The organism is Paraburkholderia sp. UCT2 (assembly GCF_014397665.1).
Classification (GTDB): Bacteria; Pseudomonadota; Gammaproteobacteria; order Burkholderiales; family Burkholderiaceae; genus Paraburkholderia; species Paraburkholderia tuberum.
In genome coordinates this window covers 1-57,043 of the sequence record NZ_VZQO01000045.1, presented here as the reverse complement: position 1 = coordinate 57,043, position 57,043 = coordinate 1, and the positions used below count along the sequence as shown (strand labels likewise).

The following is a 57,043-nucleotide window of genomic DNA, read 5'->3' as shown; positions in this document are numbered from 1 at the left end:
TGCCGGCGACGGTCAGCACCATCAGCTCGTCGGCCTGGAACTGCTGCTGTAAATCCGTGAGCCGTTCGGTCACGCGCTCAGCCGTGCCGATGATGGTGCGCGGCTTTTCGCGGTCGATCACGAGCTGTTCGCGCTCGCCATATTCCTGCGCGATGCCTTGCTCGATCGAGGGTATCGGTTCGTTCAGACCATACGCCATCTGCACGCGACGCAGATCGACGGCTTTTTCGAGGTCCGCGGCTTCCTGCTCGGTATCCGCGCAGATCACGAAGACCGCAGCCGCCAGATACGGCCGCGACGCGTCGTTGCCAGGCTGGAAGCGCTCGCGATACGCCAGCGCGACCTGTTTGCCGAAATGCGCGTTGATGAAATGCGCGAACGAAAAGCGGATGCCGAGCTGCGCCGCGAGCAAACCGCCGAAGTCGCTCGAGCCGAGCATCCACAGCTGCGGGCGCGTATCGATCTGCGGCTGCAGCAGCACGCCCTGCGCGAGATGATCGTCGGGCAGCGCGCCGTGCATGAGGCCGAGCAACTCGGCGACCTGCTGCGGAAAATGCTCGCCGCGATTGTAAGCGCCGGCGGCGACCGCCTGCGCGGTGCGCATGTCGCCACCCGGCGCGCGTCCGACGCCGAGATCGACGCGATTCGGAAACAGCGCCTCGAGCATCATGAACTGCTCGGCGACCTTGAACGGGCTGTAATACGGCAGCATGATGCCGCCCGAGCCGATGCGAATGCGTTTGGTCACGCTGCCGAGGCGCGCCAGCATCACTTCAGGGCAGGGATTCGACACGCCGCGCAGGCCGTGGTGCTCGGCGCACCAGTAGCGCGTGTAGCCGAGGTCGTCGGCGAGTTGCGCGAGTTCGACGGTCGCGGCGATCGCGTCCGCCACCGAATGGCCGGCGATCACCGGTGTTTGATCGAGCACGGAGAGTAGCGTCATGGCAGTAGTGCTCCAGGTGATTCCGGTCGGCTAACCGCGCAAAGATGGCAGGGTCACACGGGCCCACGGCCGCTCGCTCGTTCAGCCAACCGGACTGATGCCGGGCGGCAGACGCTTCGCGATTTCCGCGATCAGCGCGCGCGCCAGCGTCTGCTTGTCGGCGCGTGGCAGCTTCGTCGCGCGGCCTGCTTCGAACAGAATCACTTCGTTGTCGTCGAGCCCGAACGTTTGCGGCCCCAGATTGCCGATCAGCAGCGGCACGTTCTTGCGGGCGCGCTTTTCCTCGCCGTGGACTTCGAGGTTGTCGCTTTCGGCGGCGAAGCCGACCGCGAACGGCGGCTTCGGCAGCCCGGCGACCGCGGCGAGGATGTCTGGATTCTCGACGAATGAAAAGCTCGGCAGCGCGTGCTCGGCGGTCTTCTTGATCTTCTGATCGCTGACGTGGTCGACGCGCCAGTCGGCCACCGCCGCGACGCCGATGAAAATGTCCGCCTCCGCGACCGCACGCATCACCGCGTCGTGCATCTGCTGCGCGGTCTGCACGTCCTCGCGCAAGACGCCCCACGGCGTTTCCAGCGCGACCGGACCGGCCACCAGATGCACGCCGGCGCCGGCCTGCTGCGCGGCGCGCGCGAGCGCGAAGCCCATCTTGCCGCTCGAACGATTGGTGATGCCGCGCACCGGGTCGAGCGGTTCGAAGGTCGGCCCGGCGGTCAGCAGCACGCGCCGGCCGGACAGGATTTTCGGCGCGAAGAACGACGCGACCGCCTCGTAGGTCGCGGCCGCTTCGAGCATGCGCCCATCGCCGATTTCGCCGCAGGCCTGCGGGCCCGAATCGGGGCCGAGCACCTCGACGCCGTCCGCGCGCAGTTGCGCGACGTTGCGTTGCGTGGCCGGGTTCTGCCACATCTGCCGGTTCATCGCCGGCACGACGAGCAGCGGGCAGTCGCGTGCGATGCACAGCGTCGACAGCAGATCGTCGGCCATGCCGTGCGCGAGCTTGGCGAGGAAGTCGGTCGACGCCGGCGCGATCACGATCACATCGGCTTCGCGCGATAGATCGATGTGCGCCATGTTGTTCGGCACGCGACCGTCCCACTGGCTCGTGAAGACCGGCCGCCCCGACAGCGCCTGCATCGTGACGGGGGTAATGAACTGGGTGGCCGCTTCGGTCATGACGACCTGCACGGTCGCGCCTGCCTTGGTGAGCAGACGCGTGAGTTCGGCGATCTTGTAGCAGGCGATGCCGCCCGTCATGCCGAGGACGAGGTGTTTGCCTGCGAGTTCTGCGGTTGCCAACGAAAGCCTCCGACAAAGCGTGATCGCGCGGCGGCGCGAGGGCGTTGCCCGTCGTCGCCGCGCGCTTCAAACCGGACCTGAGGCACGGCTCGCGCAGCCGCGACCGTGCATCACGTCGGCGACGTTAGCGTGTGCCGCGTACCCGCCGCAGCTCGTCGATCACGAGCAGGATCGCGCCGATCGTGATCGCGCTGTCGGCGAGATTGAACGCCGGCCAGTGCCAGCCGCCCACGTGGAAATCGAGGAAGTCGATCACGTGGCCGTACGCGAGCCGGTCGATCACATTGCCGAGCGCGCCGCCGAGAATCAGCGCGAGCGCCGTGCAGAACATTTTCTGCCCGCTATGCCGCTTGAGCAGATAGCAGATCACGAGCGCCGCGACCACGCCGAGCGCGGTGAATGCCCAGCGCTGCCAGCCGCCCGCCATCGCGAGGAAGCTGAACGCGGCGCCGCGGTTGAACACGAGAATCAGGTTGAAGAACGGCGTGACCTCGTGCGGCACACCGTAGGCGAACACCTTGCGCACGGCGATTTTCGTCAGCTGGTCGAACAGGATGACGATCAGCGCGATGCCGAGCCAGGGTGCGAGCGAACTGCTTCCGGTGCGCGTTTTCGACATGGTTCTCGCCATTATGCCGCGCTCCTCGATTCGCCACTGCCGAACAGGTTGCTGAAGCAGCGGCCGCACAGCGACGGATGCTCGGCGTTTGCGCCGACGTCCGCGCGGTAGTGCCAGCAGCGCTCGCACTTCAGGTACTTCGACGCGATCACTTCGACGCCTTCATCGGCTTCGCTGTCGACCTTGACGACGTTCGCCGCCGACGTGATCAGCACGAACTTCAGGTCGTCGCCGAGGCTCGCGAGTGCGTCGTAACGCGCGCCGCTCGCGCGGATTTCGACTTCCGCCTGCAGCGACGAGCCGATCAGGTTCGCGACCCGCGCCTCTTCGAGCGCCTTGGTCACGTCGCCGCGCACCGCGCGCAGCAGCGTCCACTTGTCGAGCAGCGCGCCCGCGTCCGGCACGGCCGGGTACGCGTGGTACGTCTCGGTGAAGATCGTCTCGCTATTGGGCTGGAACACCTTCCACGCTTCTTCCGCGGTGAACGACAGGAACGGCGCCATCACGCGCAGGAGGCCGTGCGCGATGTGGTAGAGCGCGGTCTGCGCCGAGCGGCGGGCAACCGAATCCGCCGCGCTCGTGTAGAGGCGGTCCTTCAGCACGTCGAGGTAGAAGCCGCCCAGGTCTTCCGAGCAGAACGTCTGCAACTTGGCGACGACCGGGTGGAACTCGTACTTCTCGTAGTGCGCGAGGATATCGTTCTGCAGATTCGCCGACAGCGTCACCGCGTAACGGTCGATTTCGAGCCAGTCTTCGACCGGACGCGCATGCTGCGCGAAGTCGAAGTCCGACAGGTTCGCGAGCAGGAAGCGCAGCGTATTGCGGATGCGGCGATAGCCTTCCGTCACGCGCTTCAGGATTTCCTCGGAGATCGCGAGCTCGCCCGAGTAGTCGGTCGACGCGATCCACATGCGGATGATTTCCGCGCCGAGGCGGTTTGCGACTTCATGCGGATCGATGCCGTTGCCGAGCGACTTGCTCATCTTGCGGCCTTCGCCGTCGACGGTGAAGCCGTGCGTGAGCAGCGCGTTGTAGGGCGGGCGGCCGTCGAGCATCGATGCGGTCAACAGCGACGAATGGAACCAGCCGCGATGCTGGTCCGAGCCTTCGAGGTACAGGTCGGCCGGAAACTGCAGCTCGTCCTTGTGCGAGCCGCGCAGCACGTGCCAGTGCGTGGTGCCCGAATCGAACCAAACGTCGAGCGTGTCGCGGTTCTTTTCGTACAGGTTGGCGTCCTCGCCGATCAGCTCTCGCGGATCGACCGTCTGCCATGCCTCGATGCCTTCCTTCTCGACGCGCTGCGCGACCTGTTCGAGCAACTCCAGCGTGCGCGGATGCAGCTCGCCGGTTTCCTTGTGCACGAAGAACGCCATTGGCACGCCCCACTGGCGCTGCCGCGACAGCGTCCAGTCCGGGCGGTTCGCGATCATGCTGAAGAGGCGCTGCTTGCCCCACGACGGATAGAACGCCGTGTTCTCGATGCCTTCGAGTGCGGTCTCGCGCAGCGTCTTGTCGCCGTCGTTGGGCTTCACGTCCATGCCGGCGAACCACTGCGAAGTGGCGCGGTAGATGATCGGCGTCTTGTGGCGCCAGCAGTGCATGTAGCTGTGCGTGTACTTTTCGGTGCGCAGCAGCGAGCCGGCGCCTTGCAGCGCCTCGACGATCTGCGGATTGGCCGCCCAGATCGACAGGCCGCCGAACAGCGCGAGCGACTCGATGTAGCGGCCGTCGCCCATCACCGGGTTGATGATGTCCGAGTCGGCCATGCCATGCGCCTTGCACGACACGAAGTCTTCCACGCCGTACGCCGGCGACGAGTGCACGATGCCGGTGCCGGTTTCGGTCGTCACGTAGTCGCCGAGGTAGACCGGCGCGGTGCGCTTGTAGCCCGGATGCGCGGACGCGAGCGGGTGGTTGAAGCGCAGGTTCACGAGCTTTTCGCCCGGCGTCGTCGCGACGACCGTGCCTTCGAGGCCGTACAGCTTCAGGCACGCCTCGACGCGTTCCTCGGCGAGGATCAGCAGGCCGCGCGGCGTGTCGACGAGCGCGTAGACGAGTTCCGGATGCAGGTTCAGCGCCTGGTTGGCGGGGATGGTCCACGGCGTGGTGGTCCAGATCACGATGCCGCCTTCGTTGCGCGGCAGCGCGGCGAGGCCGAACGCCTGCGCGGTCTTTTCCGGTTCGGCGAAGCTGAACAGCACGTCGATGGTCGGATCGGTCTTGTCCTTGTACTCGACTTCCGCTTCGGCGAGCGCCGAGCCGCAGTCGAAACACCAGTTGACCGGCTTCAGGCCGCGGAATACGTAGCCCTTTTCCATGATCTTCGCGAGCGCGCGGATTTCGCCGGCTTCATTCGCGAAGTTCATCGTCTTGTACGGATTGTCCCAGTCGCCGAGCACGCCCAGACGGCGGAAGCCCGCCTTCTGCTTCTCGATCTGCTCGGTCGCGTAGGCGCGCGCCTTCTGCATCACTTCGGCCGCCGGCAGCGACTTGCCGAACTGCTTTTCGATCTGGATTTCGATCGGCATGCCGTGACAGTCCCAGCCCGGCACGTAGACCGCGTCGAAGCCCGCCAGATTGCGCGCCTTGACGATCATGTCCTTCAGGATTTTGTTCACCGCGTGACCGAGGTGGATGTCGCCGTTCGCATACGGCGGGCCGTCGTGCAGGATGAACTTCGTGCGGCCCCTGGAGGCGGCGCGGATCTTGTCGTACACCTTGCGTTCCTGCCAGTCCTTGACCCATTGCGGCTCGCGCTTGGGCAGGTCGCCGCGCATCGGGAACGGTGTGTCGAGCAGGTTGACCGGGTAGCGGGACTGCGGTTTCGAATCAGCTTTCTTGTTGCTCATGATGTGGGTGGCGGTGAATTCGTTTCTATGCGTAGCGGCGCGCGGATTGCGCGCTGCGCGAGGAGCGTGGGACGCGCCCGGCAGGCGGCTCCGCGTGAAGCCCGGACGCCCTTCGATGCGCGCGGCGACGGTTCGTGCGGCGCGCCGCGCCGGCCCGAACCGCGGTGGTTATCTAATTCGGTCGGTGGCCGAGGTGGCGAAACCGGTGGAACGGCTGCCCGGCGTGCCGGCGCCGACCGCAGCGAACCATGCGCGCGCATTGGCGACGTCGCGCGCGATCGCAGCGGTCAGCGTTTCGAGATCGACGAACTTCTCCTCGTCGCGCAGCTTCTTCAGAAATTCGACGCGCACGAGTTTGCCATACGCGTCGCCGTGCCAATCGAGCAGGTGCACTTCGAGCAGCACACGGCCGGAATCGTCGACGGTGGGGCGCAGGCCGAGGCTCGCGACGCCCGGCAGCGGTTGCTCGGCGATGCCGTGCACCTGTACGACGAAGATGCCGGCCAGTGCCGGACGCTTGTGCGCGATCGGCAGATTGAGCGTCGGAAAGCCGAGATCGCGGCCGAGCTTCATGCCATGGGTGACGTGGCCGCTGATCAGATAGTCGCGGCCGAGCGCTGCGCGCGCCGAGTCGAGGTCGCCCGCGACCAGCGCCGCGCGTACGCCCGAGCTCGAGATGCGCGCGCCCGACGGATCGGCGACCGTCGCCATCTGTTCGACTTCGAAACCGTACTGCTTGCCGGCCGTCCGCAGCGACGCGAAATCGCCGGCGCGCTTCGCGCCGTAGCGGAAGTCGTCGCCGATCATGATCCAGCGCGCGTGCAAGCCGTTGACGATGATCCGCTCGACGAACGCATCTGGCGACTGGCTCGCGAACGTGTGATTGAAGTGCTCGACGACGACCCGGTCGACCCCGTTGGTGCGCAGCGCCTCGAGCTTGTCGCGCAGCATCGCGATGCGCGGCGGCGCGCCGGCCGGGTTGAAGAACTCGCGCGGGTGCGGCTCGAAGGTCATCACGCAGACGGGCAGGCCACGCGCGGTCGCGGCCGCGCGCACGTGGGCGAGCAGAGCCTGGTGGCCGCGGTGGACACCGTCGAAGTTGCCGATGGTCAGCGCGCACGGCGCGCGGCTCTCGGCATTGGGAAGGCCGCGGAAGACTCTCACGATAGTGGGTTGCAGGCGTTGCTGCGATTGCAATAGGGGCGCGGGCGGGGTGCCACAAAACAATCGATTATAAACGCTTGGCGCAACAGACGGCTGCGCGGTCGCGGTCCGGCGATTGCCGAATGATAAAATCCGCGCATGAAAAAACTCGTCATCCTGATTTCCGGGCGGGGTAGCAACATGGAAGCCATCGTGCGCGCCTGCGCGAGCGAGGGCTGGCCGGCGCGGGTCGCCGCCGTGATTGCCAACCGTCCCGATGCCGCGGGGCTCGCGTTCGCGGCGTCGCATGGCATCGCCACGGCGGTGGTCGACCACCGCCAGTTTCCGGATCGCGACAGCTTCGACGCGGCACTCGCCGAGCAGATCGACGCCATCGCGCCGGACCTCGTCGTGCTCGCGGGCTTCATGCGCGTGCTGACCGAGCGCTTCGTCGACCACTACGCAGCGCGCATGCTGAACGTGCACCCGTCATTGCTGCCGAGCTTTCCGGGTCTGAAGACCCATCAGCAGGCGCTCGACGCCGGCGTGCGGTTCCACGGTGCGTCGGTGCATTTTGTCACATCAAAGCTGGATCACGGGCCGATCGTCTTGCAGTCGGCGGTGCCTGTCGAGGCGGGCGATACCGCACAGTCGCTCGCCGCACGCGTGCTCGCCACCGAGCACATCATTTATCCACGCGCGGTGCGCTGGTTCGTCGAAGGGCGTCTCGCTCTGGACGGCTCGCGCGTCACGCTTACGCCGTCGGAGCCGCAATGGCTCTTTGCCGGTCACACCGCCGGAGAGGGCGCATGAGATTGCATGGTTTCCTGATTGGACAAACTGAAACGCTGCTGGCCGAAGTGCTGCGGCTGAACGGCCCCGCCGACGCCACCACGAGCCGCTTCTTCCGCGCGCATCCGAAGCTCGGGCACGCCGAGCGCGGCGTGATCGCCGAGGCGGTGTTCGCCGTGCTGCGCCGCCGGATGGAGTTCGCGCATCTGGCCGAAAGCGGCACTGGCAGCCCCGCGCGCCGCATGGCGCTGCTGGGCCTGATGCAGACGGCCGGACGCTCGGCGCTCAAGCCGTTCGTCACCGAGGCCGAGGCGACGTGGCTCGAACACGTGGCGAAGATCGACCCGGAAAGCCTGCCACTGCGGATTCGCCTGAACCTGCCCGACTGGATCAGCCAGGCGCTCAGCTCGCGCTTCGAGGCCGCCGAGCTCGCGCAGCTGGCCGCCGCGCTGAACTACCCGGCGCCGCTCGATCTGCGCGCGAACCCGATCAAGGCGAGCCGCGACGACGTGCTGGGTGCGCTGTCGAAGGCGGGCATCGAGGCGGGCGCGACGCCGTTCGCGCCGCTCGGGGTGCGCGTGGTCGGCAAGCCGGCGCTCACCAAGCTCGACGCGTTCCAGCAGGGCTGGCTCGAAGTGCAGGACGAGGGCAGCCAGCTGCTGTGCTCGGTGGTCGCGCCTCGGCGCGGCGAGATGATCGTCGATTTCTGTGCGGGCGCTGGCGGCAAGACCCTGGCGCTCGGCGCGGCAATGCGCTCGACCGGCCGGCTCTACGCGTTCGATATCTCCGAGCGGCGTCTCGCGAAGCTGAAGCCGCGTCTCGCGCGCAGCGGCCTGTCGAACGTGAACCCGGTGCTGATCGACAGCGAACACGACGCGAAGATCAAGCGTCTGGCTGGCAAGATCGACCGCGTGCTCGTCGATGCACCGTGCAGCGGCCTCGGGACGCTGCGCCGCAACCCGGATCTGAAGTGGCGCCAGTCGCCGGAGTCGATCGCCGAGCTGGCACCGAAGCAGGCGTCGATTCTCACGAGCGCGGCGCGTCTCGTGAAGAAGGGCGGCCGGCTCGTCTATGCTACGTGCTCGATTCTCGAAGCCGAAAACGAGGCGGTGGTGCAGCAGTTCCTCGCCGATCACCCTGATTTCGCGCTGGTGCCGGTGCGCGACGTCCTTGCCGAGCAGCGTATCGAGCTGGAGATGGGCGACTACCTGTCGCTGTGGCCGCACCGCCACGCGACCGACGGCTTTTTCGCCGCCGTGCTCGAGCGCCAGAGCTAGGCAACCGGCTGCAGGCCGGCGCGCGGATTGGCGGATGAAACCGCGCGCGCCAGCCATTCCGGCGACATCCATGCATACGACTTTACCCACATGTTCAGCGACATCGCGCGCGACTTCGGTCAGCGCGTGATGCTGTGGCAGGTCGCGATCCTGCTTGCGACGCTGCTCGTCGCGTGGCTGCTCGCGCGGACGCTGCGCCGCCGCATCAAGCGGCCGCAATCGACGCGCTACGAGAGCCTGCGTTTCGGCATGGAAAGCCTCGACCGGGCGGCTTTTCCGCTGATCGGCGCGGCACTGGTGTGGCTCGCGCGGGCGATCGCCGGCCAGTTCATGGACACCGCGCTGCTCGATCTGGCGCTGGCGCCGCTCGCCGGCATTGGGCTGATATACATCGTGTTCTTCTTCGGCGGGTGTTCAACCGCGAAGGTGGCGAGCATCCGTGGCTGTTTCTCGTCGAGAAGATCGTGTCGGTGGTCGTGTGGATCGGCATGGTACTCACGCTGTTGGGCATTCAGAACGCCGTGATCGCGTGGATGGACAGCGTGAGCTTTGGCGTCGGTAATGCGCATATGACGCTGCTGTCGCTGATCACGGGGCTGTTGCGGGTCGCTGTCACGTTGATCGTCGCGATGTGGCCCGGCTCGTCATTCGAAGATCGCCTGATGCGCTCGAAGACGCTCGACGCGAATCTGAAGGTCGTGGTCGCGCGCGTCGGCCGAGCCGCCTTCGTGCTGGCGGCGATCCTGATCAGCCTGTCGATCGTCGGCATCGACATCACGGTGCTCGGCGTGTTCGGCGGCGTGCTCAGCTTCGGGATCGGCTTCGGCATGCAGAAGATCGCGAGCAACTATGTATCGGGCTTCATCATCCTTCTCGATCGCTCGTTGCGGATCGGCGACACGATCAACGTGAGCGGGCTGCAGGGCCGCGTCACGCAGATCCGCACACGCTATACCGTGGTGCGCGGACTCGACGGCATCGAGACGCTGATTCCGAACGAAAAGCTGATCACCGACGTCGTGCAGAACCAGTCGTCGTATCTGACCCGCGGCTATGCGCGGGCGGCCGTGCAGATCGCCTACACATCCGACGTCGAGCCGGCGATGACGCTGCTCGCCCAGGCCGCCGCCGACGTGCCGCGGGTGTTGCGCGAACCGGGGCCGACGCCATTTCTGGTCGGCTTTGGCCGGGACGGCATCAATCTCGAGTTGGGGTTTCTGGATCGAAGATGCGGTGAGCGGCACGTGGCGTGCTCTCAACCGTCAACTGCAATATCTGGCGTCTCTTTTCCGAGCACGGCATCACTATTGCGCTCCCGCAACGCGAGGTACGCATCGTCGGTCAGGCAAGCGGCGCAATGCCGCACCCGGTGGCGATGACCGATCCGGTTTCCGACACCACGCGTCCGATCCCGCGCTCAGGCCCGCCAACCGTGCCGCCAACGACGGCCGTTAAGCCCCATTTCGCGCCGCGGCAAGGCATGCGCCAGTGCCCAGGCAACCGCTATCGACTTGATTGCGCACAAAAAATCCCTATTTGTTACAAACACTTGGAACCGTTCAAGTAGAATATCGTCCTATCCCGCTGTATGCTTTCACTTTCATGACACGCGCGCCGCGTGTGCTTCGTATCTCTCGTTCTGCAGGTAACTTACCTTGTTGAATTCTTTGCTCGATTTCCTTGCCCACGGGCTGCTGCGTTTCTCGTGGTGGCAACTCGTCGTGTACACGCTGATCGTGACGCACATCACGATTATCGGCGTGACCGTCTATCTGCATCGCTGCCAGGCGCATCGCGCGCTGGATCTGCACCCGATCGCCAGTCATTTTTTCCGCTTCTGGCTGTGGATGAGCACCGGCATGCTGACCGGCCAGTGGGCCGCGATTCACCGCAAGCACCACGCGAAATGCGAGACCGAAGAGGATCCGCACAGCCCGCAGACGCGCGGCATCTGGAAGGTGCTGCTCGAAGGCGCCGAGCTCTATCGCACCGAAGCGAAAAACGAAGAAACGATGCGCAAGTTCAGTCACGGTACACCGAACGACTGGATGGAGCGCAACGTCTACACGAAGTACCCGATTCTTGGCGTGAGCCTCATGATGGTGATCAACGTCGCGCTGTTCGGCGTCGTCGGCCTGACCATCTGGGCCGTGCAGATGGTGTGGATCCCTTTCTGGGCCGCGGGCGTGGTCAACGGCCTCGCGCACTTCTGGGGCTATCGCAACTTCAATTCGTCGGATGCGAGCACCAACATTTTCCCGTGGGGCATCATCATCGGTGGCGAAGAGCTGCATAACAATCACCACACGTATGCGACGTCGGCGAAGCTGTCGAACAAGTGGTACGAGTTCGACATTGGCTGGATGTACATCCGCATCATGCAGGCGTTTCGTCTGGCCAAAGTGAAGAAGGTCGCACCGACGCCGCGGCTGACCACCGGCAAGCTCGTGCTCGATCAGGACACGCTGCAGGCCGTGCTCGCGAACCGCTACGAAGTGATGGCGCGTTACGCGAAAGCGATCAAGCGCGCATACCGCCAGGAGCTCGCGCATCTGAAGGAAGTCGGCGCGCGCGAAAAGTATCAGGTGATGCGTGGTGCGCGCAGCTGGTTCCACAAGGAAGAGGCGGGCCTGAACGAGCCGCAGAAGCTCCAGCTGCCGCAGATTTTCGCGAACAGCCAGAAGCTGAAGACCTACATCGACATGCGCAACGAACTGGCGGCAATGTGGGAGCGCTCCAACGCGTCGCGCGAGCAATTGCTGGTGCAATTGCAGGACTGGTGCCATCGCGCAGAGCAGAGCGGTATCAAGGCGCTGCAAGACTTCGCGATGCGGCTGCGTCGCTATGCCTGAAATCCATTAAAATTTCAGGACGTCACAAAACCCCGCGCTGGCGGGGTTTTGCATTTATGGGCCGTGGAAATGCATTGCGCGTGTAGCGCGATCGGCAAGCCGCGGCGGCCAGGTGGAGGGCAGAGGAGATGATGGAGCAGCAGGCGATCAGGACCGTCGAATTCGATCGGCCTCAGGCGCAGGGCACGACCTGCGGGATCGGGCAGGCGTGGGCGAAGGTGCCCGAGACGCCGTCGGCGGAAGAAAAGCGGGCGCTGAAGGCGCGCATTCGCGAATTACTCAAGCGCGAGAAAGCGGTGCTGGTCGCGCACTATTATGTCGACGCCGAATTGCAGGAACTCGCCGACGAAACCGGCGGTTGCGTGGCCGATTCGCTGGAAATGGCGCGCTTCGGCCGCGATCACGAGGCGCAGACGCTGGTGGTCGCGGGCGTGCGCTTCATGGGCGAGACCGCAAAAATCCTCAGTCCAGACAAGCGCGTTCTGATGCCGGATCTGGATGCGACCTGTTCGCTCGACCTCGGTTGTCCGGTCGACGAGTTCTCGGCGTTCTGCGACGCACACCCGGACCGCACGGTGGTCGTGTACGCGAACACGAGCGCGGCCGTGAAGGCGCGCGCGGACTGGATGGTGACGTCGTCGATCGGGTTGGAGATCGTCGCCGATCTGCATGCGCGCGGCGAGAAGATCATCTGGGCGCCGGACCGTCATCTCGGCAGCTTCATCCAGGGCAAGACCGGCGCGGACATGCTGATGTGGCAGGGCTCGTGCCTCGTGCACGACGAATTCAAGGGCATCGAACTCGATCTGCTGCGCGCCGATTATCCGCACGCGAAGGTGCTCGTGCATCCGGAGTCGCCGGCCAACGTGGTCGCCCAGGCGGACGTGGTCGGCTCGACCACGCAGTTGATCGACGCCGCGCAGAAGCTCGACGCGACGCACTTCATCGTCGCGACCGACCTCGGCATCCTGCACAAGATGCAACTCGCCGCGCCCGGCAAGACGCTGATTGCCGCGCCGACGGCCGGCAACAGCGCGACCTGCAAGAGCTGCGCGCATTGCCCGTGGATGGCGATGAACGGACTCGCCAATCTGGCCGATGTGCTCGAGCGCGGCCACAACGAAATCTTCGTCGAGCGTGGGATCGGCGAGCGTGCGCGTCGACCTATCGATCGCATGCTCGATTTCGCGGCGCGTCACAAGAAGCGCGTGCAGGCGAGCGGCGATCTCGCGCGCGACGCGCAACTGTATTCGAATGTGGGGGCAGCGTAATGAAGGTGGTGGAGAAGGCGCCTGAGCAGGTAGTGGCGCGCGAAGGGGCCGACGCAGTGTCGCCGCTTTTCGCGGCGATTCACGCGCAATATGGCGTGGCGTTCGACGCGGCGCTCGCACGCAATGTCGCCGATGCACTCGCCGAAGATATCGGCACCGGCGATCAGACCGGCCGCCTCGTGCCTGCCGATGACGTTCGCGACGCGCGCATCATCGTGCGCGAGGAAGCGGTACTGTGCGGCGTGCCGTGGTTCGATGCGGTGATGCGCGCGGTCGATCCTCGCATCGTAGTTCAATGGCGTTACCGCGAGGGCGACCGCATGAGCGCCGACACGACGGTCTGCGATCTTCGCGGGCCGGTGCGCGCGCTGCTGACCGCCGAGCGCAACGCGGTGAATTTCCTGCAGCTGCTGTCGGGCGTGGCGAGCGCGACGCGCCGCTATGTCGACGCGATTGCTCACACGCACGCGCGCGTTCTCGATACGCGCAAGACGCTCCCGGGCTTGCGGCTCGCGCAGAAGTACGCGGTGCGCATCGGCGGCGGTGCGAACCAGCGGCTCGCGCTGTACGACGGCATTCTGATCAAGGAAAACCATATCGCCGCGGCCGGCGGCGTGGGCGCGGCGATGGACGCGGCGTTCGCGTTGAATGCGGGCGTGCCGATCCAGATCGAAGTCGAAACGCTCGAACAACTGGAAACTGCGCTCGCGCATGGCGCGCAGTCGATCCTGCTCGACAACTTCTCGTTCGACATGATGCGCGACGCGGTTCGCATCACGGCCGGGCGCGCGGTGCTCGAAGTGTCCGGCGGCGTGAATTTCGAGACCGTGCGCACGATCGCGGAGACTGGCGTGGACCGCGTGTCGATTGGCGCACTGACCAAAGACGTGCGCGCGACCGACTACTCGATGCGGATCGTTTGAGCGCCACGCGTTTTAGCGCGACAGTCGACGCTCGTGACGACTCAACAAGGCCATTGCCGGAGCTTACCGGCAATGGCCTTGTCGTTTGTGGCGTCGTTTCAGCGTGTACCTCGGCCCAAGGCTGTCAGGTATTCGGCCTGCGTACATACTTCGGCGTGAGCACCGTCGGTAGCGCCTTGGGTAATGTGGACGGCCAGTCGCGGCTGAAATGCAGGCCGCGGCTTTCGCGCCGCGAGCGCGCGCTGTCCACGATCAGCGACGCCACATCGACCAGATTGCGCAGTTCCAGCAGATCGCGGCTCACCTTGAAGTTCGCGTAGTACTCGTGGATCTCGTCGCGCAGCAACGCGAGCCGATGCTTCGCGCGCTCGAGTCGCTTGTCGGTGCGCACGATACCGACGTAGTTCCACATCAGCCGGCGCAGTTCGTCCCAGTTGTGCGCGACCACGACCTCCTCGTCCGGATCGGACACGCGGCTTTCGTCCCAGGCCGGCAGCGGCGCGTGAACGGCGGCAGCGAAGCCTTCCTCTTCGATCGCCTTGGCGGCGGAGCGGCCGATCACGAGGCATTCGAGCAGCGAATTGCTGGCAAGTCGGTTCGCACCGTGCAGGCCGGTGCAGGACGTTTCGCCGACCGCGTAGAGACCCGCGATATCGGTGCGGCCCGCCAGATCGGTGACGACGCCGCCGCACGTGTAATGTGCGGCCGGTACCACTGGAATCGGCTCTTTCGTGATGTCGATGCCGAACTCGAGGCAGCGTGCCAGGATCGTCGGGAAATGCTCGTGCAGGAACGCGGCCGGCTGGTGGCTGATGTCGAGGTACACGCAATCGATGCCGCGTTTCTTGATCTCGAAGTCGATCGCCCGCGCGACGATGTCGCGCGGCGCAAGCTCCGCGCGCTCGTCGTGATTGGGCATGAAGCGCGTGCCATCCGGCAGTTTCAGAATGCCGCCTTCGCCGCGCACTGCTTCCGAAATCAGGAACGACTTCGCGTACGGGTGAAACAGGCACGTCGGGTGGAACTGGATGAATTCCATGTTCGACACGCGGCAGCCGGCGCGCCATGCCATCGCGATGCCGTCGCCGGTCGCGGTGTCGGGGTTGGTCGTGTACAGGTAGACCTTGCCGGCGCCGCCGGTCGCGAGCACCGTATGCGGCGCTTCGATCGTAACGGTGCGGCCGCTTTGCAGATCGAGCGCATACAGACCATGGCAGCGGCGGCCGGGCAGGCCGAGGCGTTCGGACGTGATCAGGTCGATTGCGTGATGGTCTTCGAACAGCGTGATGTTCGGATGCTGGCGCACCTGCTCGCTGAGCGTGGCGACGACCGCATGGCCGGTCGCGTCGGCCGCGTGAATGATCCGGCGATGGCTATGGCCGCCTTCGCGCGTCAAATGAAAGCCCAGTTCGGCGGCCTCGTCTTTCGTGAACGGCACGCCCTGTCCGATCAGCCATTCGATCGCGGCGCGCCCATGCTCGACGATAAAGCGTGTCGCCGCCTCGTCGCACAGGCCGCCGCCTGCGGTCAGCGTATCGCGCACGTGATTCTCGACGCTGTCCGCCGAATCGAGCACCGCGGCGATGCCGCCTTGCGCCCAGTCGCTCGCGCCTTCGGTCAGCGATCGCTTGGCGATCACAGCAACGCGCCGTGTCTGCGCGAGATTGAGCGCGACGCTCAAACCAGCCAGACCGCTACCGACAATCGCCACATCGAATTCCATTGCCCACATCTCCGTCTTTCGTTTTGCGATGACGGCGCGCGAACCGCACGCCGCGAAAACGACAAAGGATACGCGCCGCATCGCCCTGGCGAAAGCTGGCCGAACGGAATAGGGCGATTCGCGCGCGCCTTGCGGAGCTATCGCGAGGTCCGTGCAAAAACAAAAAAGCCTCGCACGAATGCGAGGCTTTTCATGTTTTTGCCTTCGTCAGGCTGGAGAGCCAAGATTACTTGATCTTGGTTTCCTTGTAGTCAACGTGCTTGCGGATGACCGGATCAAATTTCTTGATCAGCATCTTTTCCGGCATGTTGCGTTTGTTCTTCGTGGTCGTGTAGAAGTGACCCGTGCCTGCGGTCGATTCCAGCTTGATCTTGTCGCGTGCGCCTTTCGCCATGATTTACTCCTTAGGCTTCACCGCGTGCGCGCAAATCTGCGAGCACAGCGTCGATACCGTTCTTGTCGATCAGGCGCAGGCCGGCGTTCGAAACGCGCAGACGCACCCAACGGTTTTCGCTTTCCACCCAGATACGGCGGTTTTGCAGGTTCGGCAGGAACCGGCGCTTGGTCTTGTTGTTCGCGTGGGAAACGTTGTTGCCGCTCATCGGCGCTTTCCCAGTTACTTGGCATACGCGTGCCATGAGAGCACTCCTAATACGCTAATTCTGAGTTCGAACGCCGTGAAAGTTTCCCGAAAAGAGCCGCGCTGAAAGTGTGCGAAGTTGCGCCGAATTTGCATTGAGACACTTCGCTACCACAGCTGCCTGACCTTTGCGGAACGCCTTGATGGCTTCGGAACAGGGGGTTGGAAATAGGCAAACCGGAATTCTAGCAGAAAAAAAGCCGCAAAATCAAACCTTATTTGCGATGCGGGATGCTGCGCCGTACGGCGGCCATTCCGCTTCCCGCGCTCGGGCGGGCTTGCGCGCGAGCCCCGGCCAGCCGGCGCGGGCGAACGAATATACGGTGTCCGCGCCGATCACCAGATGATCGATCAACTGCACATCGACGAGCGCGAGCGCGTCGCGCAGCGTCTGCGTGAGGCGGCAGTCGCTGGCACTCGGCTCGACGGCGCCGGACGGATGATTATGCGCGACGATCAGGCTGGCCGCGTTCGCGGCGAGCGCCCGCCGCACGATCTCGCGCGGATACACGGCCATGCGCGTGAGCGAGCCGCGCGCGCTTTCCTCGCAGCGGATCAGCCGATGCCGGGCGTCGAGAAACAGCGACACGAACACCTCCTGCGGCTGTCCGCCGATCAGAAGGCGCAGATAACTTTCGACCGCTTCGGGCGAATTCATTAGCGGGCGCTTGCGCATCTTGTCGACGAGCGAGCGACGCGCCATTTCCATGATCGCGAGTAATTGCGCTTTTTTCGCGGGGCCGATGCCGCGAATGCCGTCGAAGTCCGCATAAGTCGCGTCGAGCATCGCGCGCAGGGAGCCGAAGCGATCCAGCAGCGCCCGCGCGACGCTGAACACGTCGTGACCGGGCAGGCCAGAGCCGAGCACGAGCGCGATCATTTCGGTGTCCGACAGCACGTCGGGGCCCTGCTCGATCAGTCGCTCGCGCGGCATGTCGCGCCGGAGCCATTTACCCCGAAACAGTTGCCGCCGGCAGCGGGCGGTGGAGTCGGCGGCTTCTGACGGGGCCTCGGCCGACCGATTCGCGGCGGCTTTCACGCCGCCTCCGGCGCGTGCCGGCGCCTTCGGTCGTCGCAGCGTTGGCGCAGGTGTTTCGTCGATTGTGCTGGCGAAATCAGCCATATATATAGAGTCCTCCGCGTAAGGTTGACGGCGCACGCGGCGCAATGCGCCGCCGGGCCGTGCCGCCCTCGCGCGCGACGGACTCAAGCCGGCGCCCGCTAGGTGGCTTACAATAGACACTTTGCGCACGGCACGCCGACGGTTTGCCACACGCGTCGACTGCCCCGCGGCGCACGCGTGCAGCGCTTCGACTGAGCGAGCATTGCATGAGCATCATCGATATTTCCGAGGTGAAACCCGGTTCACACGTCACGCTGCATTACCGGCTTTCCCTTGCCGATGGCGCCGAAGTGATCAACACGTTCAACGACAAGCCGGCCACGCTGCTGCTCGGCGCCGGTCAACTGGCGCCGCCGCTGGAAGATATTTTGCTGGGTTTGAAGGTGGGCCGCCATTCGACCTTTCAGCTAGCGCCGGGCCAGGCGTTCGGCCCGCGCAATCCGGATCTGATCCAGCGCGTGTCCCTCGCCACGCTGCGGGAGAACAGCATGATCGGCGAGGATTTTTCCCCGGGTGACCTGGTCGAATTCAACGCGCCGGGCGGCGGGCGCTATGCCGGCGTACTGAAGGAAGTTGGCGAAACGTCGGCCCTATTCGATTTCAATCACCCGCTTGCCGGCCAGGCGCTGGCGTTTGAAGTGAAAATCATCGGGATTCTGTAAACATGAGCATCACGGATACGACTCTTGCCGAAGCGGAGATCCTGCTGGCCCAGCCGCGCGGGTTCTGCGCCGGCGTCGACCGGGCGATCGAGATCGTCGAGCGGGCCATCAAGCTGTATGGCTCGCCGATCTACGTGCGTCACGAAATCGTCCATAACGCCTATGTGGTCGAAGACCTGCGCAAGAAGGGAGCGATCTTCATCGAGAACCTGGACGAAGTGCCGGCGGGCAACACGGTGATCTTCAGCGCGCATGGCGTGTCGAAGGCCGTGCGCTCGGAGGCCGAGTCGCGCGGGCTGCGGGTGTACGACGCCACCTGTCCGCTCGTGACCAAGGTGCATATCGAAGTCGCGAAGATGCGCCAGGACGGTTTCGACATCGTGATGATCGGCCACAAGGGCCACCCGGAAGTCGAAGGCACGATGGGCCAGGCGGCCGAGGGCATGCATCTGGTCGAGGACATCGAGGATGTGCAGGCGTTGCAGCTCGCCGATCCGGAGCGGATCGCCTTCGTCACGCAAACCACGCTGTCGGTCGACGACGCCGCCGAAATCATCGGCGCGCTGAAGGCCAAGTACCCGTCCATCCGTGAGCCGAAGAAGCAGGACATCTGCTACGCCACGCAGAATCGCCAGGACGCAGTGAAGTTCATGGCGCCGCAGTGCGATGTCGTGATCGTCGTCGGCAGTCCGAACAGCTCGAATTCGAACCGCTTGCGCGAGCTCGCCGAGAAGCTCGGCGTGCCAGCCTATATGGTCGATTCGCCCGATCAGATCGATCCGCTTTGGGTCGAGGGCAAGCGCCGCATTGGCGTGACCGCCGGTGCGTCGGCGCCGGAGGTGCTGGCGCAGGCGGTGATCGCGCGTTTGCGCGAACTGGGTGTGCGCAACGTGCGCGCGCTCGAGGGCATCGAGGAAAACATCGCGTTTCCGCTGCCACGCGGGCTCGGTCTGCCAGCCTGACAATCCGTTAGCTACACTGAAAGGAAAGCGCGCCCGTGGGCGCGCTTTTTTTATGCCCGTGCCGACGAACCTCTGATTAAATTAAGTGCCACATCGAATGACCGGTCAACTTTCGGTGGTCTCGCGCACAAATTATCTTGAATTGTGATCGGGCTTTTATAGATTTTGGCACCATACGTCCCCGTTTTAAGCTCGCCAAAGCCTTAAGACGGATTGAGCATGCACTGAATTGGTGCAATTTACCGAGCGCGCGCTAAATGGTCATACCCGACGCAAAGCCCGGCCTATCCGGGATTCGCGCCGATCGCCCGCAACACTTGATGCCAGCGGGTTCGGCGCCGGTGCAACTGGTGCACGAAATCGGATCGCAACCAGGTTGCGCCTTTTAACGGATTTCGCTCTCAAAATCAGGTTGCAATGCAGGAAAACCCCACCGGTTCAACAATATTGCCACCCGCATAATTGGAGTTACAATGCGCGCGTTCTCAAGGCCTTGAGGTCCTGGACAGTGGATTTTGCAAGGCGCAGGAGACCTTACTTGATGCGAGTCAAATTTGCTTACGCCGTGTCCATCGCGGCCACGGTTGCGATGCTGACCGCGTGCGGCAAGAAACAGGATGGCGAAGCGGGAACGGGCGCATCGGGGGCCTCGGCCGCGGCGGTTGCCGCCGCGAGCGAAGCGACTATCGTGAAGATCGGTCATGCGGCTCCGTTGACGGGCGGCATCGCGCACCTGGGCAAGGACAACGAAAATGGGGCGCGCCTCGCGGTCGAAGAAATCAATGCGCAGGGTTTGACGATCGACGGTCGCAAGATCCAGCTGCAACTCGACGCGCAGGACGATGCGGCGGACCCGAAAACCGGCACCGCCGTCGCGCAGAAGCTGGTCGACGATCACGTGGTCGCGGTGATCGGACACCTGAACTCCGGGGTCTCGATTCCGGCGTCGAAGATCTATAGCGACGCGAGCATCGTCGAGATCTCGCCGTCGTCGACGAATCCGGCCTATACGCAGCAAGGGTTCAAGACGACCTATCGGGTGGTCGCGACCGACGCGCAGCAGGGTCCGGCGCTCGCCAATTACGCGACGAAGGCGCTGGGCGCCAAACGCATCGCGGTCGTGGACGATGCGACCGCCTACGGCAAAGGTCTCGCGGACGAGTTCACGAAGACCGCCGAGGCGGGCGGCGCGAAGATCGTCGCGCGGGAGGCGACGAGCGACAAGGCAACGGATTTCCGGGCCATTCTCACGAAGATCAAGAGTGTTCAGCCGGACGCCATCATGTTCGGCGGCATGGACGCGACGGGCGGGCCGTTTACGAAGCAGGCGGCGGCGCTCGGTATCAGGGCAAAAATCCTTGGCGGCGACGGTGTGTGTACCGACAAGGTAGGTGAGCTGGCGGGTACCGCCGTGCAAAACCTGGTCTGTTCGGAAGCAGGACTCGCACTTTCGAAAATGACCAATGGAGCGGACTTCGAAAAGAAGTACGAGGACCGCTTCCACACGCCGGTGCAGATTTACGCGCCGTTCACGTATGACGCTGTGTACGTGATCGTCGATGCAATGAAGCGCGCTAATTCTATCGAGGCGCCCAAGGTGCTGGCTGCGATGCCTTCGACCGATTACAACGGGGTAATCGGCCACATCGCGTTCGACGACAAGGGTGATTTGAAAGAGGGCGCCATTACGCTTTACGACTTCAAGGACGGCAAGAAAGCAGTGCTCGACGTCGTAAAGATGTGATGACGGGAAGTTCGGCCTGACGGCACCGACACCATCCAACGGTGCCGTTTTTGCATCCGCCCAAGGTGAGCTCGCGACCGCATCACGGTCGTCAGGGCAAGCCGGCAACGGATAACCCTTACCGGTCTTTTACATCAGTACCCGCAGTGCCGTTGAGATTCGTAGCGCATCACCGCCCACCGGCAGATGAAAAACGCGAATCCAGTCGCACGGGCTAAGGAGCATTAAATGGATATCTTCATCCAGCAGATCATCAATGGACTGGTGCTTGGCAGTGTCTACGCCATCATCGCACTGGGCTATACGATGGTTTACGGCATTCTGGGCATCATCAACTTCGCCCACGGCGACGTGTTGATGGTGGGCGCGATGGTTGCGCTCTCCGCCATAGGTGTGCTGCAGAACCACTTCCCCGGCCTCGGCAATGTGCTGACGCTCGTGATCGCGTTGATCATCGCGGCGGCGGTCTGCGCGGTGGTCGGCTACACGATCGAGCGGGTCGCCTACCGGCCGTTGCGGCGTGCGCCGCGTCTCGCGCCGCTGATCACCGCGATCGGTGTATCGATTCTGCTGCAGACGCTCGCGATGATGATCTGGTCGCGCAATCCGCTGCCGTTCCCGCAGCTGTTGCCCACCGACCCGCTCAACGTGATCAAGGCCACCGACACGACGCCCGGCGCCGTGATCTCGATGACTGAAATCGTGATCATCGTGGCGGCGTTCCTCGTGATGGGCGGCCTCCTGCTGCTCGTGCACAAGACCAGGCTCGGCCGTGCGATGCGCGCGATCGCCGAGAACCCGAACGTCGCGAGTCTGATGGGTGTGAACCCGAACTTCGTGATTTCGGCGACCTTCATGATCGGCTCGGCGCTGGCTGCGCTCGCCGGCGTGATGATCGCGTCCGAATACGGCAACGCGCACTTCTACATGGGCTTCATCCCTGGCCTGAAGGCCTTTACCGCGGCGGTGCTCGGCGGTATCGGCAATCTCGGCGGCGCGATGGTCGGCGGCGTGCTCCTCGGCCTGATCGAACAGTTGGGTGCCGGCTATATCGGCGACCTCACGGGCGGCGTGTTCGGCAGTAACTACCAGGACGTGTTCGCGTTCATCGTGCTGATCGTCGTGCTGGTGTTCCGTCCGTCGGGCCTGCTCGGCGAACGTGTCGCGGATCGCGCCTGATCCCGGGCCACAAGGAGTTAACAATCATGACCTCAATTCAACCGATCGAGCCGTCCACGACGCTCATCCCCGAAAAGAACCGCACGAAGACGCTGACTATCGGTATTCTCACGGCGATCTTCGTGATCGCGGCGCCGATGGTCATCGGCGCCGCGGGCGGCAACTACTGGGTCCGCGTGCTCGACTTCGCGATGCTGTACGTGATGCTCGCGCTGGGCCTGAACGTGGTGGTCGGCTTTGCCGGCCTGCTGGACTTGGGCTACATCGCGTTCTACGCGATCGGCGCCTACACGGCCGCGCTGCTGAGCTCACCGCACCTCGCGACGCAATTCGCGTGGATCGCGCATCTCGCGCCGAACGGCATCCACGTGCCGATCTGGATCATCGCGCCGATCGCGATGGCGCTCGCCGCGATGTTCGGGATTCTGCTCGGTGCGCCGACACTGCGTCTGCGTGGCGACTACCTCGCGATCGTGACCCTCGGCTTCGGGGAAATCGTGCGGATCTTCATGAACAACCTCGACCGTCCGGTGAACATCACCAACGGCCCGAAGGGGATCACCGGGATCGATCCGGTGTCCGTCGGCGGCTTCAGCCTCGCGCAGACACACTCGCTGTTCGGCATGCAGTTTCCGTCGGTGTACCTGTACTACTACCTGTTCGTGCTGTGCGCGCTGTTCGTGATCTGGACCTGTACGCGTCTGCAGCATTCGCGCATCGGCCGCGCGTGGGCCGCGATCCGCGAAGACGAAATCGCGGCCAAGGCAATGGGCATCAATACCCGTAACGTGAAGCTGCTTGCGTTCGCGATGGGCGCGTCGTTCGGCGGCCTGTCGGGCGCGATGTTCGGCTCGTTCCAGGGTTTCGTGTCGCCGGAATCGTTCACGTTCTGGGAATCGGTCGTGGTGCTCGCCTGCGTGGTGCTCGGCGGCATGGGCCACATTCCGGGCGTGATCCTCGGCGCGGTGCTGCTCGCGGTGTTCCCCGAGTTCCTGCGCTCGACGATGGGTCCGCTGCAGAACATGATCTTCGGCCATGAAATCGTCGATACCGAAGTGATCCGTCAGTTGCTGTACGGCCTCGCGATGGTCGTGATCATGCTGTACCGCTCGGAAGGCCTGTGGCCCGCGCCGAAGCACGAAGACAGGATTGCGAAGCTGGCGAAGCGTGGCGGCAAGAAGCCGGTGCGCGCATAAGGTCCGGTGGAGAAAAAGACATGAGCGATAACGTAAGCAACAACGCAGCGATCCGTCTGTCGGTGAAGGGCGTCAACAAGCGCTTCGGCGGGCTGCAAGCGCTTTCCGAGGTCGGCCTGCAGATCCGCGCGGGCGAGATCTACGGTCTGATCGGCCCGAACGGCGCCGGCAAGACCACCTTCTTCAATGTGATCACGGGTCTGTACACGCCGGATTCAGGCGAGTTCAAGCTCGACGGCGAGAGCTACACGCCGACCGCGGTCTATCAGGTCGCGAAGGCGGGCATTGCGCGCACGTTCCAGAACATCCGTCTGTTCGGCGGCATGACCGCGCTCGAAAACGTGATGGTCGGCCGTCATGTGCGCACGAAGCACGGTCTGCTCGGCGCGGTGTTCCAGACGCCGGCCGAACGCCAGGAAGAGCGCGAGATCAAGGAGCGCGCGCTCGAACTGCTCGACTACGTCGGCATTACGCAGTACGCGGACTATACGTCGCGCAACCTGTCGTATGGCCACCAGCGGCGGCTCGAAATCGCGCGTGCGCTGGCGACCGATCCGAAGCTGCTCGCGCTCGACGAACCGGCGGCCGGCATGAACGCCACCGAGAAGGTCGAGCTGACCAGGCTGCTCGACAAGATCCGTGCGGACGGCAAGACGATTCTGCTCATCGAACACGACGTGAAGCTCGTGATGGGTCTGTGCAATCAGATGACGGTGCTCGACTACGGCAAGGTGATTGCGCAAGGTCTGCCGCAGGACGTGCAGAAGGATGCGAAGGTGATCGAAGCTTATCTGGGTGCGGGGGTCCACTGATGTCCACGACGCAAGCAATGTTGAAAATCAAGGGCCTGCAGGTCAACTACGGTGGCATCCAGGCGGTCAAGGGTGTCGACCTCGAGGTCGGGCAGGGCGAACTCGTCACGCTGATCGGCGCGAACGGCGCGGGCAAAACCACGACGATGAAGGCGATCACCGGCCTGAAGGCGTATGCGGCCGGCGACATCGAGTACATGGGTCAGTCGATCAAGGGCCTGCCCGCGCATGAGCTTCTGAAGCGCGGTCTCGCGATGGTGCCGGAAGGGCGCGGCATTTTCGCGCGCATGTCGATCGTCGAGAACATGCAGATGGGTGCGTATCTGCGCAACGATGTCGATGGCATCAAGTCGGACGTCGAGCGCATGTTCGGCTTCTTTCCGCGTCTGAAGGAGCGTGCATCGCAATACGCGGGCACGCTGTCGGGCGGCGAGCAGCAGATGCTCGCGATGGCACGCGCGATCATCTCGCGGCCCAAACTGCTGCTGCTCGACGAACCGTCGATGGGTCTGTCGCCGATCATGGTCGAGAAGATCTTCGAAGTGGTGCGCCTGATTTCCTCTGAAGGCATGACCGTGCTGCTCGTCGAGCAGAACGCGCGGCTCGCGCTGCAGGCGGCGAATCGCGGCTACGTGATGGACTCCGGTCTGATCACGATGTCGGGCGATGCGAAGCAGATGCTCGACGATCCGAAGGTTCGGGCCGCCTATCTGGGTGAATGAGTGGGTGAATGAGTGGGTGAATAGTTGGACGTATGCCCTTTGCGCACACGTCCGGCTTGCAACGCGCCCCGCGATGCAATGTCGCGGGGCGCGTTTTATTTTTCTGGTTGGGACGTGAATTAAGGGAGTCGCCCGATAACCGAACTGATTTCGTCTTTTGTGAACGCACGCAGCGTTTGCGAGCGGACATTGCCGGCCGAGCCGAGTGCGAAGCCGAAGGCGAGGAAGCTCTGCTCGTCTGCCGCTTCGACGACCGAGACAACGTCGTATGCCCCTAACGTCCAGTAGATCTGCTTCATCTCGCAGCCAAAAGATTTCGCCATTTCCGCCGCCTGCCCGGCTCGCTCTGCACTGTTCTTGATCGTGCGGATACCCTGATCCGTAAATTGCAGGAGCACCACATAAGTCGCCATGAAGATTCCCCTTAGGATTCCAACGCGTTGGGACTCAGACGCATGAGCCGCCCCCGGGGGGGAAGGGTCGCGATTCGCCGCAAACCTGTCTTTCCAGCGCCGGCGTCGTCTCGTGCGTAAACGATTTTAGGCAATCCGACTGCTCGCCATCTGCTATTTGTCCGAATCCGCCGATATGTGCGCTGCTTCCGGGAGAACCATTGAAAAAGCCGCATGCGTCAAGCAACGCATGCGGCTTTCTTTAATCAGGCGTACGACGCGAATCAACTGGCCGGGGCCGCGTCGGCGTATTGGCCGAGCCGCTTGCCGAGGCTGATCACCGCATCGGTGCGATACCCGAGCGCATCGTAGAACGCCCGTATTTCAGCCGTTGCCGACGACAGTACCTGCAGGTTCAGCTTCGGACAACCAAGCTTCGTCAACTCGCTCTCGACGTGCGCGACGAGCCGCGTGCCGATGCCATGACGTCGCAGCGATGCGTCGACCGCGAGCGAATACAGCCAGCCGCGGTGTCCATCATAGCCGCCCATTACGGTGCCGACGATGCGTCCATCGAGCACCGCGACGAAGAACAGCTCCGGTTGCGTCGCGAGCTTGTTGGCGATCGACAGACGCGGGTTGCGCTGCGGTCGCGTCACGTCGCGATGCTCGGGAAACACGTCCTGCCATAGCGCAATCACGGCTTCGGTATCGGTCGCGTCGAAGCGGCGGATCGACAGCGTCGTGTTCGTTGTCATCGGTGCGCTCCGTGGTTGATTACAGCGAGTCGAGAACCGAGCGCAGCATCGCCAGCATCTGGTCGATTTCTTCGGTCGTCACGTTAAGCGCCGGCATGAAGCGCAGCAGGTTCGGACGCGCGGCGTTCAGCAGCACGCCGTCGGGTTGCATGTCGCGCGCCTTCTCGACAATCTGGTTGCCGATGTCCTTGCCGAGCAGCAGCGCGCGCAGCAGACCCTCGCCGCGCTCGCCCTTGAAGCCGCGCTCCTCGGACAGCTCGAGCAGCTTCGTGCGCAGATATTCGCCGCGCGAGCGCACGCCTTCGAGGAAGCCCGGCGCCGTCAGCTGCGAGATCACCGAGTAGCCGACCGCGGTCATCAGCGGATTGCCGTTGTAGGTGCCGCCCTGATCGCCCGCTTCGAACACGGCGATTTCCGCCTTCGACAGCAGCGCCGCGAGCGGCACGCCGCCGCCGATGCCTTTGCCGAGCGTCATGATGTCCGGCTCGATGCCCGACAGCTGATACGCGAACAGCGTGCCGGCGCGACCGCAGCCGCTTTGCACTTCGTCGACGATCAGCAAGATGTTGTGTTTTTTCGTCAGCTCGCGCAGTTGCTGCATGAACTCGCGGGTTGCGGGGATCACGCCGCCTTCGCCCTGGATCGGCTCGAGCATCACCGCGACGGTCTTCGCGTTGATCAGCTTTTCCACCGACGCGATGTCGTTCAGGTCCGCCTTCGGGAAGCCCGGCACCTGCGGCGCGTAGATCGTGTCCCAGCCCGGCTTGCCGCTGGCCGACATCGTCGCGAGCGTGCGGCCGTGGAAGCTGTGGTCGAACGTGATGATCTCGAACGCGCCGTCCTTGAACTTCCTGCCCCACTTGCGCGCGAGCTTGATCGCGCCTTCGTTCGCCTCGGCGCCGCTGTTCGCGAAGAACACCTTGTCGAAGCAGCTGTGCTGCGTGAGCAGGCCCGCGAGCTTCGCCATCGGCTCGTTGTAGAACGCCGGCGACGGGTTGATCAGCAGCTTGGCCTGCTGGTTCAGCGCTTCGATCATGCCGTCGTTGCAGTGGCCGAGGCAATTGACCGCCCAGCCCTGAATGAAATCCAGGTAGCGCTTGCCGTTGTTGTCGTAAAGCCACGAGCCTTTGCCGTGCGTGAAAACGATTTCAGGTCGGTTCGTGATGTACATCAGCGAATCGATTGGATACTCATTGAAATTCATGACGGCAGGCTCCAGGCAAAAGGGTAAGAGCAGAGTGAAGAAACGGTGACGGTTTGGCCAATAAAAACGACGGCCGGAAAAACAGAAAAGCCACGGCATGCCGTGGCTTTCATGATTCGAACAGCTTGCGCCCAGGTTTTGTGTGGCGCGAGTCCGTGACGAAGCCAGCGGCGTCCCTAAGGGAGCGGCGAGCGGCGACGTCGGAATTCGGACTGGATGCGGTTCATGCGCGAAAGAATACGATAAGAAAAGCGCTGGTGTAAACCATGAATTTGCACTGGCGCTGCATCGGGGGGAATTTGCCGCCGTGCAATCAGACCGCGTTCGCGAGATCGGCCGCGCTGGTGAACGAGTCCGCGTAGAACTCGTCTTCCGGCAACTGGTGATGCTGTGTGAAGTCGCGCAGCGCCGATTCGACCATCACCGGCGCGCCGCATGCATACACCTGGTAGGCCGACAGATCGGGCAGATCCTCGATCACCGCCCGATGCACGAAGCCCGTGCGGCCCGTCCATGCGTCGCCCGCATCGGGCTCGGAGAGCACTGGCACGAACTTGAAGTTCGGAATCTCGCGCGCCCATTGCTCGGCGAGTTCGAGCAGATACAGGTCTTTCTTGCGGCGCGCGCCCCAGTAGAGCGTCATGGGGCGCGTCATGCTCTTGAACACCGCATGCTCGACGATCGCCTTCAGCGGCGCGAAGCCGGTGCCCGACGCGAGCAGCACGATCGGCTTGTCCGAGTCTTCGCGCAGGAAGAACGTGCCGAGCGGCGCTTCGAAGCGCAGGATGTCGCGCTCCTTCATCGTGTTGAACACATGGTCGGTGAACGCGCCGCCGGGCATGTGGCGGATGTGCAGTTCGACCGGGCCTTCGACGTGCGGCGCGCTCGCCATCGAATAGCTGCGGCGCTTGCCGTCCTTCAGGATGAATTCGAGGTACTGGCCGGCCAGATATTGCAGACGTTCGTTGGCGGGCAGTTGCAGCTTCACGACGATCACGTCGTCGGCCTTGCGCTCGATCGCGTTCACGCGGCACGGCAGTTTCTTGACCTGCACATCGCCGACGCCGGCCACTTCGCGGATGTCGACTTCGAGATCGGAGCACGCGCTCGCGCAGCACAGGAGCGCCATGCCGCGCGTCTTTTCGTCGTTCGACAGCGCCGACGACGAGTGCGCGCGCTGTTCGACCTCGCCGCTCACGACCGTGCCTTTGCACGAACCGCACGCGCCGTTCTTGCAGCCGTACGGCAGGCCGATGCCTTGACGCAGCGCTGCGGAGAGCACCGGTTCGTCCTGTTCTACCTGAAACTGCCGGCCGGTTTGCCGGAGCGTGACGTTAAATGCCATAAAGTGTTCGGAATCGAAAATTCGGAATCGTAATGGGACCCGCCGGATCAACCGCGCGGTACCTGTTGCGTGTGACCGCTACAATGCGCCCACCATGAAAGCGACACGAAACTTCCGCCGGCCGCGCGTGCTGATCGTAGGATGCGGCGACGTCGGCATGCGCTGCGTGCCCCTGTTGCGGCCGCGCGCGCGTATCTTCGCGTTGACGAGCCATGCCGCGCGCTGCGATGAGTTGCGCGCCGCGGGCGTGATGCCGCTCGTCGGCGATCTCGACGCGCGCGGCAGCCTCAAACGGCTCGCGCGCCTCGCGCCGACGGTGCTGCATCTCGCGCCGCCGCAGAAGTCCGGCGACGACGATCGACGCACTCGCGCGCTGCTTGCGACGTTAGGTGCCGCGGGCCGCATGAACGCTTGCGCGGCGAGGTCGTCCGTCGCGCCGATCGCGCGGTTGCGCCGTGCGCGCGCTTCAGGTCTGGACGCTGAAACACCCGATATTGTACCCGACGGGGTGCGCCGGACCGGCGCTTCGCGCGCACCGGTGCGCATCGTTTACGCGAGCACGACGGGCGTCTACGGCGATTGCGGCGGCGCGTGGATCGACGAAACGCGCGCGCCGCGGCCCGCGAATGCGCGCGCCAAACGTCGCGTGTCGGCCGAGCGGCAGTTGCGGCGCGCGACGGCGCGCGGCAGCGTCGCCACGAGCATCGCGCGGATCCCGGGCATCTATGCGCGCAACCGTCTGCCGCTCGCGCGGCTCGAAAGAGGCACGCCGGCGCTCGTCGATGCCGATGACGTCTACACGAATCACATCCACGCCGACGACCTCGCCGCGATCCTCGTGCGTCTCGCCACGCATGGCCGGCCCGCGCGCGCACTGCACGCGTCCGACGATTCGTCGCTGAAAATGGGGGAGTATTTCGACGCGGTCGCCGATGCGTTCGGGCTCGCGCGCCCACCGCGCATCACGAGAGAGCAGGCGGAGCAGCAGATCGATCCGATGCTGCTGTCGTTCATGCGCGAGTCGCGCCGGCTCGTGAACCGGCGTCTGAAGGAGGAATTGCGGGTACGTCTGCGCTATCCGAGCGTCGAGGATTTTTTGCGCGAGGCGAACGGGAAACGCGGCTAGGGCCAGCAGCAGAAACAAAATACCGCCTCGCGAGGGCCGGGTTGCCCCGCAAAGCGTATCCGCCGCACCGCATCAATGCGCCGCGCAAAACGAGCTGCGCGGTCCAACCGGCATCAGCTCAGCGCAGGCAGCACTTCCAGCAACAGGAAACACAGCATGCCGCCGATCAATGCGCCGATCAGATTCGGATGGTACTTGTGCCGCAGCCGCATGATGACCAGCAATCCGCCGACCAGTAGCAGCGCAAAGCAGATAAACGCGGTCATCGCGTGCGAAAACGCCATCGTGCCGTCGATTTGCATGGCGCCCCTCCTTGAAATCTTTGTAGTCGTTTGTTTAGACGAGTATAGGGCGACATGTAAGCAACGGCATGCTGCAACGCAACGGCCTATGTTCGGTGCACCGCAATGCGCGCGGGCTTTCTCCGGCGCATCAAGGGCTTAGGCGGGCGCTCGTTGGGGCTAGTCGTTTACCCGGTCCGCAGCGCGGCAAGACCCGCTTCGTCGAGCCATTGCCATGCGCCGGGCGCGAGCGTCGCGGGAAGCGCGAGTTCACCGATCCGTTCGCGATGCAGCGCCTCGCAGCGGTTGCCCGAGGCCGCGATCATCCGCTTGACCTGGTGGTATTTGCCTTCGAGCACGGTGAGCGCGAGCGTGTGAGTGTCGCGCGCCTGGGCGTCGAGCGCGGCGCTGGGTTTCGTTTCGCCGTGCAGCAGCACGCCGTCGCGCAGCGCGGCGAGCTGCGCGTCGTCGAGCGGATGGCGCGTGGTCGCGACGTAGAGCTTCGGCACCTTGCGTTTCGGCGACGTGAACTGATGCACGAACTTGCCGTCGTCGGAGAGCAGCAGGAGGCCCGTGGTGTCCTGATCGAGACGGCCGACGCACTGCACGCCGCGCTCGGCGAACTGCGGCGGCAGCAGGCTGAACACGCTCAGATGATGCTGCGGATCGCGCGAGCATTCGTAGCCGATGGGCTTGTTCAGCAACAGATACGCGTGCTCGCGATACGGCCATTCGACGCCGTCGACGCTAAAGCGCAACGCGCCGCCATCAACAACGAAATCGGCGTCGGCATCAGTGCAAATCGCACCGTCGACGCTGACGCGGCCGTCGCCGATCAGCGCACGGCATTGGCGGCGCGAACCGAAACCTTGAGTAAAGAGAATGCTTTCGAGATTCATGGCGAGCGAAGAATAACACCGCAAGAACCGGAGCGCCCCGCAGGCCCTGAGCGCCGACGATGAATGCCTCACGTCAAAACCTCGGGAGTGCATCGATGTCCGCCACGTCTTCCCCTTCGTCGTCTTCGCCGTCCAATGCTCAACGTCTGCCCCGCGCATTCCAGCGCCTCGCCTGGTCGAACCTGTGCGCGCAATCGGCGGAGCAGATCAGCCTCGCCGCCGCACCGCTCGTCGCGGTGTTCGCGCTCGGCGCCGACGCGCGCGATACCGGTCTGCTGCAAACCGCGCAGACGCTGCCGTTCCTGTTGCTGTCGATGCCGCTCGGCGTCTGGGCCGACCGCCGCTCGCGCCGCGTGCTGATGACGCTCGCCGAGAGCGTGCGGGTCTGCGCGATGCTGTGCGTGCTGCTGCTGGTGCTCACGCATGCGCTGAACCTGCCGCTGCTCGCCGCGCTCGGCTTCGTCGCCGCGACGGGTACGGTCGCCTACAACGTTGCGGCGCCGTCGCTGGTGCCGTCGATCGTGCCGCGCGACGCCTATGCGAGCGCGAACGGCCGGCTCGAACTCGCGCGCAGCGTCGCGTATTCGGCGGGGCCGGCGCTGGGCGGCGTGCTGGTCGGCTGGATCGGCGCGGGCTGGGCGTATGGCGGCGCGGCGATGTTGTCGGCGTTCGCGGTCGCGTTGCTGGCGGGATTGCGCGAGCCGCCGCGCGCGGCCGCGCCGCGGCGGCACTTCATGCTGGAGCTGCGCGACGGCACGCGCTTCGTGCTGCGCGATCCGTTGCTGCTGCCGATGCTGCTGACCGCCGTGTTCTTCAATCTCGGCTTCTTCATCCTGCAGGCGGTCTATGTGCCTTACGCGGTGCATCGGCTGGGGCTCAATGCCTCGGCGGTCGGCGTGACGCTCGGCGCGTACGGGGGCGGCATGGTCTGCGGCGCGCTCGCCGCGCCCGCGGTCGCGCGGCGTCTCGCATTCGGCCGTCTGCTGATCGTCGGACCGTCGTGCGGCCTGCTCGCGTCGCTCGTGATGGTGGCGACGCTGATCGTCCCATCGTTCTGGCTCGCGCTCGCGAGCTTCTTCCTGCTCGGCGCGGGACCAATCCTGTGGGTCGTCGGCTCGACCACGCTGCGTCAGGCGATCACGCCCGAACGGATGATCGGCCGCGTGTCCGCGCTGATCAGCACCGCCACCTACGGCGCGCGGCCGGTGGGCGCGCTGCTCGGCGCCGCGCTCAGCGCGCGCTGGAGCATCGACGTGTGTCTGGTCGCGGCGTCGCTCGCGTTCGTCGTGCAGGCGCTGATCATCGTGATGTCGCCGGCGGCGCGGCTCCTGGGCATTCCCGAACAGAGCGCGGCGGCGTGCTGAGCGGCGGAGCGCGGCACGCGGTGAAGCCACCCGTCGCGTCGATGAAAATGGATTTTCATCGGGGTGCAACAGGGCTCGGCTGCCGAACCCCTTTTCTGAAGGGCCGTAGGCCGCCCCAGTTATTGGGATGTCGCACACTGAACATCAAGGGCCTACGCGTAGCCGCGCCACATGTGCCAGAGTGGGTGCGACAAAGTTCGTGCGACTGGCCTACGTTCGCGCCAAAGTTGTAGCATGTCTCCGGCCGCGATCGGCCGGAGCCGACCCCGAAGCGACGGTCACGTTGCTCGAAAGGAGACGCTCACTGCGTGGTAGCTTATTACACGCGCGGACGAGAGATAAGGACCACAGGCCAATCAAATACCGGGCCTCAGCGTTATCGTGAACGATGGGGGTGCTCGACCGCTCTCATCCCGCGGCATTGGATCGGAGCGCCTGACCGCTTCAAGAGCGGCCCGATCCCACGCCCGATCGCCGCTCGGGCGGACAATCCTCACAGACTCCAAGCTGCCTGAAGGCGTGCAATTGACTTCGACCACCGTTTCCTTGCGATCCGCCTTTCCACTCCAGACGATGTTTGGGCGTACGTGTTGCCGCACCATTTCCGCGTAGTCGAACACCTTTGGTGCAGCGGCCGGTTGTCGAGCGGCCTGCGTCATCGAAGCTAGATTCTTCAGCGCTGTCATGAGCACGGAGGCAGAACGTCTCTGGTTTTCGAGCTCGGCAAGCATGACCCAGTCGCGTGCCGGTTGTGGTGTCTTGTCGAGGGCATCGCGATAGAAACGTGTGGCCCTGCACCATGCCACTGGAGAAAGGTCCGCTTGTTTGCCACTCATCAACAGCCCGAGATCGTCAGTCTCGGAAGGATCTTGTTTCAGCGCATCTGCGATAGACGTGGAGAGTGCAAGTTGCCCTTGCAACCGCTGTGCTGCAGTGATCTGTGGTGGTGGGGTATTCGCGGTTGACTGTTTAAGCAGATCGAACATTGCGTGCAGTTGGGCCTGAAAATCCTTATCACTCTCCGTTCCCAGGGAGAGATAGCGCGACGTAATCACCTGGAGATTCTTGGCGCCGCCACAATCCGGCGGCGCATTGTCGAGAGCGCGTGTTGACATGCCGATCAGCTGTTCACGGTCTTCCTGCGAAATTCGCTGCATTCCGTCCAGCATGCCCAATGCGTGCGAGAAGCCCATTGTGCTCGCGGCAGCTGGATCAGTATTGGAGGTAGAAAAGTAGGTTTTGATGTCCGGGTCGGAGACGACTTTTTGAGCCCATTCTGTCAGGATCTTCGCCTTGGATGAACCCGAAGGAATGCCGAGTCTAACGAATGCGGTCGTGTCGAGCGGTTTCCCGATCTCGAAAGGAAGCGCGGCTGCCAGAGGTGAGGGTGAGTTGACAACGCTCGCCGGAAGGGGCGTTTGGTGGACGGTGCCTGCCGCAACTGGATTGCTCGCCGCCGCGATATCCTGATCGGGCTGTGTTGCGTTGGCTTTCGGCCGCTGGACATGGAAAACGAAGTCTGGCTTTACGTGTGGCAGATCTACCGTGCCTGGGTGGCAAAGCATGCTGCGCAACTGCGCTGGCGTTGGTGAAGCTAAAGCGGGTCCGCTAATGGAATAGGACGACTGTTTTACAGAATTGACGATATTCTTACTTCCATTGATTGTGACCGTACTATTCGCGCGACCCCAATGGAAGAACCATTGCATGCCCCCACTAGCGGTAGGCTCAACCAGAATCCCGAACGTATCGCCGTCACCGGCGAGCGTTTGATATACGGCATCGCCGCGCGGCGAAACGCCTGGTGTAAGAATGCGCCCCTGCAGCCCTGCGTTGGTCGCCGTCCCGGCCGCCAACCTATAGCATCCACTTCCGACGGACGCCGGGCCTTCATCATCTTGTTCGAAGGCCGTGATTTGACCATTCTGATCGATTTCGATATAGCCATTGGTCGGCACCTTGACACCGTCGATCGTGACTGGGTGCGCTGAGCTGTAGACACCGGCCAATGAAGAAACATTGTCTGCGCAATTGCCCGCTTGAGCGTATCCAGCGAGCCCGAGCGCGAGAAATGAAATAGCTAAGATGTTTCTGAATTCCATGGATCAAGGCTGAAAAAAAGCTTTGGACAAGCTGATGCGGCGGTCCAGCTTGCGCTTGGTGCGTTTCAACTACAGTGCGGTCACGGATTGTCGACGATTTACGCATCGATGTCGACGGGCCGCTTTTGGCCGAACCCGGTCCGATAGCTGAATTGAGAACCGCTTGCCGGCCCGCAGCGGATGATCGTCGCAAGTCGGACCCACAACGGCCAATTAGCTGTATTAGCCGACCGACCGAGGCGTCTACTTCCTGTTCTGAAACGGACGGCCGCAGTCCTCTCCGTCATGCAGGCGTTACCACGGCGGGTAGAAGGTATTGCCGAAACGCACTGGCATTCGCTGGCGTGCAGCAAGTCCATCCAACGCTGCTTGTCTCAACTCAACATATCGGCCCGCTATACCGTCAGTGGCGATCAACAGAGCGCACCCCATGACAGTCCCGGCGATCGTGGGAAACGATCCTGCACCGTGTAACGAACTATTTCGCCAATCGGCCAAAGCATCTGGCCCAGGCTTGTCCTCCAATTGCACGAGGCGACCGAATATTTCATCCAGATATCGCCCAGCCGCCTCCCCGGTCAATCGTAGAACTATGGCGCCAGTCGCGCTTACTCTGGCGCCTACGAGGGCTTCGGTCGGTGAAAACCCTCGAAATAATGAAAATGAATTTTTTTCGGCGCGTGTTTCATGTAAATATAATTTCATCCCATTCGCATAGAACAACCGCGCCTGTCCGCTCGCATGATCCATCACCCGTCCGCTGTGTCGAACCCCGCCGAGCAGGCCATTGCCGCGCGCATCACCGCCGCGATGCCGACGCTCACGCCGATCCACCAGCGCATGGGCGAGTACGTGCTGGCCCATCTGTTCCGCGCGGCGACGATGCGTATCGACGAGCTCGCGAGCGTGGTCGGCGCGTCGGTCGCGAGCGCGAATCGCTTTGCGCGCGCGCTCGGCTTCGACGGTTATCCGCAGTTTCGCGAGGCGCTCGTGCGTGGCTTCGAGGCGACGCTCGCGCCGGTCGAGCGGCTGCGCAGCGCGCAGGAAACGCTCGCGGCCGGTGACGATCTGATCGACGCGTCGCTCGAGCAGGCCGTCAACAATCTGCACGCAACGCGTACGTCGATCGATCGCGCGACCGCCGACGCCGCCGTCGACGCGATCATCGCCGCGCGTCGCGTATTCGTGATCGGCTTCGGCGCCAGCGCGTTTCTCGCGAGCTTGATGGAGCACGGACTTCTGCCGTATCACGACAACGTGCATTCGCTGGCGCTGAGCGGCGGGCCGTCGCATGCGGCGCGGCACCTCGTGGGTTCGGGCCCGGGCGATCTCGTGATCGGCATCGCGTTTCCGCGCTATGTCGAGGACACGATCGAGCTCGCGCGCCGCGCCTCCGAACGCGGCGCACGCGTGCTCGCGCTCACCGACGGTCCGCGCTCGCCGCTCGTGCGGTTCGCGGACCTGGCGCTGTATGTCCGCACCGACCGGCGTCTCGCGTCGAATGCCGATTCGGCCGTGCTCGCGGTCATCGAGGCGTTGTGCGACGCGGTCGCGTATCGCGCGCAACGCTCGGTCAAGGCGGCCGCCGAGGTCAGCGAGTTCGTGCTGCCGTGGCTGTTCGATCCGCAGTCGGGCGCGGCCGGCGCCGCGCAGGAGCCGGCGCGCGCCGTGAGCAAAGCCGCGCGCGCGAGGGCTGCAAGGCTAAAACACAGCGACGGCGCAAAGGCCGACAGCACCCAAGCCAGAAGCACGAAAGCCAGGGATGCCGAAGCAAAAGCCATCACAGCACCCCGCACTCCCCGAACCACCCGCACTTCACGATCCAGACGATGAACTCCAACGCAGTCATTGCCATTCACGGCGGGGCAGGGACGATCCTGCGCACGTCGATGTCGGCCAGCGCCGAAACCGGATATCACGCGGCGCTCAACGCGGTGCTGAGCGCTGGCCAGCGCGTGCTCGCCGACGGCGGCAGCGCGCTCGACGCGGTCAGCGAAGCGGTGCGGCTGCTCGAAGACTGCGCGCTCTTCAATGCGGGCCACGGCGCGGTCTACACGGCGGCCGGCACGCACGAGCTCGACGCCGCGATCATGGACGGCCGCAGGCTCGACGCGGGCGCGATCTGTTGCGTGAAGCGCGTGCGCAATCCGATTCTCGCCGCGCGCCGCGTGCTCGAGCGCAGCGACCACGTGCTGTTCACCGGTGAAGGCGCGGAAGCGTTCGCGGCAACGCAGGGGCTCGAGTTCGTCGACAACAGCTACTTCGACACCGACGCGCGCTATCGCCAATGGCAACTGGCGCGCGAGCAGCAGCGTCCGATGCTCGATCACGACGCCGCGACGCTCGCGTCCACGGCTTCGAGCAACGACGACCCGACGCCGCACGAGCCGATCGATCCGAATCGCAAGTTCGGCACCGTCGGCGCAGTCGCGCTCGACCGCCACGGGCATCTCGCCGCGGCGACCTCGACGGGCGGCGTGACCAACAAGCAGGTGGGCCGCGTCGGCGATACGCCGCTGATCGGCGCGGGCTGCTACGCGGACGACGCGACCTGCGCGGTATCGACCACCGGCGCGGGCGAAATGTTCATGCGCATGGTCGCCGCCTACGACGTCGCCGCGCAGATGGCCTATCGCCAGGTCTCGCTCGAAGAAGCCGCGCACGACGTCGTGATGAACCGCTTGCCGAAGATCGACGGACGCGGCGGCCTCGTCGCCGTCGACGCGCGGGGCAATGTCACGCTGCCGTTCAATACCGAGGGTATGTACCGCGGTTTCGCGCGGCTCGGCGAAGCGCCGGTGACGGCGATCTATCGCTAGCCGCTGGCGCGTGTCGCCACCTGCCTGAGGCCCCGTTAGCCGCGTTCGAATTCAAAGCAAAGGAACCACCGTGCCGACTTCCTCGCACACCGCCAGCCCGCGTATCGAGACCCTGCCGCCGCAGCGCGTGCTCGCGGTCGACGATCTGACGGTCGCGTTCCGCCGCGGCGATTCGACCTTCAACGCGGTGCGCAATCTGTCGTTCACGGTCGAGCGCGGCGAGACGCTCGCGATCGTCGGCGAATCGGGCTCCGGCAAGTCGGTCACGTCGCTGGCGCTGATGCGGCTGATCGAGCATGGCGGCGGCCGTCTTGCCGGCGGCAGCATCGCATTCCGGGGGCGCGACGGCAGCGTGCTCGATCTCGCGAAGGCGTCGTCCGGCACGATGCGCACAGTTCGCGGCGCCGACATCGCGATGATCTTCCAGGAGCCGATGACCTCGCTCAATCCGGTCTTCACGGTCGGCGATCAGATCAGCGAGGCGATCGCGCTGCACCAGGGCAAGAGCCGCGAGGCCGCGCGCGCCGAAACCTTGCGTCTGCTCGAGATCGTGCGGATTCCCGAGGCAAGGCGCGTCGCGGCGCGTTACCCGCATCAGCTGTCGGGCGGCATGCGCCAGCGCGTGATGATCGCGATGGCGTTGTCGTGCAAGCCTGCGCTGCTGATCGCCGATGAACCGACCACCGCGCTCGACGTCACGATCCAGGCGCAGATCCTGCAACTGATTCGCGGCTTGCAGGACGAGATGAACATGGGCGTGATCTTCATCACGCACGACATGGGCGTGGTCGCCGAAGTGGCCGACCGCGTGCTCGTCATGTATCGCGGCGAGAAGGTCGAGGAGGGTGCGTCGGACGCGCTGTTCGCCGCGCCGTCGCATCCGTACACGAAGGCGCTGCTCGCGGCGGTGCCGCGGCTCGGCTCGATGCACGGCACCGATCAGCCCGCGCGCTTTCCGATCCTGAGCGTCGAGCAGGCCGGCGCGAACGGCGCCGATGCGGCGGTGCAGCCGGCGGCGGCTGTCGCCGAAGAAGCGCAGCCGCAGGTGCGCGACGACACGCCGCCGATCCTGCGCGTGCGCGATCTGGTCACGCGCTTTCCGGTCCGTAGCGGCCTGTTCGGCCGTATGACGGGCCGTGTGCATGCGGTCGAAAAAGTCAGCTTCGATCTGCGGCCCGGCGAAACGCTCGCGCTGGTCGGCGAGTCGGGCTGCGGCAAGTCGACCACGGGCCGCTCGCTGCTGAGGCTCGTCGAAAGTCAGAGTGGCTCGATCGAATTCGCTGGCAAGGAAATCAGCTCGCTGACCGGGCCCGCGTTGCAGGCGCTGCGTCGCGATATCCAGTTTATTTTCCAGGACCCGTTCGCGTCGTTGAATCCGCGCTTGACCGTCGGCTTCTCGATCATGGAGCCGCTGCTCGTGCATGGCGTCGCGCAGGGTGGACAAGCGCAGGCGCGCGTCGCGTGGCTGCTCGAGAAAGTCGGTTTGCCGGCCGAGGCCGCGCGCCGCTATCCGCATGAGTTTTCGGGCGGGCAGCGTCAGCGTATCGCGATTGCTCGCGCGCTCGCGCTGAATCCGAAGGTCGTGATCGCCGACGAATCGGTGTCCGCGCTCGACGTCTCCGTGCAGGCGCAGATCGTCAATCTGATGCTCGACCTGCAGCGCGAGCTCGGCGTCGCGTATCTGTTCATTTCGCACGACATGGCGGTGGTCGAGCGGGTCAGCCATCGCGTCGCAGTGATGTATCTCGGCCAGATCGTCGAGATCGGTCCGCGTCGCGCGGTGTTCGAGGCGCCCCAGCATCCGTACACGAAGAAGCTGATGAGCGCGGTGCCGGTCGCCGATCCCGCGCGCCGTCACGCGCAACGCATGCTCGCCGCCGACGATATTCCGAGCCCGATCCGCGCGCTGCACGACGAGCCGGTCGTCGCGCCGCTCGTCGCGGTGGGACCGGATCATTTCGTCGCGCAGCATCGCGTCGGCGGCGCTTATTGAGCGAAGCGCCGCATCGCGTTAAAGCAAAAAGACCCGAAGCAAAACCCGCAGCACCCGCAGCCGAAGCGCAAGCCAACCATAACGACCCTGTCACATCCTTAACTCGCAGCCTGGAGCAATCTCATGAACCTGCTGTTCCCGTCCTCTCCGTTTCGTTTGCGCGCGCTCGTCAGCGGCGGCGCGGTGGTGTTCGCGACGCTCGCGGGCAATCTGGCGCACGCCGAAACGACGGCCGTGATGGCCGTCGCGTCGACCTTCACGTCGCTCGATCCGTACGACGCGAACGACACGCTGTCGCAGGCGGTCGCGAAATCGTTCTATCAGGGGCTGTTCGGCTTCGACAAGGACATGAAGCTCGTCAACGTGCTCGCCGACAGCTATGAGGCGAGCCCCGACGCGCGCGTCTATACGATCAAGCTGCGCCATGGCGTGAAGTTCCAGGACGGCACCGACTTCAATGCGGCCGCCGTGAAGGCGAACTTCGACCGCGTGACCGATCCGGCCAACAAGCTGAAGCGCTACAACATGTTCAGCCGCATCGAGAAAACGGAAGTGGTCGATCCGTACACGGTGCGCGTCACGCTGAAAACGCCGTTCTCGGCGTTCATCAACGTGCTCGCGCATCCGTCTGCGGTGATGATCTCGCCGGACGCGCTGAAGAAGTACGGCAAGGACATCGCGTTTCATCCGGTCGGCACGGGCCCGTTCGAACTCGTGAAGTGGGACCCGGCCGGCGACCTGACCGTGAAGAAGTTCGCCGGCTACTGGAAGAAGGGTTATCCGAAGATCGATGCGATCGACTGGAAGCCGGTCGTCGACAACAACACGCGTGCCGCGCTGATCCGCACCGGCGAAGCGGACTTCGCGTTCCAGGTGCCGTTCGAGCAGGCCGCGCAACTGCAGTCGAGCCCGAAGGTCGATCTGATCGCGGCGCCGTCGATCATCCAGCGCTACATCAGCCTGAACATGAACCAGAAGCCCTTCGACAACCCGAAGGTGCGCGAGGCGCTGAATTACGCGGTCAACAAGGAAGCGCTGACGAAGGTCGCGTTCGCCGGGTACGCGACGCCGGCCGACGGCGTCGTGCCGCAGGGCGTCGACTATGCGGTCAAGCTCGGACCCTGGCCGTACGATCCCGCGAAGGCGCGCGAACTGCTGAAGGAAGCGGGCTATCCGAACGGCTTCGAAACGACGCTGTGGTCCGCGTATAACTACTCGACTGCGCAGAAGGTGATCCAGTTCGTGCAGCAGCAGCTCGCGCAGGTCAGCATCAAGGCCAGCGTCGAGGCGCTCGAAGCGGGTCAGCGCGTCGCCAAGGTCGAAAGCGCGCAGGATCCGGCGACCGCGCCGGTGCGGATGTACTACGCGGGCTGGTCGTCGTCGACCGGTGAAGCGGACTGGGCGATCAGCCCGCTGCTCGCGGGCTACTCGATTCCGCCGAAGATGGTCAACACGTCGTACTACAAGAACGACGCGGTCGACAACGATCTGAAGCAGGCGCTCGAAACGACCGACCGCACGCAGAAGGCCGCGCTCTACACCGACGCGCAGAAGCGCATCTGGGCCGACGCGCCGTGGATCTTCCTCGTCAAGGAGAAGGTCGTGTATGCGCGCAGCAAGCGTCTGTCGGGCGCTTACGTCGCGCCGGACGGCTCGTTCAACTTCGACGAGATCGCGATCAAGTGATGAGCTGACGAGGCGGCATGCGCAGGCGGCGGTTCACCCAGCCCGCCGCCGCGCCGCCGCCGCACACGAGTCCTCGTTGCCCGCCTGATTTGCCGCTCAATTGCCGCTCATTTGCCGGACTGGTTTCATGCTGAACTTCCTCGTCAAACGTCTGCTAGGCCTGCTGCCGACGCTCTTCATCGTCGCCGTGCTGGTGTTCCTGTTCGTGCATCTGCTGCCGGGCGATCCGGCGCGGCTCGCCGCCGGTCCTGAAGCGGACGAGGCGACCGTGGCGCTCGTGCGCTCCGACCTCGGGCTCGACAAGCCGCTGCCGCAGCAGTTCGTCCGTTTCTTCTGGCGGATGGCGCATGGCGACTTCGGCGTTTCGACGCGCAGCAAGCGGCCGGTGAGCCAGGAGATCGCGGAACGCTTCTTCCCGACGTTGTGGCTGACGATCGCGAGCATGGTGTGGGCGGTCGTGATCGGCATGGCGATCGGCATCGCCTCGGCGGTGTGGCGCAACCGCTGGCCGGACCGCCTGGGCATGACGCTCGCGGTGTCGGGCATTTCGTTTCCGGCGTTCGCGCTCGGCATGCTGCTGATGCAGATTTTCTCGGTGCAGCTCGGCTGGCTGCCGATCGTCGGCGACGGTTCGTGGCGCAGCTACGTGCTGCCGTCTCTGACGCTCGGCGCGGCGGTCGCGGCGGTGATGGCGCGCTTCACGCGGGCCTCGTTCGTCGAGGTGCTGCACGAGGACTTCGTGCGCACCGCGCGCGCGAAGGGCGTGCCCGAGCGGCTCGTGATCATCAAGCACTGCCTGCGCAACGCGCTGATTCCCGTCGTCACGATGATGGGGTTGCAGTTCGGCTTTCTGCTCGGCGGCTCGATCGTCGTCGAAGTGGTGTTCAACTGGCCGGGCCTCGGCCGTTTGCTCGTCGATGCGGTGTCGATGCGCGACTATCCGATCATTCAGGCCGAGGTGCTGTTGTTCTCGCTCGAATTCATCATCATCAACCTGATCGTCGACGTGCTGTACGCGGTGATCAACCCGACCATCCGTTTCAAGTGAGGCCCGCATGAGCACCACTGCCACCGGGCCGAATGCGGCCACTCCCGTTGCCTCCGAACGCGCGATCCGCACACCGTGGAACGAGTTCTGGCGCAAGTTCCGCAAGCAGCATGTCGCGCTGGCCGCCGGCGTGTTCGTGCTGCTCCTGATCGTGGTCGCGATCGTCGCGCCGCATATCGTGCGGTACGACCCCGAGAACTTCTTCGACTACGACGCGCTGAACGCGGGGCCGTCGGCCGCGCACTGGTTCGGCGTCGATTCGCTGGGCCGCGATATCTTCAGCCGCATCCTCGTCGGCTCGCGCATTTCGCTCGAGGCAGGCTTTCTGTCCGTTGCGATCGGCGCGGTGATCGGCACGTTCTTCGGTCTGCTTGCCGGTTACTACGAGGGCTGGTGGGATCGCATCACGATGCGCGTGGCCGACGTGCTGTTCGCGTTCCCCGGCATTCTGCTCGCGATCGGCGTGGTCGCGATTCTCGGCAACGGCATGATCAACGTGATCTGCGCCGTGGCGATCTTCAGCATTCCGGCATTCGCGCGGCTCGTGCGCGGCAATACGCTGATGCTCAAGCAGCTCACCTATATCGAAGCGGCGCGCAGCATCGGCGCGTCTGACTGGACGATCATGGCGCGGCACATTCTGCCGGGCACGATTTCATCGGTCATCGTGTACCTGACGATGCGCATCGGCACGTCGATCATCACGGCGGCGAGCCTGTCGTTTCTCGGCTTGGGCGCGCAGCCGCCGACGCCCGAGTGGGGCGCGATGCTCAACGAAGCTCGCGCCGACATGGTGACCGCGCCGCATATCGCGCTGTTTCCGAGCCTCGCTATCTTCCTGACCGTGCTCGCGTTCAATCTGCTCGGCGACGGTCTGCGCGATGCGCTCGATCCGAAGCTGGATCGGCCATGAGCATGAGCAACCATCATTCGGCTGAGCGCGCGCCGCATCTCGGCACGTTGCCGGCCGGAGCGCTCGGCACGATCGCCGACGTGGACGGCGTCAGCGTCGGTCATTGCACGCTTGCCGAAGGCGCGCTGCAAACCGGCGTGACCGTGATCCGGCCGCATCGCGGCGATCCGTTCGTCGACAAGGTGCCGGCCGCCGCGTCGGTGATCAACGGCTTCGGCAAGAGCATCGGGCTCGTGCAGCTCGACGAACTCGGCACGCTGGAGACGCCGATCGCGCTGACCAACACCTTCGGCGTCGGTACGGTCGCGCAGGCACAGATCCGCGCGGCGATTCGCGCGAATCCGCGCATCGGCCGCGAATGGTCGACGGTCAATCCGCTCGTGTTCGAGTGCAACGACGGCTACCTGAACGACATTCAGGCGCTTGCCGTGACCGAACAGCACTTCACCGAAGCATTCGACGCGGCAAGCGCCGATGTCGCGAGCGGTGCGCTCGGCGCGGGGCGCGGCATGTCGTGTTTCGATCTGAAGGGCGGCATCGGCACTGCGTCGCGCGTGTTCAGTGCGGCGGGCCGCGACTACACCGTTGGCGCGCTCGTGCTTGCCAACTTCGGCCGTCTGCCGATGCTGACGATCGACGGCACGCCGCTCGGCCGCATGCTGGCCGAACGCGCGGCCGTCGCTGAGACGGCGAATGCTGCCAGTGCCGCTGCTCACGCGACCCCCGAGCAACCCGAGCAAGGCTCGATCATCATGATCGTCGCGACCGATGCGCCGCTCGACGCGCGCCAGCTGAAACGCCTGTCGTTGCGCGCGGCGGCCGGTCTCGCGCGCACCGGCTCGGTGTACGGCCACGGCAGCGGCGATATCGCGCTGGCGTTTTCGACCGCGTACACGGTGCCGCACGGCGCGGACTTCGTCGCGCTGCCGCCGCTGGTCGCGGATCACTGTATGGACCCGCTGTTTCGCGCCTGCGCCGACAGCGTCGAGCAGGCGATCGTCGATGCATTGTGGAGCGCCGAGACCGTCACCGGTCGCGACGGTCATCGGCGGCTGTCGCTGCGCGACAGCGTGCCGGACCTTGCCCACCTGCTGAGGAATTCCGCGCGATGAAAGTCCTGATCTCCACCGACATCGAAGGCATCGCCGGCGTGTTCCATGCCGAGCAGACGCGCGCGGGCAACGGCGAATACGAAGCCGCGCGACGCTGGATGACGCTCGAAGCCAACGCGGCCGTCGAAGGCGCGTTCGCGGGCGGCGCGACCGACGTGTGGGTCAATGATTCGCACGGCGGCTTTCGCAACCTGCTGCCCGATCTGCTCGATCCGCGCGCCCAGCTCGTGCTCGGCAAGCCACGCACGCTGGGCATGATGGCCGGGCTCGAATACGGTGCGGCGCTGGTCTTCATGCTCGGCTATCACGCGAAGGCGCAAACGCGCGGCATCCTCGCGCACACAATCAACAGCTTCGCGTTCGCGCGCGTGGCGTTCAACGGCGTGGAGCTGGGCGAAGCGGGGCTGTACGGTGCGCTCGCCGAAGAATATGGCGCGCGTGTGGTGCTTTTATCGGGTGACGACGTGTTCGCCGAGGAAACCGCGCCGCGTTTTCCCGGCGCGCGTTTCGTCGTCACGAAGACCGCAACCGGGCAAGCAAGCGGCGTCACGCGGTCGCCCGCGAGCGTGCGCGAGGCGCTGCGGGCCGCGGCGCGCGACGTGGTCCGTCAGCATGTCGAAGCGGGCCGCGCGCCTGCCGCGACGCGCGCGGAGCCGCGAACGATCGAGTGCGAACTGCGCGTGCAAACGAGCGGGCTCGCCGATCTGTTCTGCCAATGGCCGACGCTTACGCGCGTCGATGGCGTGACGTTGCGCTTCAGTGCGGCGTCGGCCGAGCATGCGGTGCGGATGCTGAACTGTCTGTCGGCGATGTCGTTCATGCTGCGCTGAGCCGCGCGGCGTCGAGCCGCCGGCTTACTGCTGCTGCCGACTCAACTCGCGCGCCGCGTGATCGATCGCCTCCGCCACCGCCCCGGCGTGCGACACCGGCGCGAGATGGCTCGACGCGACCGGCACCACCTTCGCGCCGATGCGCGCGGCGATCATTCTCTGCAGATCGGGCGACACCGCGTGGTCTTTCGTCGTCAGCACGTACCACGACGGTTTGTCCTTCCAGCCGACCTGATCGACCGGTTCGTCGAATGCGCTCGCGGCGATCGGCACCTGCGCGGCGGCGAGCACGCGTGTGACGGTCTCGGGCACGTCGGCGGCGAGATCGGCGTGATAGCGCGCGCGGTCGATCCACAAAAACCCGCTCGCGTCCTTGCTGATGCTCTGGCCGGCCGGCATCGGCCCGCCGGCCTTCATCACGTCCATCGCCGATTCGTGCAGTTGCGGCGCAAGCGCGGCGACATACACGAGCCCGGCGACGTTCGGCGCATTCGCGGCGACCTCGGTGATCACGACGCCGCCCCACGAGTGCCCGACCAGCAGCACCGGACCGTTCTCGCGATCGAGCACGCGGCGGGTCGCGGCGACGTCGTCGGCGAGCGAGGTCAGCGGGTTCTGCACGGAGCTCACGTGATAACCCTTTTGCTGCAGCTTCGCCACCACGCCGTTCCAGCTCGATCCGTCGACGAACGCGCCATGCACGAGCACGATGTTGCGCACCGGGCCGCCGAGCGCGGCGGCAGGCGGCTTGCTGGCAGTAGCGGGGGCAGGCGCTGGCGCAGGCTGGCCGCTTGCCTGCGACGCGGCGTCATCGGCCGTTTGCTGGGCGGCGGGCACCGTCTGCGCGAGCGCGGACGGACTGACGCCCGCGAAACAGAGGTACAACACGGCGGCGCAAAGCAGACGTTTGGGCAACATATTGAAGCTCCGCGGCGTGAAGAGTGGACTTCGGCAACATACCCGGGCGCCATCCCCGTGACAATTACAATCCGCGCGCTTAAGTGCGGCGCAGAACGAAGCGGGCGGCTCCGAATGTCAGAGGAATATCGGTCGGGGTAAAACTAGCGGTTTTGCCAGACCGGACCGTACGGTCCAGCCGTGCAATCTGCCACAGCGCTGCCTTCGACAGCGTTCTACACCCAGCGGCGACACGCGGCAGCCCGTTCGTGATGATCTTCTCGCAGATGGGTTCATCGCTGACCGCCAACGTGCTGAACGTGGTCGTGCTGACCGCGGCGCTGTCGGTGTACAACAGCGGCGTCTACGCGAATAGCCGCATGCTGTACGGCCTCGCCGAACAGGGCAACGCGCCGCGCGCGCTGCTGAAGCTCGACCGGCGAGGCGTGCCGTATCTGGCGATCGGTCTGTCGGCGCTCGCGACGTTCGCGACGTTCGCGACGTTCGCGACGTTCGCGACGTTCGCGACGTTCGCGCGCCGAAGTTCCCGACATAGGTCGGTCTCGTGTGGGCGAGCGCACAGATCGATTTTTGCGAATCGGTAATCTCTGTCCGATCGTCCGGCACGAAACCGGCATGGCTGGCCATGCCGGCCATCCCCGGATCGTACCGGCGACATGGTCTGCTGGTACGCCCCCGCTAGCGCGGGTCTCATGGGCGCAGCAACTCCCACGTTGATTGACGTACCGCGGAGAGACACCATGTTCAACGCAGGCGCCGTACGGACCAGGTCGAACTTCGGCGCGGGTGCCGCGCTCCTTTTGCTGATTGCGGTAGCCTGCCTCGCGCTGCGTATCCTGCACGTCGTCGCGAAGTTTCGTGGCAATGTCCCTGACGCCTTCGGCGATTTCAATTTCTACCTGTACGCCTTCAACGTCGTGCTGCATGACCCGGCGCGCCTGTACGATCACGACGCGCTCATCGCGTTTTTGCAGGGCATCGGCGCGCGCTCGACTGGCGACGACATCTTCTACGCCTACCCGCCGCAGTTCGCGCTGGTGTTTGCGCCGCTCGCGCTGCTGACGCCGCTCGCCGCGAAAATCGTCTGGGTGAGTGCGTCGATCGTGTTGTTCTCGGTGGCTTTGTATCTCGTCGTCACGATGGCGTACCGCGGCCCGGAGCGCAGCGTGAACCTGCTGCTGGTGGCGGTCGCGCTGCTGAGCTTTCCGCTCGTCGAAGATACCTACGACGGCCAATCGAACGAACTGCTGTTCTTCCTGTTGATTGCGACTTTCGCGCTGATCGAGCGTGGCAAAGGTTATGCCGCTGGACTCTTTCTTGGCTTTGCGATCGCGATCAAGCTCACGCCCCTGGCCGTCGCCGGCCTGCTGTTGTTGCGTCGCGAATGGCGGACGTTCGTGATGGCGAGCGTCGTTGCGATTGCGTTGACGTTGATCACCGGAGCGCGCCTCGGCTTCGACGTTTTGTGGCACTACTTCGTGTCGGACATGCCGCGCCTGAACGGCATGGCACTGGCGATGAGCGGTGGCGGCGCGCCGATGAACAATGCCGTGAGGGGCGCGCTGCAGACGCTATCGGCGACGGTCGGCATGCCGGTGTCCGGTACGTTGCTGTCGATTGCTTCGCATGCGTTGGTGCTGGCTGCTTGCCTGCTGTCCGCGTATCTGGTGTTTCGCCGCCATCGGGACAGCCGCATCGACTACGCGCTCGCTTCGATGACGATGCTCGTGGCTTATCCGATCCTCGAGCCGATCCACATGGTGCTCGCGTTGATCCCGTTGCTGATTTTGCTGGGGACCGCCTTCGAAGCGCGCGGCGGGCAGCTGTCGGCGCTCGGTCCGAGACTGGAGATGCTGCTGGCCGCGATCGTCGTAGTCTTGCTGTTCTTTGCGGCGCGATTCGTCTCCTACACGGTCGCGGCGCTGATCATTTACGGGCTCTGTGTCGCAAGGTACTTTCCACCGTCGGTGAGGCGGCGAGGGCGTGCTTGCCAGCCTGGATGAATGATCCCGGTGTGGCTAAAGGGTTGGGTTTTTGATGGGAGATGCGACTGGCGATGTCTTCCGGACGATTGGGAATCGGGAGGAATGTTTGATGGCAGGGCCGGAATGAAAAAATTCCCGCTATCGCTTTGCTTGAGCGGGTTTGAGGAATTTTGCCGGTACGGATACCACCAAAAATGCCACCGGGCGTGCGTATTTGCCAGAATGAGCGAGCGAAAGCTTATCGGCGAACCGGGCATATTGCAGTCGGCAGAGTTCGACCCACAACAGCCCGCTGACGCCCTTAGGAACGGACACTCGCGACGGGCAACGCGGGCCTAGATTTTCGGGGTAGAACAACCGATTAGTCGTGACATGCGCAAAGTTCGAACTCATGGCCATCAGGGCTAACCAACACAATGCTCTTCATGGCTTCATTGTTTAGCCCGTCGAGAGCGACTGTTGCCCCAAAAGCCTTGGCGCGATCCAGAAATATATGCAAGGCGGATACGTCAAATTCGAACACAGGAACGCATCCGCTCCCGACGAACTCATCGCCAAAATCATTTAGCAGCAACCCGAAGCGGACTTCACCGAGCGAGAATTCGGTCCACTTATCCGACCTGCGGTTCGGCGCGCGTTCCAACAGGTTTTCCCAGAAAGCAGAACTGCGCTCCATGTCCGACACTTTCAAATAGGTGGTTCTAATCCGCATTGAATGCTCCAAGAACGTTTTCGGAAAGACGCAACAGATAATAGAGGTTTCAAAAGTTTCAGGTGAGCAATTAATTGTCCACGATCTATGCACGAATATAGATTGACCGTTCGTGGCCGAGCATCGCCTCATGCGACTGGCATATCCCCAGCAATAGGCAGTTGCTTTCCCATCTCGAACGCACGAAGCTCGTAGCCAAGTTCCTGATACAAATCGACCGCCTGTTCATTAAACGCCCAAACGGTCAGCCTCATGTCGTTGGCACCGTTTTTTCGTGCCCACTCTTCAGCAAGTTTCATCAGCGTGCTCCCGACGCCGCGTCCCCGCAGTCGTTCCAAAACAGCGACTGAGCCAATGCGGCCAACGGTCAACGGTTGCAACAGTGGACTTGTCGGCTGCATCACTTGAACGGTGATGAAGCCGACCGCCGTGCTGCCATGCTCGGCGAGAAACATGGCTCGATCTTCTCCCTGAAGGCTAGATAGCCAGTGCGGCTTGTCTCGAGCGAACTCTTCAGTGGCGTTTGCATAGACGTCAGGACGTGCCTGATGGTGGATCGCGTTCAAAATTTGACCCAACTCGCAAATTTTCAAAATGTCGTCCACGGTTGCGCGGCGATAGCTTATCGAGTCGGTCATCTTCAGCTCTTGATGGTAGGGAAATAAAAAAAGGCGCCTTAAGCGCCTTGGTCGTTTGCACATGGAATGGACCGTGAGGTCGAATTCCTTGCTATGGACGTAACGAACCACGGCGCAGCGGATAGCGACCGTGATGATGGTGGTGAGCCTTGCTCGGGACGTTACGAAGTTCCATGCTGTCAATATTGGCACAAAAACAATTTCTGCGTGAGCAGATTATTTTTTTGAGTGGCGGTTGTGTCTAACCGGGCATATCGGCCAGCAACGCCCATCGCTCGTGGTCGCGCCATTCGCCATTTATGCGGAGATAGCGAGGAGAAAAACCTTCCTGTTTAAAACCCAACCGCCGCACAAGTGCGATCGACGCAATATTCCCTGGTTGAATATTTGCCTCCACCCGATGCAATCCAAGTTCGCTGAAAGCATAGATCACAGCTGCCCGTACCGCGTCCGTCATCAACCCTGCCCGGGCGAAGTTCGACATTCCGTAATACCCGAGATAGGCGCTGCGAAAAGCGCCCATTACTATTTCGTTAATGTTCACCACACCGACAATTTGAATCGATGCCACTTCACGCGCAATGAGGCCGACGTTCGACCCGGTGAGACCCATCGGCTTATACACAATTTCCAGCGTGACCGCCGACACGTAACTTCTGCAATGTCCTGGCAGCGATATGAACCTCTTTGAGTCCCAGCCAGATAGCTTTCGCGCCGGGTTCGCCATCGCCCTTGCGGCCGAGGAATCCGCCCAGGCGCGCGATCAAGCGCAGCACCTCGTTGAGCTTGGGCTTGGCCGGCTGCTTGACGTCGGTCAGCAAATACGCGCCGCGAATTTCATCGACATCGAAGAACAGTTCGGCATCCAGATCGGGGCAACTGCGGCCCATGTGCATCAGATGGACGATTCGCCAGGCCACGACCAGAAACAGCGCCAGCGCGCGTTCGAGCCGTTCGATCGCGCCCAGTTGCAGCGCCTCGACCCGGCAACCGTTCTTCAGCACGTTGAACAGGATCTCGATTTCCCAGCGCGCCCGATACCAGTCGATCAGTTCAATCGCTTCCTGCAGCGTCGTGGCTTCGCGGTTGGTCAGCAAGCGCCATTCGATCGGCTTGACGCCGTCTGGTGCATCAAACTCACGCGCCACCAGACACGTGGCCGCTACGCTTTGACCAACGCCTGCCGGCAGTTCGATGTGCCGCAACCATACGTGCTGGCGCACCTGGCGCGCCTTCACGCCGTGACGTGACGCGAGCCCATCGTGAAGGCAATCTCGCCGAGCGGTGCGCCTTCTGTCGTCGCCGTCCAAAGCTTGGCGCCCTCGGGCAGCGCGCGGTCGTGGGTCGAGCGAATCAGCCAATCCGCCGGCGTGCCCAACTCCTGCGCCCGCACCATCAGCGCGAGCATGTCTGCCTCGCGATCAGCGACGTACACCAGTCGCGTGTGCGGCAGGCTCGATGCCGTTTCCGCTACCCGCTCGTAACCCTCGATCCAGCGCAGGCTTTCCTTGAGCCCGCCGCGCTTGCCCTGCGCGTCCTTGGGCTCACGCGCCCACATCCACGCGTCGAGTACACCCAGCGGCACCCGCTCAGGCGTCACCGCATAGGTCGGATGCAAATACATTCCGCGCTGCATCTCGTAAGACAGTGGCCCAAGGCCCGCGGCCTGCCGGCCGTTGAAATCCGGTTCCGTGGTGTCCTGCAGGCACAACACGACCGACTGGGCGGCCATTCGTTGCTCGGTCTGCCGCCAGTGCGGCTCCAGAATCGCACTCCACTGGACCTCGCCGTTGTCGAAGAAGCGGTACGCCGCCATCGTCTCGCCCCAGCCCCGACACGCCTGCGGCACGCCAGCCGTCGGCTTGGCCGCCAATCGTTCCATCAATGTCCTTGCTCGCTTGTTCAGGCGCGCGTCGCCAAGGTCGAGGTCAGCAAATTCGGTTTCCGTCCAGCACGGTGCTTCCAGGGCCAAGGCGTTCACGCAAAAAGCAAGAGTAAACGCGACGCGCCGAAAGTTTACAAGCCCCGGTCGATCTCATTGCTCGACGACGGTTTGTTCCGGCCTACGGTTGCGGAGGGCAGACTTGTGTATAAGACGATGGGTGAGACCACCTGAAAACCAGTTATCGAAGCCCGTCTGATCGGTAAAGGATGTGACCCAAGGCAGGTGATAGTCCTGACTTGCTGAGTTTGCGGCGATCAAATCGGCGGCGTCGGCACGGATCACTCGGCTTAGCTGAATGCCACTCATGATGCTCCATCGTATAGGCGTGTGCAGAGCTTGAATTGTCGCCGATCCAACAGAGATGGATCAATCTCCAGAGTTGGCCGAACAGGGTCCGACAGGTTTCTCAGTCGTCTAGCTCAATGCGATAACGAAGAGTTTCCGCGAATCCATAGGCGGCGGTCTTTTTGAACCGGTCAGTCAGGACACCACTGCATGCTGCGATCACCCGCTGTGAGGCTATATTTTCAGGATCAACCGTTAGTTCCACGTAGGGCAAGCCCTGCAGCCTCGCTTCGCCAAGCATCAAATTGAGCGCCTGCTTGGCGTAGCCGTTGCCTCGCTTCCACGGCACGACTGAGAAGCCGATATGTCCGAGCACATACGGCGGCAATTCGGCAGATCCAGCCTGCCAACGAAATCCGATCGCACCGCTAACATCGCCGTCCCAAATCCATCGGATGATGCTTGGAAGACGGGCAACGGTCGAGCCATCGGGCAAAGGAATCGGGCCGCCTGATGCGGTCGGATCATCCAGCCCGTCGACGAATGCCTCTGCGTTCAACTCGATAGCATTCAACTGTTCGCGCGCAGCGACCTCCTTACGAACATTGTCAGGTGACCATCCCGCCTCAAGGGCCGAAACGTAGCTTGCCAGCAACGCAGTCGTAGGCCTCAAGAGTTCGATCTCAGTTGTCATTTTCTTCGCCTCAGGAGGAATGATTGACAACAGTTTAAGCGGCGTCGTCGAGTGTCTCAAAGTGGCCGGGCTGTGCCGGTGATCTAGCCACGAGACACCAGTCAATATGGGCTCTCCTCGTCGATGAGCTCAACAAGATGCGCTCTATTGACGGGCGCAGCATAAGGCTCGGGCCAGTATTCGACAATCTTAGTTATCTTCCCGGCTTCGGCTGAGAAAAACGATATGGCTCGCGCCGTCAACGCACCGTCGGTAACGGTCACATCGGATACTGCTTCATGACCGGTGTTGGCGACGACTCGGTTCACCGTAAAGCGCCAAGGCCCTTCTGCCGGATACTCCGAGTTCATTTGCGCAAACCGCGCCGCGCCTCTGATGCGTTCGTTCGACTGGGGCCATTCGAGGATGAATTGCTCACTTAGCACTGACTCGACTGACGCGAAGTCGTTTGAGCCCATGAGTGTCCAAAATTCGTGGACGAGCGTCGAGATATCAGTAACAGTTGCTGTCATAGCTCTTCTGCGTCAGTCTGAATTAAGAGAATTTCGAAGGCTGATTGAAAATCATCTAGCGGACCTCCTGCCGCCGAACCCGGTCCGATAGCTGAATTGAGAACCGCTTGCCGGCCCGCAGCGGATGATCGTCGCAAGTCGGCCCCACAAGATACAGTCACTTTTCCCCGAAGCGGTCACTCGGAATCATCGTCTTCGTGTTCGTGAATTTTACCGAGCCGACGCTTCCGCTCATGGGATTTGGGACGTCAAGCCGCAAATGGTCGTATCGTCGTGTCTCAACGTCATGCCAGGTTCGAGTTTCAGCGAAGGTGCCGTGGAGACATTTGTCGTCAACTGGATGCGGTCGTCCAGCGAGCCCCACGTGTATTGCACTTCCTTCAGCGCGATATCTGTGAACGAGCGTATCGTCTGGTCACGGGCTGATATCGCTGGAGTTCCGTGCAACTTCATAAGCTCGGATAACGTATTGATGAAGTTCGCGGGAGTAAACGATTCAATTTTTGTGACTGCAGCGAGACGGCCATCGCAGAAGTTGAGGTGAAAAATTTCATATGTTCCGGTGTTTGATTGATATCGATTGATCACCGTGAAACCTTCCAACTGCTGCATCGTCTCGCCCCGTGCGCTCGCGCTACGTTCGATCGTGGATTTGTTCTCGCCGCTGACGAAGTCCCATGTATCAAATGCCATGCTCCTCGTCGCGACGATCAACGAGATAATCGGCACCCAAAATATGATTCTCATGTCGTGTGGTCTACAGATACCGCTGTTGTTTTTGGGATCAATTTGCGTTGCCTTCAACCTGTGCGACTTTTATCAGGCCAAGCGACTGAGGCAGACGGGTCATTGGTACACTTCTGTTCGAGATTCATGCCGATGGTCGACGATTCGTGCGGCCTGTCCAAAGACCGTTGTTGGCCGGCCGCTGCCGATCACGCGTAGCTGGCTTGTCATCAGCTTTTAGAACTTGCGGAACAAATCGTCGATCGAATACGGTAATGCCAGTTCGGGTATTTCGTGCCTTTTAAAATACCGGGTGGACTTGGTTTCGGTGTCGGTAGGAATTCCGGAACCGCCAGTGATCTTGCACTGAAACAACGTCGCAACGTATTCAACCTGATCGCCATTGGGATACGTGTACCGGAATGCTCGGCCGCCGAAGACGCCAAGAATGCCATGAATGCGGATGGCGTATCCGGTCTCTTCCATCACCTCCCGGGCAATTGCTTCTTGGGGGCTTTCACCCAGTTCGATTCCCCCAGCTGGCAAACTCCAAGCCTCATCCGAAGATTTCTCTTGCAAGAGAAGTCTGCCCTCGTGATCGTGAATCACCGCCCCAACCGACGGGCTCAGTATCAAACCATTCCCGACCTTCTGTCTTAACCAACCGATGTAGCTTTCGTCATTCAAACTGCCCCCCGCATAGGAAAGTCGAACCGTTGAGATAGAAAACCGAACCTCGGCATCGGAGGCGATTGTCGCGGATCTGAACGGCCTTGTCGAACGGCCGAAAGTGGCCCGACTGCCGTCGCATGCAAAACAGGTACGCGACCCGTCAACCTGTCGATTGTTCCAGAATCAGCCGTTGGGGCGGTGCGGATAGCCCGACCCGTCCTCACCGAATTAAACCGCGAGTCGAGCGATCAAGGAATTCGTAAAAAGGCTTAACCTCGGCATGGGCTGTTGCAATCTCAGCGATCTCCGGCTTTGCTTCGTCAAGCGTCTTCCCGCTCCTGTAGAGCAGCTTGTAGGCATTTCGGATGGCTAGTATCGCCTCGTTGCTGAAGCCACGGCGCTGTAGCCCGGTGGTGTTCACTCCGACTGGTGAGGCGTGGTTGCCTTGGGCAATTACAAACGGCGGCACATCTTGCGCGACACCAGAACAGCCTCCCACCATAACGTGCGCGCCGATGACGCAGAATTGATGGACTGCGCACATGCCGCCGATGATCACGTGATCATCCACGATAACGTGACCGCCTAGCGTTGCATTGTTTGCCAGAATGCAATGGTCGCCAACGATGCAATCGTGGGCAACGTGGGCGTTGACCGTCAGAAGGTTGTCGTTTCCAACCTTTGTGATACCGCCTCCTTGGACCGTGCCGCGATGGATCGTGACACTCTCCCGGATTCTGTTGCGATCGCCCACTTCCACGACGGTCGGCTCTCCGGCGTACTTCAAATCCTGATTGCCTTCTCCGATCGTGGCGAAAGGGTAGATTGCGTTGTCTCGACCAATGCGCGTGTGCCCACTTACGACAACGTGCGACTTTAGTACGGTGCCCTCGCCAATCTCGACGTCACCGCCTATGCAGCAATAGGGACCAATGCGAACGCGAGCCCCGATGATGGCACCTTCTTCAACAACTGCACTCGGGTGGATGACAGCCGTTTCGTCAATCACAAACGTAGCCTCTCAGGAATGTCAGCATTGGACTTTAGCTTAAATAAAATGCCTGGGCAGCAAGCCGTGGTTCGCTTTCCGGGCTGGTTAAGTAAGTCTTCAATTTCGCTCGGCGCATAGCTTTCAATTTGCTATCGACAACTGAAGCCAGCAGAGATTGTTGACGATCGTGGCCCATGTCCCGACCGTCCGAAATTGGCCGGAGTTCGCCTCTCACGCGGCCGTGCGACTTGCTGCAAAGCGATCGAGCCGGCATCCAAATGCACTACGCATGCATCATGAGGGCCACGCCGAGTTTTGCAAAACGATTCGGTAGCCGTCATGATCCTCAAATGTTTTACCTGACACGTCCCAATAAGGATTGAGCGACGCCACGCAAACAAATCCGCTCTCGGCGAGACGATCGCAAGTCGACTGCCACTCAACTCGATCCGGGGCGTAAAACACCAGCAAATCCTCACGTGTTGGTGTTGGCGCTACCGGATGTTCACGGCACTGTGTGAACTCGAAGTGATAGTCCATGCCGGAACGTCCGAGCATCAACCCGTCGAACCCCTGATGGTCTTGAAATTTCGCCAGCACAACGAGGCTGAGCGCTGCGCAATACATGCTTTCTGCCCGTGTAAGGTCGCTGACAGGTCTGGCTATTCTGAGATGTGCTTGCATCGGGTTTTGTTATCGGGATCGTTGGCCAAGAGTGTCGGAACATCGATCCTCAAGGATACGTCAAACGAAAATTGTCGCCGCCTTTCCGCCTTTCCGCCTTTCCGCCTTTCCGCCTTTCCGCCTGACCGATTGGGGCCGAAGCGAGTTCCTGCGCTGAGCTCGGTCAGAGACAGCAAACACCGTTTGCAGGTCGCGCTTCATATAGCGAACCCACCCGATTCTTCCTTGTCCCGGGTTCCCAGATCCACCCAGCCGGCTTTTGCATACGAACGGCGCCCGGTCTCATTCTCTTCGTCGACGGAAAGCATAATGGACTTGGTGTCGGCCCAGTGGGTCAAAAGCCATTCCGGCAGACGCTGGAGCGCAGCCGTTCCGATTCCTAGACCTTGGAAGCGTAAGTCGATACGTAGGGCCGAAATGACGGCGGCTCCCGTTGAAGCCCAACTGGGGGCGGCGCTTCGCCTCTTCAGAACGAGAAAACCTACAATTACTTCCATGTGGAAGATAGCCGCGCCTTGGATTTCGCCAGTCAGATCGGACATGCAAGCCTCGACTGCGCGGTGAGTTGGCCCAGCATACTCAATCTGTTGATCGGAAATCTTCAAATTCTCAACGTCGATTTTCTGGGCCGGGCTTAACGCCTCCCATCGGACGATGCGGATCACATGAGTCATTGCTTTTTCCAACCAGGCGAACGCGGGAAAGGGTATCTGGGTAATCGGCCACATTCTACTTTGTCGACGATTCAGTATTCGCCGACGACCGTCCGTTCATGGCGACGGAAGCCAGTCCACAGGCAGAATCGCCTATACCTCGCTTGCGACTGGCTGGCGAGGAATTCTGTAAACCACAGACTTGTACTTTGGCGTCGCGCGGCTTTCCACAATGACGCCGCCTAGCGATTCGGCGATGCGCCGGCTGGGACGGTTCTCTTCGGCAACCGGATAGGTAAAGCTTTCACAACCAATGGTTCGCGTTGCCCAGTGTGCAACAAGGGTCACAGCTTCACAGCCAAACCCATTTCGATGACGATCTTCACGAATCCAGATACCGAGTTCCGGGCTCTCGGTGCGGACGCGGTGAAGCCCGGCTAACCCAAGGAAACTCCCGTCGGCGCGTTGACGTATCGCGAACACATAGTCTGACCCATCGTCAATCGACGGTACCCAGGACCGCCAAACACGATCAAAATCCTGCCGGGATGCAGGCGGCTCCCACGCCATGTGACGGGTGAGCGAAGGGGTGATGAACGAGAACGCAGCATCCGCGTCGTTGGCCGAGAACGGTTTGATCAAGAGCCGGGTTGATTCAATCTGGATTTCTGTCGGCCGCAGCATCATCTCAAGTCTTCCGTCGAGGTTTGTCTATATTCACCGATTGTCGACGAATCAGAAACCTGTGTCGAATGTCTCATCCTGACCGGACAGCGTCCGATTGCCGTCCGGCGATCACCACTCAGACTTCCGTCTGTTCGGCCATGTCAAGCGCGTGGTCAACCTCGATGCCAAGATATCTGACGGTACTTTCCAGCCTATTGACTGCAGTCAATAGGCTGGACTATCTCCCGTGCGGAACTATGTCCCGTGACGCACGAGACTGACGGGACGACATCAGCCGGCCGTGCGCAGCGGGACATAGGCATGGCCTACAGGCCCTTCAAGAACGCCAGCAATCGGTC

The 57,043-nt window shown here is 63.2% G+C and carries 51 protein-coding genes and 5 pseudogenes (1 of these 56 cut by a window edge); 25 read left to right on the top strand and 31 right to left on the bottom strand.

All coding sequences use genetic code 11. From position 1 onward, the window contains the following. The 5 genes from F6X39_RS28660 to F6X39_RS28640 form a co-directional block, all read right to left on the bottom strand. A protein-coding gene (locus tag F6X39_RS28660; protein ID WP_187619052.1) for an LLM class flavin-dependent oxidoreductase crosses the window boundary here: on the bottom strand, nt 1–943 show its 5' portion. 74 nt of this gene lie to the left of the window's left edge; only the first 943 of its 1,017 coding nucleotides appear in the window; the start codon lies at nt 941–943; the stop codon falls past the left edge of the window. 81 nt (nt 944–1,024) lie between these two features. Continuing rightward, nucleotides 1,025–2,242, bottom strand: a complete 1,218-nt coding sequence (gene coaBC / locus F6X39_RS28655; protein ID WP_187619051.1) for a bifunctional phosphopantothenoylcysteine decarboxylase/phosphopantothenate--cysteine ligase CoaBC — start codon at nt 2,240–2,242, stop codon at nt 1,025–1,027. A gap of 124 nt (nt 2,243–2,366) precedes the next feature. After that, on the bottom strand, nt 2,367–2,873 hold the full coding sequence (gene lspA, locus F6X39_RS28650) for a signal peptidase II (RefSeq protein ID WP_090801573.1): 507 nt from the start codon (nt 2,871–2,873) through the stop codon (nt 2,367–2,369). Further along, nucleotides 2,873–5,710, bottom strand: coding sequence for an isoleucine--tRNA ligase (gene ileS / locus F6X39_RS28645; RefSeq protein ID WP_187619050.1), 2,838 nt, complete (start codon nt 5,708–5,710; stop codon nt 2,873–2,875). The genes lspA and ileS overlap by 1 nt, the downstream gene beginning before the upstream one ends. 168 nt (nt 5,711–5,878) lie before the next feature. Then, entirely contained in the window at nt 5,879–6,874 is a 996-nt protein-coding gene (locus F6X39_RS28640) for a bifunctional riboflavin kinase/FAD synthetase (protein WP_187619049.1), read from the bottom strand. Nucleotides 6,875–7,012: 138 nt separating this feature from the next. Between F6X39_RS28640 and purN the strand changes: the two genes are divergently transcribed. From purN to nadC, 6 genes and pseudogenes are all read left to right on the top strand, one after another. Beyond that, nucleotides 7,013–7,666 carry a phosphoribosylglycinamide formyltransferase gene (gene purN / locus F6X39_RS28635; RefSeq protein WP_187619048.1) on the top strand — a complete coding sequence of 218 codons (654 nt, stop codon included), beginning with the start codon at nt 7,013–7,015 and terminating at the stop codon, nt 7,664–7,666. Then, the gene (locus F6X39_RS28630; protein ID WP_187619047.1) at nt 7,663–8,922 is read left to right on the top strand and encodes an RsmB/NOP family class I SAM-dependent RNA methyltransferase; all 1,260 of its coding nucleotides are present in this window, start codon (nt 7,663–7,665) and stop codon (nt 8,920–8,922) included. The genes purN and F6X39_RS28630 overlap by 4 nt, the downstream gene beginning before the upstream one ends. A 90-nt stretch (nt 8,923–9,012) precedes the next feature. Beyond that, nucleotides 9,013–10,377, top strand: a pseudogene (locus F6X39_RS28625) (mechanosensitive ion channel family protein). A gap of 200 nt (nt 10,378–10,577) precedes the next feature. Then, nucleotides 10,578–11,774 carry an acyl-CoA desaturase gene (locus tag F6X39_RS28620; RefSeq protein ID WP_187619046.1) on the top strand — a complete coding sequence of 399 codons (1,197 nt, stop codon included), beginning with the start codon at nt 10,578–10,580 and terminating at the stop codon, nt 11,772–11,774. Nucleotides 11,775–11,905: 131 nt separating this feature from the next. Continuing rightward, nucleotides 11,906–13,045 carry a quinolinate synthase NadA gene (gene nadA, locus F6X39_RS28615; RefSeq protein ID WP_187619060.1) on the top strand — a complete coding sequence of 380 codons (1,140 nt, stop codon included), beginning with the start codon at nt 11,906–11,908 and terminating at the stop codon, nt 13,043–13,045. Next, nucleotides 13,045–13,968: a carboxylating nicotinate-nucleotide diphosphorylase gene (gene nadC / locus F6X39_RS28610; protein WP_187619045.1), complete on the top strand. Its 924-nt coding sequence runs from the start codon at nt 13,045–13,047 to the stop codon at nt 13,966–13,968. The genes nadA and nadC overlap by 1 nt, the downstream gene beginning before the upstream one ends. Before the next feature lie 124 nt (nt 13,969–14,092). Here the strand turns inward: nadC and nadB are convergent, their stop codons facing one another. The 4 genes from nadB to radC form a co-directional block, all read right to left on the bottom strand. Beyond that, a complete protein-coding gene (gene nadB, locus F6X39_RS28605; RefSeq protein ID WP_187619044.1) occupies nt 14,093–15,691 on the bottom strand; it encodes an L-aspartate oxidase in 1,599 nt (532 codons plus the stop codon). Nucleotides 15,692–15,917: 226 nt separating this feature from the next. Continuing rightward, the gene (gene rpmG, locus F6X39_RS28600) at nt 15,918–16,085 is read right to left on the bottom strand and encodes a 50S ribosomal protein L33 (protein WP_008919555.1); all 168 of its coding nucleotides are present in this window, start codon (nt 16,083–16,085) and stop codon (nt 15,918–15,920) included. A 10-nt stretch (nt 16,086–16,095) separates the two neighbouring features. Then, nucleotides 16,096–16,329 carry a 50S ribosomal protein L28 gene (gene rpmB / locus F6X39_RS28595; protein ID WP_007180631.1) on the bottom strand — a complete coding sequence of 78 codons (234 nt, stop codon included), beginning with the start codon at nt 16,327–16,329 and terminating at the stop codon, nt 16,096–16,098. A 210-nt stretch (nt 16,330–16,539) separates the two neighbouring features. Then, entirely contained in the window at nt 16,540–17,454 is a 915-nt protein-coding gene (gene radC, locus F6X39_RS28590) for a RadC family protein (RefSeq protein ID WP_184072717.1), read from the bottom strand. 206 nt (nt 17,455–17,660) lie between these two features. On the opposite strand from radC, the gene F6X39_RS28585 reads away from it, so the two are divergent. From F6X39_RS28585 to F6X39_RS28555, 7 genes are all read left to right on the top strand, one after another. Next, nucleotides 17,661–18,116 (top strand): peptidylprolyl isomerase, encoded by a 456-nt coding sequence (locus tag F6X39_RS28585; RefSeq protein WP_090801560.1) that lies wholly within the window; start codon nt 17,661–17,663, stop codon nt 18,114–18,116. Between the two features lie 2 nt (nt 18,117–18,118). Further along, nucleotides 18,119–19,078, top strand: a complete 960-nt coding sequence (ispH, locus tag F6X39_RS28580) for a 4-hydroxy-3-methylbut-2-enyl diphosphate reductase (protein WP_187619043.1) — start codon at nt 18,119–18,121, stop codon at nt 19,076–19,078. 541 nt (nt 19,079–19,619) lie between these two features. After that, the gene (locus tag F6X39_RS28575) at nt 19,620–20,822 is read left to right on the top strand and encodes a branched-chain amino acid ABC transporter substrate-binding protein (protein ID WP_187619059.1); all 1,203 of its coding nucleotides are present in this window, start codon (nt 19,620–19,622) and stop codon (nt 20,820–20,822) included. Nucleotides 20,823–21,050: 228 nt separating this feature from the next. Then, nucleotides 21,051–22,001: a branched-chain amino acid ABC transporter permease gene (locus F6X39_RS28570; protein ID WP_184051600.1), complete on the top strand. Its 951-nt coding sequence runs from the start codon at nt 21,051–21,053 to the stop codon at nt 21,999–22,001. A gap of 26 nt (nt 22,002–22,027) precedes the next feature. Then, nucleotides 22,028–23,197, top strand: a complete 1,170-nt coding sequence (locus F6X39_RS28565; protein WP_184023149.1) for an ABC transporter permease subunit — start codon at nt 22,028–22,030, stop codon at nt 23,195–23,197. A 20-nt stretch (nt 23,198–23,217) separates the two neighbouring features. Further along, a complete protein-coding gene (locus tag F6X39_RS28560) occupies nt 23,218–24,009 on the top strand; it encodes an ABC transporter ATP-binding protein (RefSeq protein ID WP_090801554.1) in 792 nt (263 codons plus the stop codon). Between the two features lie 17 nt (nt 24,010–24,026). Then, nucleotides 24,027–24,731, top strand: coding sequence for an ABC transporter ATP-binding protein (locus tag F6X39_RS28555; protein ID WP_409258974.1), 705 nt, complete (start codon nt 24,027–24,029; stop codon nt 24,729–24,731). Nucleotides 24,732–24,850: 119 nt separating this feature from the next. Here F6X39_RS28555 and F6X39_RS28550 read toward each other — a convergent pair whose 3' ends face one another. From F6X39_RS28550 to F6X39_RS28535, 4 genes are all read right to left on the bottom strand, one after another. Next, on the bottom strand, nt 24,851–25,144 hold the full coding sequence (locus F6X39_RS28550; protein WP_018421572.1) for a GYD domain-containing protein: 294 nt from the start codon (nt 25,142–25,144) through the stop codon (nt 24,851–24,853). 263 nt (nt 25,145–25,407) lie between these two features. Further along, nucleotides 25,408–25,881, bottom strand: a complete 474-nt coding sequence (locus tag F6X39_RS28545) for a GNAT family acetyltransferase (protein ID WP_187619042.1) — start codon at nt 25,879–25,881, stop codon at nt 25,408–25,410. Nucleotides 25,882–25,900: 19 nt separating this feature from the next. Further along, entirely contained in the window at nt 25,901–27,085 is a 1,185-nt protein-coding gene (locus F6X39_RS28540) for an acetylornithine transaminase (protein WP_187619041.1), read from the bottom strand. Between the two features lie 313 nt (nt 27,086–27,398). Continuing rightward, complete coding sequence (locus F6X39_RS28535; protein ID WP_184058155.1) at nt 27,399–28,430, bottom strand: CDP-6-deoxy-delta-3,4-glucoseen reductase; 1,032 nt, start codon at nt 28,428–28,430, stop codon at nt 27,399–27,401. Nucleotides 28,431–28,524: 94 nt separating this feature from the next. Here F6X39_RS28535 and F6X39_RS28530 point away from each other — a divergent pair, with 94 nt between their 5' ends. Further along, nucleotides 28,525–29,556: an SDR family NAD(P)-dependent oxidoreductase gene (locus F6X39_RS28530; protein WP_187619040.1), complete on the top strand. Its 1,032-nt coding sequence runs from the start codon at nt 28,525–28,527 to the stop codon at nt 29,554–29,556. Nucleotides 29,557–29,669: 113 nt separating this feature from the next. On the opposite strand, the gene F6X39_RS28525 is transcribed toward F6X39_RS28530, so the two are convergent. After that, nucleotides 29,670–29,858: a hypothetical protein gene (locus F6X39_RS28525; RefSeq protein ID WP_187619039.1), complete on the bottom strand. Its 189-nt coding sequence runs from the start codon at nt 29,856–29,858 to the stop codon at nt 29,670–29,672. 167 nt (nt 29,859–30,025) lie between these two features. Continuing rightward, nucleotides 30,026–30,736, bottom strand: coding sequence for a pseudouridine synthase (locus F6X39_RS28520; RefSeq protein ID WP_187619038.1), 711 nt, complete (start codon nt 30,734–30,736; stop codon nt 30,026–30,028). A gap of 95 nt (nt 30,737–30,831) precedes the next feature. Between F6X39_RS28520 and F6X39_RS28515 the strand changes: the two genes are divergently transcribed. After that, nucleotides 30,832–32,100 carry an MFS transporter gene (locus tag F6X39_RS28515; RefSeq protein ID WP_187619037.1) on the top strand — a complete coding sequence of 423 codons (1,269 nt, stop codon included), beginning with the start codon at nt 30,832–30,834 and terminating at the stop codon, nt 32,098–32,100. Between the two features lie 356 nt (nt 32,101–32,456). Here F6X39_RS28515 and F6X39_RS28510 read toward each other — a convergent pair whose 3' ends face one another. Further along, the gene (locus F6X39_RS28510) at nt 32,457–34,202 is read right to left on the bottom strand and encodes an energy transducer TonB (RefSeq protein WP_262414842.1); all 1,746 of its coding nucleotides are present in this window, start codon (nt 34,200–34,202) and stop codon (nt 32,457–32,459) included. Nucleotides 34,203–34,943: 741 nt separating this feature from the next. On the opposite strand from F6X39_RS28510, the gene F6X39_RS28505 reads away from it, so the two are divergent. From F6X39_RS28505 to F6X39_RS28470, 8 genes are all read left to right on the top strand, one after another. Next, nucleotides 34,944–36,035, top strand: a complete 1,092-nt coding sequence (locus F6X39_RS28505) for a MurR/RpiR family transcriptional regulator (protein WP_187619036.1) — start codon at nt 34,944–34,946, stop codon at nt 36,033–36,035. After that, complete coding sequence (locus tag F6X39_RS28500; protein WP_187619035.1) at nt 36,032–37,021, top strand: isoaspartyl peptidase/L-asparaginase family protein; 990 nt, start codon at nt 36,032–36,034, stop codon at nt 37,019–37,021. Before F6X39_RS28505 ends, F6X39_RS28500 begins: the two co-directional genes overlap by 4 nt. A gap of 70 nt (nt 37,022–37,091) precedes the next feature. Then, on the top strand, nt 37,092–39,014 hold the full coding sequence (locus F6X39_RS28495) for a dipeptide ABC transporter ATP-binding protein (protein WP_187619034.1): 1,923 nt from the start codon (nt 37,092–37,094) through the stop codon (nt 39,012–39,014). A gap of 123 nt (nt 39,015–39,137) precedes the next feature. Further along, entirely contained in the window at nt 39,138–40,700 is a 1,563-nt protein-coding gene (gsiB, locus tag F6X39_RS28490) for a glutathione ABC transporter substrate-binding protein GsiB (protein ID WP_187619033.1), read from the top strand. A gap of 127 nt (nt 40,701–40,827) precedes the next feature. Further along, nucleotides 40,828–41,748 (top strand): glutathione ABC transporter permease GsiC, encoded by a 921-nt coding sequence (gene gsiC / locus F6X39_RS28485; protein WP_090801536.1) that lies wholly within the window; start codon nt 40,828–40,830, stop codon nt 41,746–41,748. 7 nt (nt 41,749–41,755) lie between these two features. Continuing rightward, a complete protein-coding gene (gsiD, locus tag F6X39_RS28480) occupies nt 41,756–42,661 on the top strand; it encodes a glutathione ABC transporter permease GsiD (RefSeq protein ID WP_187619032.1) in 906 nt (301 codons plus the stop codon). Next, nucleotides 42,658–43,773 carry a P1 family peptidase gene (locus tag F6X39_RS28475; protein WP_187619031.1) on the top strand — a complete coding sequence of 372 codons (1,116 nt, stop codon included), beginning with the start codon at nt 42,658–42,660 and terminating at the stop codon, nt 43,771–43,773. The genes gsiD and F6X39_RS28475 overlap by 4 nt, the downstream gene beginning before the upstream one ends. Continuing rightward, nucleotides 43,770–44,603 (top strand): M55 family metallopeptidase, encoded by an 834-nt coding sequence (locus tag F6X39_RS28470; RefSeq protein WP_187619030.1) that lies wholly within the window; start codon nt 43,770–43,772, stop codon nt 44,601–44,603. Before F6X39_RS28475 ends, F6X39_RS28470 begins: the two co-directional genes overlap by 4 nt. A gap of 24 nt (nt 44,604–44,627) precedes the next feature. Here the strand turns inward: F6X39_RS28470 and F6X39_RS28465 are convergent, their stop codons facing one another. Next, entirely contained in the window at nt 44,628–45,521 is an 894-nt protein-coding gene (locus tag F6X39_RS28465; protein ID WP_187619029.1) for an alpha/beta fold hydrolase, read from the bottom strand. A 227-nt stretch (nt 45,522–45,748) separates the two neighbouring features. On the opposite strand from F6X39_RS28465, the pseudogene F6X39_RS28460 reads away from it, so the two are divergent. Both F6X39_RS28460 and F6X39_RS28455 read left to right on the top strand, forming a co-directional pair. Further along, nucleotides 45,749–46,105, top strand: a pseudogene (locus F6X39_RS28460) (amino acid permease); the annotation flags it as partial. 156 nt (nt 46,106–46,261) lie between these two features. After that, nucleotides 46,262–47,524, top strand: coding sequence for a glycosyltransferase family 87 protein (locus F6X39_RS28455; protein ID WP_187619028.1), 1,263 nt, complete (start codon nt 46,262–46,264; stop codon nt 47,522–47,524). A gap of 343 nt (nt 47,525–47,867) precedes the next feature. Here the strand turns inward: F6X39_RS28455 and F6X39_RS28450 are convergent, their stop codons facing one another. From F6X39_RS28450 to F6X39_RS37070, 14 genes and pseudogenes are all read right to left on the bottom strand, one after another. Next, on the bottom strand, nt 47,868–48,218 hold the full coding sequence (locus F6X39_RS28450; RefSeq protein ID WP_018421036.1) for a VOC family protein: 351 nt from the start codon (nt 48,216–48,218) through the stop codon (nt 47,868–47,870). A gap of 128 nt (nt 48,219–48,346) precedes the next feature. Next, the gene (locus F6X39_RS28445) at nt 48,347–48,856 is read right to left on the bottom strand and encodes a GNAT family N-acetyltransferase (protein WP_187619027.1); all 510 of its coding nucleotides are present in this window, start codon (nt 48,854–48,856) and stop codon (nt 48,347–48,349) included. Between the two features lie 241 nt (nt 48,857–49,097). Continuing rightward, nucleotides 49,098–49,469 carry a GNAT family N-acetyltransferase gene (locus F6X39_RS28440; protein ID WP_262414843.1) on the bottom strand — a complete coding sequence of 124 codons (372 nt, stop codon included), beginning with the start codon at nt 49,467–49,469 and terminating at the stop codon, nt 49,098–49,100. A 4-nt stretch (nt 49,470–49,473) separates the two neighbouring features. Beyond that, nucleotides 49,474–50,822: pseudogene (locus tag F6X39_RS28435) on the bottom strand (IS4 family transposase). Between the two features lie 135 nt (nt 50,823–50,957). After that, a pseudogene (locus tag F6X39_RS28430) lies at nt 50,958–51,107 on the bottom strand (phosphinothricin acetyltransferase); the annotation flags it as partial. Between the two features lie 100 nt (nt 51,108–51,207). Further along, on the bottom strand, nt 51,208–51,780 hold the full coding sequence (locus F6X39_RS28425; RefSeq protein ID WP_187619026.1) for a GNAT family N-acetyltransferase: 573 nt from the start codon (nt 51,778–51,780) through the stop codon (nt 51,208–51,210). A gap of 101 nt (nt 51,781–51,881) precedes the next feature. Next, nucleotides 51,882–52,292 (bottom strand): nuclear transport factor 2 family protein, encoded by a 411-nt coding sequence (locus F6X39_RS28420; protein WP_187619025.1) that lies wholly within the window; start codon nt 52,290–52,292, stop codon nt 51,882–51,884. Between the two features lie 231 nt (nt 52,293–52,523). After that, complete coding sequence (locus F6X39_RS28415) at nt 52,524–52,985, bottom strand: hypothetical protein (RefSeq protein WP_187619024.1); 462 nt, start codon at nt 52,983–52,985, stop codon at nt 52,524–52,526. Nucleotides 52,986–53,255: 270 nt separating this feature from the next. After that, nucleotides 53,256–53,705 (bottom strand): NUDIX domain-containing protein, encoded by a 450-nt coding sequence (locus F6X39_RS28410; protein ID WP_222945342.1) that lies wholly within the window; start codon nt 53,703–53,705, stop codon nt 53,256–53,258. 205 nt (nt 53,706–53,910) lie between these two features. Next, the gene (lpxA, locus tag F6X39_RS28405; RefSeq protein WP_187619023.1) at nt 53,911–54,699 is read right to left on the bottom strand and encodes an acyl-ACP--UDP-N-acetylglucosamine O-acyltransferase; all 789 of its coding nucleotides are present in this window, start codon (nt 54,697–54,699) and stop codon (nt 53,911–53,913) included. Nucleotides 54,700–54,975: 276 nt separating this feature from the next. Beyond that, a complete protein-coding gene (locus F6X39_RS28400) occupies nt 54,976–55,365 on the bottom strand; it encodes a VOC family protein (protein ID WP_187619022.1) in 390 nt (129 codons plus the stop codon). Nucleotides 55,366–55,562: 197 nt separating this feature from the next. Next, the gene (locus tag F6X39_RS28395) at nt 55,563–56,039 is read right to left on the bottom strand and encodes a GNAT family N-acetyltransferase (RefSeq protein ID WP_187619021.1); all 477 of its coding nucleotides are present in this window, start codon (nt 56,037–56,039) and stop codon (nt 55,563–55,565) included. 132 nt (nt 56,040–56,171) lie between these two features. Next, entirely contained in the window at nt 56,172–56,705 is a 534-nt protein-coding gene (locus F6X39_RS28390) for a GNAT family N-acetyltransferase (protein ID WP_187619020.1), read from the bottom strand. Between the two features lie 115 nt (nt 56,706–56,820). Next, nucleotides 56,821–56,898, bottom strand: a pseudogene (locus F6X39_RS37070) (integrase); the annotation flags it as partial. Nucleotides 56,899–57,043 lie beyond the last annotated feature (145 nt).

Coding starts and splice junctions, on each gene's coding strand:
- F6X39_RS28390 (WP_187619020.1), bottom strand. CDS start 56,705: ATGATGCTGCGGCCGACAGAAATCCAGATTGAATCAACCCGGCTCTTG.
- nadC (WP_187619045.1), top strand. CDS start 13,045: ATGAAGGTGGTGGAGAAGGCGCCTGAGCAGGTAGTGGCGCGCGAAGGG.
- F6X39_RS28505 (WP_187619036.1), top strand. CDS start 34,944: ATGATCCATCACCCGTCCGCTGTGTCGAACCCCGCCGAGCAGGCCATT.
- F6X39_RS28630 (WP_187619047.1), top strand. CDS start 7,663: ATGAGATTGCATGGTTTCCTGATTGGACAAACTGAAACGCTGCTGGCC.
- F6X39_RS28395 (WP_187619021.1), bottom strand. CDS start 56,039: ATGACTCATGTGATCCGCATCGTCCGATGGGAGGCGTTAAGCCCGGCC.
- F6X39_RS28585 (WP_090801560.1), top strand. CDS start 17,661: ATGAGCATCATCGATATTTCCGAGGTGAAACCCGGTTCACACGTCACG.
- F6X39_RS28555 (WP_409258974.1), top strand. CDS start 24,027: ATGTTGAAAATCAAGGGCCTGCAGGTCAACTACGGTGGCATCCAGGCG.
- F6X39_RS28535 (WP_184058155.1), bottom strand. CDS start 28,430: ATGGCATTTAACGTCACGCTCCGGCAAACCGGCCGGCAGTTTCAGGTA.
- gsiC (WP_090801536.1), top strand. CDS start 40,828: ATGCTGAACTTCCTCGTCAAACGTCTGCTAGGCCTGCTGCCGACGCTC.
- F6X39_RS28540 (WP_187619041.1), bottom strand. CDS start 27,085: ATGAATTTCAATGAGTATCCAATCGATTCGCTGATGTACATCACGAAC.
- F6X39_RS28415 (WP_187619024.1), bottom strand. CDS start 52,985: ATGGCATTTGATACATGGGACTTCGTCAGCGGCGAGAACAAATCCACG.
- F6X39_RS28570 (WP_184051600.1), top strand. CDS start 21,051: ATGGATATCTTCATCCAGCAGATCATCAATGGACTGGTGCTTGGCAGT.
- F6X39_RS28530 (WP_187619040.1), top strand. CDS start 28,525: ATGAAAGCGACACGAAACTTCCGCCGGCCGCGCGTGCTGATCGTAGGA.
- F6X39_RS28470 (WP_187619030.1), top strand. CDS start 43,770: ATGAAAGTCCTGATCTCCACCGACATCGAAGGCATCGCCGGCGTGTTC.
- F6X39_RS28550 (WP_018421572.1), bottom strand. CDS start 25,144: ATGGCGACTTATGTGGTGCTCCTGCAATTTACGGATCAGGGTATCCGC.
- radC (WP_184072717.1), bottom strand. CDS start 17,454: ATGGCTGATTTCGCCAGCACAATCGACGAAACACCTGCGCCAACGCTG.
- rpmG (WP_008919555.1), bottom strand. CDS start 16,085: ATGGCGAAAGGCGCACGCGACAAGATCAAGCTGGAATCGACCGCAGGC.
- gsiB (WP_187619033.1), top strand. CDS start 39,138: ATGAACCTGCTGTTCCCGTCCTCTCCGTTTCGTTTGCGCGCGCTCGTC.
- F6X39_RS28575 (WP_187619059.1), top strand. CDS start 19,620: ATGCGAGTCAAATTTGCTTACGCCGTGTCCATCGCGGCCACGGTTGCG.
- F6X39_RS28455 (WP_187619028.1), top strand. CDS start 46,262: ATGTTCAACGCAGGCGCCGTACGGACCAGGTCGAACTTCGGCGCGGGT.
- F6X39_RS28525 (WP_187619039.1), bottom strand. CDS start 29,858: ATGCAAATCGACGGCACGATGGCGTTTTCGCACGCGATGACCGCGTTT.
- ispH (WP_187619043.1), top strand. CDS start 18,119: ATGAGCATCACGGATACGACTCTTGCCGAAGCGGAGATCCTGCTGGCC.
- F6X39_RS28425 (WP_187619026.1), bottom strand. CDS start 51,780: ATGACAACTGAGATCGAACTCTTGAGGCCTACGACTGCGTTGCTGGCA.
- F6X39_RS28475 (WP_187619031.1), top strand. CDS start 42,658: ATGAGCATGAGCAACCATCATTCGGCTGAGCGCGCGCCGCATCTCGGC.
- ileS (WP_187619050.1), bottom strand. CDS start 5,710: ATGAGCAACAAGAAAGCTGATTCGAAACCGCAGTCCCGCTACCCGGTC.
- F6X39_RS28560 (WP_090801554.1), top strand. CDS start 23,218: ATGAGCGATAACGTAAGCAACAACGCAGCGATCCGTCTGTCGGTGAAG.
- F6X39_RS28445 (WP_187619027.1), bottom strand. CDS start 48,856: ATGACCGACTCGATAAGCTATCGCCGCGCAACCGTGGACGACATTTTG.
- nadB (WP_187619044.1), bottom strand. CDS start 15,691: ATGGAATTCGATGTGGCGATTGTCGGTAGCGGTCTGGCTGGTTTGAGC.
- F6X39_RS28400 (WP_187619022.1), bottom strand. CDS start 55,365: ATGCAAGCACATCTCAGAATAGCCAGACCTGTCAGCGACCTTACACGG.
- gsiD (WP_187619032.1), top strand. CDS start 41,756: ATGAGCACCACTGCCACCGGGCCGAATGCGGCCACTCCCGTTGCCTCC.
- F6X39_RS28420 (WP_187619025.1), bottom strand. CDS start 52,292: ATGACAGCAACTGTTACTGATATCTCGACGCTCGTCCACGAATTTTGG.
- F6X39_RS28500 (WP_187619035.1), top strand. CDS start 36,032: ATGAACTCCAACGCAGTCATTGCCATTCACGGCGGGGCAGGGACGATC.
- F6X39_RS28545 (WP_187619042.1), bottom strand. CDS start 25,881: ATGACAACGAACACGACGCTGTCGATCCGCCGCTTCGACGCGACCGAT.
- F6X39_RS28565 (WP_184023149.1), top strand. CDS start 22,028: ATGACCTCAATTCAACCGATCGAGCCGTCCACGACGCTCATCCCCGAA.
- F6X39_RS28440 (WP_262414843.1), bottom strand. CDS start 49,469: ATGGGTCTCACCGGGTCGAACGTCGGCCTCATTGCGCGTGAAGTGGCA.
- F6X39_RS28510 (WP_262414842.1), bottom strand. CDS start 34,202: ATGGAATTCAGAAACATCTTAGCTATTTCATTTCTCGCGCTCGGGCTC.
- F6X39_RS28520 (WP_187619038.1), bottom strand. CDS start 30,736: ATGAATCTCGAAAGCATTCTCTTTACTCAAGGTTTCGGTTCGCGCCGC.
- lspA (WP_090801573.1), bottom strand. CDS start 2,873: ATGGCGAGAACCATGTCGAAAACGCGCACCGGAAGCAGTTCGCTCGCA.
- purN (WP_187619048.1), top strand. CDS start 7,013: ATGAAAAAACTCGTCATCCTGATTTCCGGGCGGGGTAGCAACATGGAA.
- nadA (WP_187619060.1), top strand. CDS start 11,906: ATGGAGCAGCAGGCGATCAGGACCGTCGAATTCGATCGGCCTCAGGCG.
- F6X39_RS28450 (WP_018421036.1), bottom strand. CDS start 48,218: ATGCGGATTAGAACCACCTATTTGAAAGTGTCGGACATGGAGCGCAGT.
- F6X39_RS28515 (WP_187619037.1), top strand. CDS start 30,832: ATGTCCGCCACGTCTTCCCCTTCGTCGTCTTCGCCGTCCAATGCTCAA.
- F6X39_RS28465 (WP_187619029.1), bottom strand. CDS start 45,521: ATGTTGCCCAAACGTCTGCTTTGCGCCGCCGTGTTGTACCTCTGTTTC.
- rpmB (WP_007180631.1), bottom strand. CDS start 16,329: ATGGCACGCGTATGCCAAGTAACTGGGAAAGCGCCGATGAGCGGCAAC.